Source organism: Streptomyces afghaniensis (genome assembly GCF_044327915.1).
GTDB lineage: Bacteria > Actinomycetota > Actinomycetes > Streptomycetales > Streptomycetaceae > Streptomyces > Streptomyces afghaniensis.
Genome location: NZ_JBIRGJ010000007.1, coordinates 167,772 through 225,077, shown reverse-complemented (window position 1 = coordinate 225,077; position 57,306 = coordinate 167,772). Strand labels below are relative to the sequence as shown.

The 57,306-nt window shown below is 70.5% G+C and carries 50 protein-coding genes (2 of these 50 running past the window's edge); 31 read left to right on the top strand and 19 right to left on the bottom strand.

Annotation, left to right across the window (positions count from 1 at the left end; all coding sequences use genetic code 11):
• Positions 1–330 carry the 5' portion of a maleylpyruvate isomerase family mycothiol-dependent enzyme gene (locus ACH4G3_RS26815; protein ID WP_397626905.1) on the bottom strand. It extends 360 nt beyond the left edge of the window, so only the first 330 of its 690 coding nucleotides appear in the window; its start codon is at positions 328–330; its stop codon lies beyond the left edge, outside the window.
• Positions 331–553: 223 nt separating this feature from the next.
• Between ACH4G3_RS26815 and uvrA the strand changes: the two genes are divergently transcribed.
• Positions 554–3,565, top strand: coding sequence for an excinuclease ABC subunit UvrA (uvrA, locus tag ACH4G3_RS26810; protein ID WP_397626904.1), 3,012 nt, complete (start codon positions 554–556; stop codon positions 3,563–3,565).
• Between the two features lie 80 nt (positions 3,566–3,645).
• On the opposite strand, the gene ACH4G3_RS26805 is transcribed toward uvrA, so the two are convergent.
• Positions 3,646–4,209 (bottom strand): YceI family protein, encoded by a 564-nt coding sequence (locus ACH4G3_RS26805; protein ID WP_397626903.1) that lies wholly within the window; start codon positions 4,207–4,209, stop codon positions 3,646–3,648.
• A gap of 101 nt (positions 4,210–4,310) precedes the next feature.
• Here ACH4G3_RS26805 and ACH4G3_RS26800 point away from each other — a divergent pair, with 101 nt between their 5' ends.
• On the top strand, positions 4,311–5,174 hold the full coding sequence (locus tag ACH4G3_RS26800; RefSeq protein WP_397626902.1) for a helix-turn-helix domain-containing protein: 864 nt from the start codon (positions 4,311–4,313) through the stop codon (positions 5,172–5,174).
• Between the two features lie 51 nt (positions 5,175–5,225).
• Here the strand turns inward: ACH4G3_RS26800 and ACH4G3_RS26795 are convergent, their stop codons facing one another.
• The 4 genes from ACH4G3_RS26795 to ACH4G3_RS26780 all read right to left on the bottom strand — a co-directional run bounded on the left by ACH4G3_RS26795 (position 5,226) and on the right by ACH4G3_RS26780 (position 8,750).
• Positions 5,226–6,134, bottom strand: coding sequence for a carbohydrate kinase family protein (locus ACH4G3_RS26795; RefSeq protein WP_397626901.1), 909 nt, complete (start codon positions 6,132–6,134; stop codon positions 5,226–5,228).
• Complete coding sequence (locus tag ACH4G3_RS26790) at positions 6,131–7,213, bottom strand: LacI family DNA-binding transcriptional regulator (protein ID WP_397626900.1); 1,083 nt, start codon at positions 7,211–7,213, stop codon at positions 6,131–6,133. Before ACH4G3_RS26790 ends, ACH4G3_RS26795 begins: the two co-directional genes overlap by 4 nt.
• 152 nt (positions 7,214–7,365) lie before the next feature.
• The gene (locus ACH4G3_RS26785) at positions 7,366–8,313 is read right to left on the bottom strand and encodes a hypothetical protein (RefSeq protein WP_397626899.1); all 948 of its coding nucleotides are present in this window, start codon (positions 8,311–8,313) and stop codon (positions 7,366–7,368) included.
• 284 nt (positions 8,314–8,597) lie between these two features.
• Complete coding sequence (locus ACH4G3_RS26780) at positions 8,598–8,750, bottom strand: hypothetical protein (protein WP_397626898.1); 153 nt, start codon at positions 8,748–8,750, stop codon at positions 8,598–8,600.
• Positions 8,751–9,012: 262 nt separating this feature from the next.
• On the opposite strand from ACH4G3_RS26780, the gene uvrC reads away from it, so the two are divergent.
• The 13 genes from uvrC to ACH4G3_RS26715 all read left to right on the top strand — a co-directional run bounded on the left by uvrC (position 9,013) and on the right by ACH4G3_RS26715 (position 25,647).
• A complete protein-coding gene (uvrC, locus tag ACH4G3_RS26775) occupies positions 9,013–11,088 on the top strand; it encodes an excinuclease ABC subunit UvrC (protein WP_397626897.1) in 2,076 nt (691 codons plus the stop codon).
• Positions 11,085–12,044: an RNase adapter RapZ gene (gene rapZ / locus ACH4G3_RS26770; RefSeq protein ID WP_397626896.1), complete on the top strand. Its 960-nt coding sequence runs from the start codon at positions 11,085–11,087 to the stop codon at positions 12,042–12,044. Before uvrC ends, rapZ begins: the two co-directional genes overlap by 4 nt.
• Positions 12,041–13,120, top strand: a complete 1,080-nt coding sequence (locus ACH4G3_RS26765) for a gluconeogenesis factor YvcK family protein (protein WP_397626895.1) — start codon at positions 12,041–12,043, stop codon at positions 13,118–13,120. The genes rapZ and ACH4G3_RS26765 overlap by 4 nt, the downstream gene beginning before the upstream one ends.
• Positions 13,111–14,100, top strand: a complete 990-nt coding sequence (gene whiA, locus ACH4G3_RS26760; RefSeq protein ID WP_010039680.1) for a DNA-binding protein WhiA — start codon at positions 13,111–13,113, stop codon at positions 14,098–14,100. Before ACH4G3_RS26765 ends, whiA begins: the two co-directional genes overlap by 10 nt.
• A 151-nt stretch (positions 14,101–14,251) precedes the next feature.
• Complete coding sequence (locus tag ACH4G3_RS26755) at positions 14,252–17,206, top strand: M14 family metallopeptidase (RefSeq protein ID WP_397626894.1); 2,955 nt, start codon at positions 14,252–14,254, stop codon at positions 17,204–17,206.
• A gap of 257 nt (positions 17,207–17,463) precedes the next feature.
• Complete coding sequence (gap, locus tag ACH4G3_RS26750) at positions 17,464–18,471, top strand: type I glyceraldehyde-3-phosphate dehydrogenase (protein ID WP_397626893.1); 1,008 nt, start codon at positions 17,464–17,466, stop codon at positions 18,469–18,471.
• Between the two features lie 143 nt (positions 18,472–18,614).
• Positions 18,615–19,826, top strand: coding sequence for a phosphoglycerate kinase (locus ACH4G3_RS26745; RefSeq protein WP_397626892.1), 1,212 nt, complete (start codon positions 18,615–18,617; stop codon positions 19,824–19,826).
• Positions 19,827–19,831: 5 nt separating this feature from the next.
• Positions 19,832–20,608 carry a triose-phosphate isomerase gene (gene tpiA, locus ACH4G3_RS26740; protein ID WP_397626891.1) on the top strand — a complete coding sequence of 259 codons (777 nt, stop codon included), beginning with the start codon at positions 19,832–19,834 and terminating at the stop codon, positions 20,606–20,608.
• A 95-nt stretch (positions 20,609–20,703) separates the two neighbouring features.
• Positions 20,704–20,940: a preprotein translocase subunit SecG gene (gene secG / locus ACH4G3_RS26735; RefSeq protein ID WP_208641567.1), complete on the top strand. Its 237-nt coding sequence runs from the start codon at positions 20,704–20,706 to the stop codon at positions 20,938–20,940.
• A 223-nt stretch (positions 20,941–21,163) separates the two neighbouring features.
• Positions 21,164–21,499: an RNA polymerase-binding protein RbpA gene (locus ACH4G3_RS26730; protein WP_003976875.1), complete on the top strand. Its 336-nt coding sequence runs from the start codon at positions 21,164–21,166 to the stop codon at positions 21,497–21,499.
• Between the two features lie 158 nt (positions 21,500–21,657).
• Positions 21,658–22,902 carry an MFS transporter gene (locus ACH4G3_RS26725; RefSeq protein ID WP_397626890.1) on the top strand — a complete coding sequence of 415 codons (1,245 nt, stop codon included), beginning with the start codon at positions 21,658–21,660 and terminating at the stop codon, positions 22,900–22,902.
• Between the two features lie 69 nt (positions 22,903–22,971).
• Positions 22,972–24,624 carry a glucose-6-phosphate isomerase gene (gene pgi / locus ACH4G3_RS26720; RefSeq protein ID WP_397626889.1) on the top strand — a complete coding sequence of 551 codons (1,653 nt, stop codon included), beginning with the start codon at positions 22,972–22,974 and terminating at the stop codon, positions 24,622–24,624.
• Between the two features lie 102 nt (positions 24,625–24,726).
• On the top strand, positions 24,727–25,647 hold the full coding sequence (locus ACH4G3_RS26715; protein ID WP_397626888.1) for a hypothetical protein: 921 nt from the start codon (positions 24,727–24,729) through the stop codon (positions 25,645–25,647).
• A gap of 20 nt (positions 25,648–25,667) precedes the next feature.
• Here ACH4G3_RS26715 and ACH4G3_RS26710 read toward each other — a convergent pair whose 3' ends face one another.
• The 3 genes from ACH4G3_RS26710 to ACH4G3_RS26700 all read right to left on the bottom strand — a co-directional run bounded on the left by ACH4G3_RS26710 (position 25,668) and on the right by ACH4G3_RS26700 (position 29,540).
• Positions 25,668–28,202 carry an ABC transporter permease gene (locus ACH4G3_RS26710; protein ID WP_397626887.1) on the bottom strand — a complete coding sequence of 845 codons (2,535 nt, stop codon included), beginning with the start codon at positions 28,200–28,202 and terminating at the stop codon, positions 25,668–25,670.
• 70 nt (positions 28,203–28,272) lie between these two features.
• Positions 28,273–29,028 carry an ABC transporter ATP-binding protein gene (locus tag ACH4G3_RS26705; RefSeq protein WP_397626886.1) on the bottom strand — a complete coding sequence of 252 codons (756 nt, stop codon included), beginning with the start codon at positions 29,026–29,028 and terminating at the stop codon, positions 28,273–28,275.
• Positions 29,025–29,540, bottom strand: a complete 516-nt coding sequence (locus tag ACH4G3_RS26700) for a PadR family transcriptional regulator (protein ID WP_397626885.1) — start codon at positions 29,538–29,540, stop codon at positions 29,025–29,027. The genes ACH4G3_RS26705 and ACH4G3_RS26700 overlap by 4 nt, the downstream gene beginning before the upstream one ends.
• Before the next feature lie 122 nt (positions 29,541–29,662).
• Between ACH4G3_RS26700 and ACH4G3_RS26695 the strand changes: the two genes are divergently transcribed.
• The 5 genes from ACH4G3_RS26695 to ACH4G3_RS26675 all read left to right on the top strand — a co-directional run bounded on the left by ACH4G3_RS26695 (position 29,663) and on the right by ACH4G3_RS26675 (position 36,300).
• On the top strand, positions 29,663–30,934 hold the full coding sequence (locus ACH4G3_RS26695; RefSeq protein WP_397626884.1) for an ABC transporter substrate-binding protein: 1,272 nt from the start codon (positions 29,663–29,665) through the stop codon (positions 30,932–30,934).
• A 140-nt stretch (positions 30,935–31,074) separates the two neighbouring features.
• Complete coding sequence (locus tag ACH4G3_RS26690; RefSeq protein ID WP_397626883.1) at positions 31,075–32,733, top strand: glycoside hydrolase family 13 protein; 1,659 nt, start codon at positions 31,075–31,077, stop codon at positions 32,731–32,733.
• A 37-nt stretch (positions 32,734–32,770) separates the two neighbouring features.
• On the top strand, positions 32,771–34,096 hold the full coding sequence (locus tag ACH4G3_RS26685; RefSeq protein ID WP_397626882.1) for an ABC transporter substrate-binding protein: 1,326 nt from the start codon (positions 32,771–32,773) through the stop codon (positions 34,094–34,096).
• 6 nt (positions 34,097–34,102) lie between these two features.
• Entirely contained in the window at positions 34,103–35,464 is a 1,362-nt protein-coding gene (locus ACH4G3_RS26680; protein WP_397626881.1) for a carbohydrate ABC transporter permease, read from the top strand.
• Positions 35,461–36,300: a carbohydrate ABC transporter permease gene (locus tag ACH4G3_RS26675; protein ID WP_397626880.1), complete on the top strand. Its 840-nt coding sequence runs from the start codon at positions 35,461–35,463 to the stop codon at positions 36,298–36,300. The genes ACH4G3_RS26680 and ACH4G3_RS26675 overlap by 4 nt, the downstream gene beginning before the upstream one ends.
• 140 nt (positions 36,301–36,440) lie before the next feature.
• Here the strand turns inward: ACH4G3_RS26675 and pgl are convergent, their stop codons facing one another.
• From pgl to tkt, 5 genes are read right to left on the bottom strand one after another with little or no spacing between them, the layout of a single operon-like run.
• The gene (gene pgl / locus ACH4G3_RS26670; RefSeq protein WP_397626879.1) at positions 36,441–37,226 is read right to left on the bottom strand and encodes a 6-phosphogluconolactonase; all 786 of its coding nucleotides are present in this window, start codon (positions 37,224–37,226) and stop codon (positions 36,441–36,443) included.
• Positions 37,223–38,341, bottom strand: coding sequence for a glucose-6-phosphate dehydrogenase assembly protein OpcA (gene opcA, locus ACH4G3_RS26665; RefSeq protein WP_397626878.1), 1,119 nt, complete (start codon positions 38,339–38,341; stop codon positions 37,223–37,225). Before opcA ends, pgl begins: the two co-directional genes overlap by 4 nt.
• The gene (gene zwf / locus ACH4G3_RS26660; protein WP_397626877.1) at positions 38,338–39,861 is read right to left on the bottom strand and encodes a glucose-6-phosphate dehydrogenase; all 1,524 of its coding nucleotides are present in this window, start codon (positions 39,859–39,861) and stop codon (positions 38,338–38,340) included. Before zwf ends, opcA begins: the two co-directional genes overlap by 4 nt.
• 4 nt (positions 39,862–39,865) lie before the next feature.
• Complete coding sequence (gene tal, locus ACH4G3_RS26655) at positions 39,866–40,984, bottom strand: transaldolase (RefSeq protein ID WP_020273973.1); 1,119 nt, start codon at positions 40,982–40,984, stop codon at positions 39,866–39,868.
• A gap of 34 nt (positions 40,985–41,018) precedes the next feature.
• The gene (gene tkt / locus ACH4G3_RS26650) at positions 41,019–43,106 is read right to left on the bottom strand and encodes a transketolase (RefSeq protein ID WP_397626876.1); all 2,088 of its coding nucleotides are present in this window, start codon (positions 43,104–43,106) and stop codon (positions 41,019–41,021) included.
• 382 nt (positions 43,107–43,488) lie between these two features.
• Between tkt and ACH4G3_RS26645 the strand changes: the two genes are divergently transcribed.
• The 3 genes from ACH4G3_RS26645 to ACH4G3_RS26635 all read left to right on the top strand — a co-directional run bounded on the left by ACH4G3_RS26645 (position 43,489) and on the right by ACH4G3_RS26635 (position 46,066).
• A complete protein-coding gene (locus ACH4G3_RS26645) occupies positions 43,489–44,406 on the top strand; it encodes a heme o synthase (RefSeq protein WP_354739498.1) in 918 nt (305 codons plus the stop codon).
• A 69-nt stretch (positions 44,407–44,475) separates the two neighbouring features.
• A complete protein-coding gene (locus tag ACH4G3_RS26640) occupies positions 44,476–44,808 on the top strand; it encodes a hypothetical protein (RefSeq protein WP_397626875.1) in 333 nt (110 codons plus the stop codon).
• Between the two features lie 151 nt (positions 44,809–44,959).
• A complete protein-coding gene (locus tag ACH4G3_RS26635) occupies positions 44,960–46,066 on the top strand; it encodes an amidohydrolase family protein (protein ID WP_397626874.1) in 1,107 nt (368 codons plus the stop codon).
• 18 nt (positions 46,067–46,084) lie between these two features.
• Here ACH4G3_RS26635 and ACH4G3_RS26630 read toward each other — a convergent pair whose 3' ends face one another.
• The 4 genes from ACH4G3_RS26630 to ACH4G3_RS26615 are packed head-to-tail and all read right to left on the bottom strand — an operon-like array spanning position 46,085 to position 49,686.
• A complete protein-coding gene (locus ACH4G3_RS26630) occupies positions 46,085–47,134 on the bottom strand; it encodes a COX15/CtaA family protein (protein WP_397626873.1) in 1,050 nt (349 codons plus the stop codon).
• A gap of 17 nt (positions 47,135–47,151) precedes the next feature.
• A complete protein-coding gene (locus ACH4G3_RS26625) occupies positions 47,152–47,868 on the bottom strand; it encodes an ABC transporter permease (RefSeq protein WP_397627239.1) in 717 nt (238 codons plus the stop codon).
• 50 nt (positions 47,869–47,918) lie between these two features.
• Positions 47,919–48,842 carry an ABC transporter ATP-binding protein gene (locus ACH4G3_RS26620; RefSeq protein ID WP_397626872.1) on the bottom strand — a complete coding sequence of 308 codons (924 nt, stop codon included), beginning with the start codon at positions 48,840–48,842 and terminating at the stop codon, positions 47,919–47,921.
• A 31-nt stretch (positions 48,843–48,873) separates the two neighbouring features.
• Positions 48,874–49,686, bottom strand: coding sequence for an AAC(3) family N-acetyltransferase (locus ACH4G3_RS26615; protein WP_397626871.1), 813 nt, complete (start codon positions 49,684–49,686; stop codon positions 48,874–48,876).
• A gap of 161 nt (positions 49,687–49,847) precedes the next feature.
• Between ACH4G3_RS26615 and ACH4G3_RS26610 the strand changes: the two genes are divergently transcribed.
• The 8 genes from ACH4G3_RS26610 to ACH4G3_RS26575 are packed head-to-tail and all read left to right on the top strand — an operon-like array spanning position 49,848 to position 56,406.
• The gene (locus ACH4G3_RS26610; protein ID WP_397626870.1) at positions 49,848–50,591 is read left to right on the top strand and encodes a helix-turn-helix transcriptional regulator; all 744 of its coding nucleotides are present in this window, start codon (positions 49,848–49,850) and stop codon (positions 50,589–50,591) included.
• A complete protein-coding gene (gene sufB / locus ACH4G3_RS26605; RefSeq protein WP_397626869.1) occupies positions 50,588–52,009 on the top strand; it encodes a Fe-S cluster assembly protein SufB in 1,422 nt (473 codons plus the stop codon). Before ACH4G3_RS26610 ends, sufB begins: the two co-directional genes overlap by 4 nt.
• 58 nt (positions 52,010–52,067) lie before the next feature.
• Positions 52,068–53,252, top strand: a complete 1,185-nt coding sequence (gene sufD / locus ACH4G3_RS26600; protein WP_397626868.1) for a Fe-S cluster assembly protein SufD — start codon at positions 52,068–52,070, stop codon at positions 53,250–53,252.
• On the top strand, positions 53,249–53,566 hold the full coding sequence (locus ACH4G3_RS26595; RefSeq protein WP_086846035.1) for a non-heme iron oxygenase ferredoxin subunit: 318 nt from the start codon (positions 53,249–53,251) through the stop codon (positions 53,564–53,566). The genes sufD and ACH4G3_RS26595 overlap by 4 nt, the downstream gene beginning before the upstream one ends.
• 7 nt (positions 53,567–53,573) lie before the next feature.
• Positions 53,574–54,338: a Fe-S cluster assembly ATPase SufC gene (gene sufC, locus ACH4G3_RS26590; protein ID WP_010039743.1), complete on the top strand. Its 765-nt coding sequence runs from the start codon at positions 53,574–53,576 to the stop codon at positions 54,336–54,338.
• On the top strand, positions 54,335–55,591 hold the full coding sequence (locus ACH4G3_RS26585) for a cysteine desulfurase (protein ID WP_020273988.1): 1,257 nt from the start codon (positions 54,335–54,337) through the stop codon (positions 55,589–55,591). The genes sufC and ACH4G3_RS26585 overlap by 4 nt, the downstream gene beginning before the upstream one ends.
• 15 nt (positions 55,592–55,606) lie before the next feature.
• Complete coding sequence (gene sufU / locus ACH4G3_RS26580) at positions 55,607–56,077, top strand: Fe-S cluster assembly sulfur transfer protein SufU (protein WP_086561392.1); 471 nt, start codon at positions 55,607–55,609, stop codon at positions 56,075–56,077.
• Positions 56,074–56,406, top strand: a complete 333-nt coding sequence (locus ACH4G3_RS26575) for a metal-sulfur cluster assembly factor (RefSeq protein ID WP_010039749.1) — start codon at positions 56,074–56,076, stop codon at positions 56,404–56,406. Before sufU ends, ACH4G3_RS26575 begins: the two co-directional genes overlap by 4 nt.
• Positions 56,407–56,476: 70 nt before the next feature.
• Here the strand turns inward: ACH4G3_RS26575 and ACH4G3_RS26570 are convergent, their stop codons facing one another.
• Positions 56,477–57,306 carry the 3' portion of an AbfB domain-containing protein gene (locus ACH4G3_RS26570; protein ID WP_397626867.1) on the bottom strand. Its footprint extends 1 nt past the window's final position, so only the last 830 of its 831 coding nucleotides appear in the window; only part of the start codon is in view: it crosses the right edge, with 2 bases visible at positions 57,305–57,306; its stop codon occupies positions 56,477–56,479.

Sequence of the window (57,306 nt, the reverse complement as noted above, 5' to 3'; positions counted from 1 at the left end):
CGTGCGCGACCAGTCCGCCGGAGCGGCCCCGGCCTCCTGGAAGCGGGCCGCGCTCTCGCGCAGGTCGGCGAGGTGGACGTCGAGCGGGCGCGGGGCGTCCCGCTCGATGTCGGCGTCCCGGGCCTCGCCGGAGACGTACATGGGACGGCCCTCCAGGACGTTCACGAGAGCGTCCGCGTTGCGGGCGAGGTGGGCCAGCACATGGCCCCGGGTCCAGCCGGGAAGCCGTGACGGCTGCGTCACAGAGGCGTTGTCCAGTTTGCCGACTGCGATGAGCAGCCGTTCCGTAGCGGCTTGTACAGACGCCAGGTCATGACCGTGATCAATCATGGTGCTGACCCTAGCTCCGCCACCCCTTCGGGTGAAGGTGGTGAAGGAGTGCCGGTAATCGAATGCGCGTGCTATATGGTCGGACGTGACGTCGGGCATGCTGGAAAGCCGGGGTTTGTTGGCAACCCGTGAATCCGACCGGCGTTGTCAGTGGCTCCCCCTAGTCTGAGAAAGCACGGGGGCCCCGCCCCTGTCACTTCTCTCAAGAAAGGTGCGGACCGGCGTGGCCGACCGTCTCATCGTTCGTGGAGCGCGCGAGCACAATCTCAAGAACGTCTCGCTCGACCTCCCGCGCGACTCGCTCATCGTCTTCACGGGCCTGTCGGGGTCGGGCAAGTCCTCGCTGGCCTTCGACACCATCTTCGCGGAGGGCCAGCGGCGCTACGTGGAGTCGCTGTCCTCGTACGCCCGGCAGTTCCTCGGCCAGATGGACAAGCCGGACGTCGACTTCATCGAGGGCCTGTCCCCGGCCGTCTCCATCGACCAGAAGTCGACCTCGCGCAACCCGCGCTCCACGGTCGGCACCATCACCGAGGTCTACGACTACCTGCGTCTGCTCTTCGCGCGCATCGGCAAGCCGCACTGCCCCGAGTGCGGCCGCCCGATCACGCGCCAGTCGCCGCAGGCCATCGTCGACAAGGTCCTGGAGCTGCCCGAGGGCAGCCGCTTCCAGGTGCTGTCGCCGCTGGTACGCGAGCGCAAGGGCGAGTTCGTCGACCTCTTCGCCGACCTCCAGACCAAGGGCTACTCCCGCGCGCGGGTGGACGGCGAGACCATCCAGCTGTCGAACCCGCCCACGCTGAAGAAGCAGGAGAAGCACACCATCGAGGTGGTCGTCGACCGCCTCACGGTGAAGGACAGCGCCAAGCGCCGTCTGACCGACTCCGTCGAGACCGCCCTCGGTCTGTCCGGCGGCATGGTCGTGCTCGACTTCGTCGACCTCCCGGAGGACGACCCCGAGCGCGAGCGGATGTACTCGGAGCACCTGTACTGCGCGTACGACGACCTGTCCTTCGAGGAGCTGGAGCCCCGCTCCTTCTCGTTCAACTCGCCCTTCGGCGCCTGCCCGGACTGCTCCGGCATCGGCACGCGCATGGAGGTCGACGCGGAGCTCATCGTCCCGGACCCGGACAAGAGCCTCGACGAGGGCGCCATCCACCCCTGGTCGCACGGCCACACCAAGGACTACTTCGGCCGCCTGATCGGTGCACTCGCCGACGCCCTGGGCTTCCGTACGGACATCCCGTTCGCGGGCCTCCCGCAGCGTGCCAAGAAGGCCCTGCTCCACGGCCACAAGACCCAGGTCGAGGTCCGCTACCGCAACCGCTACGGGCGCGAGCGCCGGTACACCACGGCCTTCGAGGGCGCCGTCCCGTTCGTCAAGCGCCGGCACAGCGAGGCCGAGAGCGACGCCAGCCGGGAGCGCTTCGAGGGCTACATGCGCGAGGTGCCCTGCCCGACCTGTGAGGGCACGCGCCTGAAGCCGATCGTCCTCGCGGTCACGATCATGGACAAGTCCATCGCGGAGGTCTCCGCGATGTCGATCAGCGACTGCGCGGACTTCCTGAGGGAGCTGAAGCTCAGCGCCCGCGACAAGAAGATCGCCGAGCGCGTCCTGAAGGAGGTCAACGAGCGGCTGCGGTTCCTCGTCGACGTCGGCCTGGACTACCTCTCCCTGAACCGCGCGGCCGGCACGCTGTCCGGCGGCGAGGCCCAGCGCATCCGCCTGGCCACCCAGATCGGCTCCGGCCTCGTCGGCGTGCTGTACGTCCTCGACGAGCCGTCCATCGGCCTGCACCAGCGCGACAACCACCGGCTGATCGAGACCCTGGTCCGGCTGCGCGACATGGGCAACACGCTCATCGTCGTCGAGCACGACGAGGACACCATCAAGACCGCCGACTGGGTCGTCGACATCGGCCCCGGCGCCGGTGAGCACGGCGGCAAGGTCGTGCACAGCGGCTCCCTGAAGGAGCTCCTCGCCAACGAGGAGTCGCAGACCGGTCAGTACCTGTCCGGCAAGAAGGCCATCCCGCTGCCGGAGATCCGGCGCCCGCTGGACCCGTCCCGGCAGCTCACGGTGCACGGCGCCCGGGAGAACAACCTCCAGGACATCGACGTCTCGTTCCCGCTGGGCGTGTTCACCGCCGTCACCGGCGTGTCCGGATCGGGCAAGTCGACCCTGGTCAACGACATCCTGTACACGCACCTGGCCCGCGAGCTGAACGGCGCGAGGAACGTGCCCGGGCGGCACACGCGCGTGGACGGCGACGACCTCGTCGACAAGGTCGTACACGTCGACCAGTCGCCCATCGGCCGCACCCCGCGCTCCAACCCGGCCACCTACACCGGCGTCTTCGACCACATCCGCAAGCTGTTCGCCGAGACCACCGAGGCGAAGGTCCGCGGCTACCTGCCCGGCCGCTTCTCCTTCAACGTCAAGGGCGGCCGCTGCGAGAACTGCGCGGGCGACGGCACGATCAAGATCGAGATGAACTTCCTCCCGGACGTCTACGTCCCGTGCGAGGTCTGCCACGGCGCCCGGTACAACCGGGAGACCCTGGAGGTCCACTACAAGGGCAAGTCCATCGCCGACGTCCTGAACATGCCGATCGAGGAGGCCACGGAGTTCTTCGAGGCGGTCCCCGCGATCTCCCGCCACATGAAGACCCTCAAGGACGTCGGCCTCGGCTACGTCCGGCTCGGCCAGTCCGCGACCACCCTGTCCGGCGGTGAGGCCCAGCGCGTCAAGCTCGCCAGCGAGCTCCAGCGCCGCTCCACCGGCCGCACGGTCTACGTCCTGGACGAGCCGACCACCGGTCTGCACTTCGAGGACATCAGCAAGCTGCTGACGGTGCTGTCCGGACTGGTCGACAAGGGCAACACGGTCATCGTCATCGAGCACAACCTCGACGTGATCAAGACCGCCGACTGGATCGTGGACATGGGTCCCGAAGGCGGCGCCGGCGGCGGCCTGGTCGTCGCCGAGGGCACGCCCGAGGAGGTCGCCGCGGTCCCGGCCAGCCACACCGGCAAGTTCCTGCGCGAGGTCCTCGGCGCCGACCGGATCACCGACGCGTCCTCGGTGAAGGCCCCGCGCAAGACGGCGGCGAAGAAGACGGTCCCGGCACAGACCAGGGCTACCAGGACGGTCAACAGCACCGCGGTGAAGAAGACAGCCGCAAAGTCCACGAAGGCCGCCGCGAAGAAGACGACGCGGACGACCAAGGGCTGACCGGCCAAGGGCTGAAGGCTGCCGCCGACGCGCCGTGCCCCACAGGAACTCCCTGTGGGGCACGGCGCGTCGTTGTGCGGTCAGGCGTTCTCAGGCTCCACGAACTGCATGTCGAGCTGGATCTTCACCACGTCACCGAGCAGACCGGGAGCGAAGTCGAGTCCGAACTCGCTGCGCCGGATCTCACCCGTCGCCTCGAACCCGGCATGCCGGCTGCCGTCCATGGGCACGTCGACCAGCCCGCCGAACTCCACGGCGAGCATCACCGGGCGGGTCACCTCGCCGATCGTCAGCTCGCCCTCCATCGTCCAGTCCTCACCCTCACCCGACACACGCGTCGAGCGGTATGTCATCGTCGGGCGCTTCTCGACGTCGAGCAGGTCGGACGCGCGGACATGCGCGTCCCGGTCGGCGTTGCCGGTGTCGATCGAGGCCAGATCGACGGTCGCGGAGACCCGCACGTCCTCGACGCGCTCCCCGACGAACAGCTCGGCCTCCAGCCGCTCGAAACGCCCCCGCACCTTGGCGATGCCCAGGTGACGGACGGTGAAGCCCACGGAGGAGTGGAACGGGTCCAGGGCCCAGTGCCCCGGGGCCAGCGGCAGAGCGGTGGCGGAAGCGGCGGTAGCGGTGTCATTCGTCATGTCCTCCACCCTGAGGGGCGCGCGGCCCGGGAGGGAGACCGGCCGGAGCCTGGTAGTGGCAGGGACACCCTCTCCGCGCGCGGGCGGGGTACGTTCGGCGGGTGAGCGACAACGAGTTGGGCACGTTCCTGCGCACCTGGCGTGAAGCCGTCAGCCCCGCCGAGGTGGGCCTGCCCACCGGTCAGCGCCGTCGCACCCCCGGCCTGCGGCGCTCCGAACTGGCCACGCTCGCCGGTATCAGCGTCGAGTACCTCACCCGGCTGGAACAGGGGCGGGACCGCCACCCCTCCGCCCAGGTGCTCGGTGCCCTCGCCGACGTCCTGAACCTGTCTCTCGCCGACCGGATGCTGCTGCGCCGCCTGACCAAGGAGGCGGACGGCGGCGACCCGCTGCTCTGTGCGGCGGCCCCGCAGCTCGGCCGCACGGCCCGCCCCACCGTCCGGTCCGTACTGGACCGCCTCGAACCGACCCCGGCGCTGGTGGTCAACTGGATCGGCGACGTCCTGGCCCACACCGCGGGATACGAGCGGCTGGCCGGCCCCCTCGGCCTGCTGGACGACGATCCGCCCAACCTGCTCCGCTACCTCTTCACCGACGAACGGGCCCGCAGCGCCTACCGCGACTGGGACCGGGTGGCCGACGACCTGGTCGCCCAGCTCCGGCACGAGGTCCCGCTGCGGGACCCTTACGTCGCCGAGCTGGCCGACGAGCTGACGGTGACGGCCGGGGCGGACTTCGCCGACCGGTTCGCCGACCTGGCCGCGGCGCCGCGGCGGACGGGCTCCCAGCACATCGAGCACCCCGAGGCCGGTTCGCTGCGCCTGCTGCACGAGACGTTCGCGCTGCCCGACGAGGGCCAGCGCGTGATCGTCCACCTGCCCGCGGACGACGCCACGGCCGCCGCCCTGGACCGCCTCAACGGCCGTCGCCCCGGCGCGCTGCGGGCCGTTGGGACGGCCGGCTGAGCGACGCGCCCGGGACGCGTTCTGCGTAGGCCGCCCTGATCGCGGGAGGTGTCAGCCCTCCAGCTCGTGTGCGTACGGCGGTTCCGCCCCGGCCCGGGAGCAGGTGATCGCCGCCGCACGGGCCGCGAAGCCCAGCAGCCCCGTCCAGCCGTCCGGCCCCAGCGCGGCCGTCGCGTGAGCGCTGAGCGCGTCGCGTGCCGCGAGCCCGTGCAGCAGCGCGGCGTTCACCGTGTCGCCCGCGCCGATCGTGTCCACGACCCGGACCCGCTCGCCCGGCACCGAGTACTCGCCGCCATCAGCGGTGAAGGCGGTCAGCCCGTCGCCGCCCCGGGTGATCACGACCGCCGCCGGGCCCGCCGCCAGCCACTCCTGGGGCGTGCCGCCGAGCCACCGGGCGTCCTCCTCGGACAGCTTCAGCAGGGACACCGACGGCAGCCAGCTCTTGAACCGCGCCCGGTAGGCGTCCGCGTCCGGGATCAGTCCGGCCCTGATGTTCGGGTCCAGCGCGGTGAACACACCCTGCGCGGCCGCCGCACGCATCAGCTCCTCGTAGGCGCTCGCCCCCGGCTCCAGCACCAGCGAGCAGGTCCCGAAGGAGACGGCCCGGGTGCCGGGCGGCAGCGCGGAGGGGGCCGTGAACAGCCGGTCCGCCGTCCCGTCGACGTAGAACGAGTACGCCGCCGAGCCGTCCGTGCCGACCGTCGCGACGGCGAGGGTCGTGGGCTCGGCGCCGCGCTGCACCGACGACACGTCCACCCCGGTCTCCCGCAACCGGTCCAGCAGGGCCTCCCCGAAGGCGTCGTACGACACCCGCGAACAGAAGGCGGCCGGGGAACCGAGACGGCCCAGCGCGACCGCCGTGTTGTACGGGCCGCCGCCGAGCGCCGGCTGGAGTGCCGCCAGGGCACCCGTGCCCCGCGGTACCAGGTCGATCAGTGCCTCACCGGCGACGACGATCATGCGACGGTTCCTCTCTCGGACTGCGCGGACTGCTCGGGCTGCTCGAACCGCACGGACCGCCCCGGCTCCTCGGGGCAGCCGCACGAGGTGCGGTGGACGAAGGTGCAGGGGAGCCGCACCGTCCGGGCGGGCCGGTCCGGCTCGGCGAGACGTTCCAGGAGCACGCGTACGGCCTGGGCGCCGATGTCCCTGCTGGGCTGCGCGATCGCGGTCAGCCGGGGCGAGAACAGGTCCGCCCAGGCGAAGTCGTCGAAGCAGCACAGTGCGATGTCGCCGGGCACGGACAGGCCGTGCGCGCGCAGGGCACGCAGCGCCCCGATGGTCATGGCGTTGTTGCCGGTGACCAGCGCGGTGGGCGGCACGGCGAGGGACAGCAGGGCGGCGGTGGCCCCTTCGGCACCGGCCGACTCCGAGTCGCCGTGCACCAGGAGCCGTTCGTCCCAGGGGAGTCCGCCGAACGCGAGGCCGGTCCGGTAGCCGGTGATCCGTTCGCTCGTGGTGCTGAGGCCTGGTCGCCCCGCCACCAGCCCGATCCGCCGGTGACCGAGACCGGCGAGGTGGGTGACCAGCCGGGACGTCGGTTCGGCGTTGTCGGCGCAGACCTGGTCGAAACGCGGTCCGCCGTCCGCGGCGTCCACCAGCCGGTCGAGGAACACGGCCGGTACGTCGTGCCGCCCCAGGTAGGCGAGCAGCCCGCGCGGATCCGCGGAGGGCGCGACGATCATGCCGTCCACCCGGCGCTCGTGCAGCAGCTGGACGACCTTGCGCTCGTGCTCCGGGTCGTCGTGCGGATCGGCGATCAGGAGGCTGTAGCCATGCTCCAGGGCACTGGCCTCGACGCCTTGGAGGATCTCCGTGAAGTACGGGTTGCTGATCGCCGACACCGCCAGTCCGATGGACCGGGTACGGGCGGTCACCAGGGAACGGGCCAGCGTGTTCGTCGTGTAGCCGAGCTCCTCCACGGCGTCGAGGACCGCCTGGCGGGTGTGCGGCAGCACCGGCCGGGTGCCGTTCAGGACGTGCGAGACGGTCGCCACGGAGACACCGGCGCTCCGAGCGACGTCGGCCATGGTCACCATGCTGCTCCCGCCTCGTCTGTCAGGTTCCGGGGGAACGTATCGCATCCGAAGGCAGACGTAAACGCTTACGCAAGCGTTTACGTCGAGCCGGGAGGGAACGGGGCAGAGGACAGAAGAGAGAGGGCGGCGAACCACGGCCGCCCTCGGTGCCGCTACTCCCAGTCCCAGCCGATACCCAGGAACCCGGTGCGCACCCGCGGCTCGACCAGGTGCACCGACCGGTGCCGTCCGCTCAGTGCCAGGTCCTGGCAGCCGGTGCGCGGGGCCGCCGCCGAGTGCTGGGTGAAACGGTGACAGCGGGCCGGGAGGGCCGCCGCGTCGAAGCACACCTGGAGGGCGTACTGGCCGCCGGGGCAGTCGAAGCCGCGGAGGTACTCGTGTGACACACCCGCCGTGCCGTCCTCGACGCCGTAGCGGAACAGGAACGTGTCGCCGGCCCGCAGCCGGGTGTCGAAGAGCAGCTCGGCCGCGAGCACACCCGTGTCACGGTGCCAACGGACACGTCCCGTACGGCAGTTCTCCAGCGCGTGCACCCTCATGCGCTCCGGTGCGGCTCCCCGGTCGCCGTGGTGGACGGCCACGAAGCGGTCGACGCCGTCCCGGTGGGCGCGCACGATGTGGTGCGACTCCCGTTCGGCCAGTTCGCGCCGTGCCCCGATCCGCAGCCGCTCGTGGTGCCCGAGGGTGTGCAGACCGCCGTCCGGCACGCAGTCCAGCTCGGCCAGCAGCTGGTCCAGGACTCCGGAGGCTTCGACGAGGGAGCGGTAGGAGCGGGCCGCGGAGCGCTGCCCGGACGGGCCTTCGCCGGAGTCGGCGAGCAGCCGGATCAGCGATTCCTCGGGAAGGTCGAGGATCTCTTCCAGCGCGCGCACGGCCCGCAGGGACTCGGGGCGCTGCGGCCGCCTGGCCCCCTGCTGCCAGTAACTCAGGCTGGTGACGCCGACCTTCACCCCGTGACGGGACAGATGGTGCTGCACGCGTTGCAGCGGCAGCCCGCGGGCGGCGATCGCGGCACGCAGGGCGACGTGGAAGGGGCCGCCGCGCAGAACCGAGTCCAGTTCCGCGGTGGCGACGTCCGCGTGCTGTGGGGCGTGCGGCATGCAGGGGCCTCTCTGTGAGTCGGCGACGGCTGGTCAGACCGTTCGCGCGGGCCGCCCGGGACCGTCCCGCCGGCGCAGGGGGGTCTTCACATCCGTACGCCGTCGTTCAGGGGTCCCGAGTTCCTCCGCATTGAAGCGTGTTGACCTGGTCCCGACAACACCTGATGCCGGACAGTGATGTACTCCCGGCCGGGCCCGTCCGGACATGCGACCGCCCGGGGCGCGTGGCGCCCCGGGCGGTCTCCGCTGACGGCGAGCCGGGCCTCCGCCGAGACGGCGCCCGTCTACGAGCGGTCGCTCGCGGCCCGTTCCTCGACGGCCAGGCGCTTGGCCCGCACTATGTCGGGGTCGCGCGGGTCGAGGGCGTCGTGCAGCGCGAACGGTTCGTCCGCGTACCGGCGGGCACGGACGGCCCGCCGGGATTTCTCGATCCGCATCCGCTTCATCTGCGCAGCCCTCCGACCCGTGGCCCGCCCGTTTCGCATGGAAACGGCCGGTCCGCACCGACAACCTGTGCCTGCACCGACACGGTCTCCGTCCGCCGGACGTCGCCGTGTCCCCGTGGGAAGCCTGCATTCCCGCTCCCGGCGCGCCGTAACCCCGGGCGGGGCATGCCGTTGGAAACTGCCCCTCGCCGAGGCCGTGGTCGTGTCCGGGCGTCCCGTCGGACTGTCGGTGCTCGCCAGTAGGGTGTGAGACATGGCCGACCCCTCCAGCTACCGCCCCAAACCGGGTGAGATCCCCGACTCGCCGGGGGTCTACAGGTTCCGTGACGAGCACCGCCGGGTGATCTACGTCGGAAAGGCGAAAAGCCTGCGCCAGCGCCTGGCGAACTACTTCCAGGACCTGGCGGGCCTGCACCCGCGCACCCGCTCCATGGTGACCACGGCCGCGTCCGTGGAGTGGACGGTGGTGTCCACGGAGGTCGAGGCGCTCCAGCTGGAGTACTCCTGGATCAAGGAGTACGACCCCCGGTTCAACGTCAAGTACCGCGACGACAAGAGCTACCCGTACCTCGCGGTGACGATGAACGAGGACTACCCGCGCGTGCAGGTGATGCGCGGTCACAAGAAGAAGGGCGTCCGCTACTTCGGGCCGTACGCGCACGCGTGGGCGATCCGCGACACCGTCGACCTGCTGCTGCGCGTCTTCCCCGTGCGCACGTGCTCGGCCGGCGTCTTCAAGAACGCCGCCCGTACGGGCCGCCCCTGCCTGCTCGGTTACATCGGCAAGTGCTCGGCCCCGTGCGTGGACCGGGTCTCCGCCGAGGAGCACCGCGAACTGGCCGACGAGTTCTGCGACTTCATGACCGGCCGTACGGCCACGTACATCCGCCGCCTTGAGAAGCAGATGGGCGAGGCGGCCGAGGAGATGGAGTACGAGCGGGCGGCCCGGCTGCGCGACGACATCGAGGCCCTGAAGAAGGCCATGGAGAAGAACGCGGTCGTGCTCGCCGACGCGACCGACGCCGACCTGATCGCGGTCGCCGAGGACGAGCTGGAGGCGGCCGTCCAGATCTTCCACGTACGCGGGGGACGCGTGCGCGGCCAGCGCGGCTGGGTCACCGACAAGGTGGAGGAGATCACCACCGGCGCCCTCGTGGAGCACGCCCTCCAGCAGCTGTACGGCGAGGAGACGGGCGACGCGGTTCCCAAGGAGGTCCTCGTCCCGGCCCTGCCCGACCCCGTGGAGCCCGTGCAGGAGTGGCTCGCGGGCCGGCGCGGCTCGGGCGTCTCCCTGCGCGTCCCCCAGCGTGGTGACAAGAAGGCCCTCATGGAGACGGTGCAGCGCAACGCCCAGCAGGCGCTCGTCCTGCACAAGACCAAGCGCGCCTCCGACCTGACCACGCGCTCGCGCGCCCTGGAGGAGATCTCCGACGCCCTCGACCTGGACAGCGCCCCGCTGCGGATCGAGTGCTACGACATCTCCCACCTCCAGGGCGACGACGTGGTGGCCTCCATGGTCGTCTTCGAGGACGGCCTGGCCCGCAAGAGCGAGTACCGCCGCTTCCAGATCAAGGGCTTCGCCGGGCAGGACGACGTCCGCTCCATGCACGAGGTGATCACCCGCCGCTTCCGCCGCTACCTCGCCGAGAAGGAGAAGACGGGCGAGTGGTCGGACGGTGAGGACGCCGAGAACGCCGAGAACGGCCAGCTCACCAGCACCAGCGCCGGCACCCTCACCGAGGACGACGGCCGCCCCAAGAAGTTCGCCTACCCGCCGCAGCTCGTCGTCGTCGACGGCGGCGCCCCCCAGGTCGCGGCCGCCCAGCGGGCCCTGGACGACCTGGGGATCGACGACATCGCCGTGTGCGGCCTCGCCAAGCGCCTGGAGGAGGTCTGGCTGCCCGGCGACGACGACCCGGTGGTCCTGCCCCGCACCAGCGAGGGCCTGTACCTGCTCCAGCGGGTCCGTGACGAGGCCCACCGCTTCGCGATCAGCTACCAGCGCACCAAGCGGTCCAAGCGCTTCCGGTCCAGCCCCCTGGACGACGTCCCCGGCCTCGGGGACACGCGCAAGCAGGCACTCCTGAAGCACTTCGGTTCGTTGAAGAAACTGCGATCCGCCACCATCGACCAGATCTGCGAGGTCCCCGGCATAGGCCGCAAGACCGCCGAGACCATCGCGGTGGCCCTCGCCCAGGCGGCCCCGGCCGCACCCGCCGTCAACATGGCGACTGGAGAGATCATGGAGGAGGAACCCGGCACCATGGGTTCCAGTGGGGAGCCCGCGACGATGGGCGCCCCGGACGAACGACGGGGGCAGGAGACATGAATGTGAACGAGCACGACGGACAAGAAGAGCAAGTCGGAGACGGAGCACAGGTGAGTACGGGCACGACCAACGACAAGGCCGGAGTCCCGGACGCGGCCATCCCCGAGCTGGTGATCATCTCCGGCATGTCCGGGGCCGGCCGTTCCACGGCCGCGAAGTGCCTGGAGGACCTCGGCTGGTTCGTCGTCGACAACCTGCCGCCCGCGCTGATCCCCACCATGGTGGAGCTCGGCGCCCGCTCCCAGGGGAACGTGGCCCGGATCGCCGTCGTCGTCGACGTCCGCGGCCGCCGGTTCTTCGACAACCTCCGCGAGTCCCTCGCCGACCTGGAGGCGAAGAACGTCACCCGCAGGATCGTCTTCCTGGAGTCCTCCGACGATGCCCTGGTGCGCCGCTTCGAGTCGGTGCGCCGCCCGCACCCCCTCCAGGGCGACGGCCGCATCGTCGACGGCATCGCCGCCGAGCGGGAGCTGCTGCGCGAGCTGCGCGGCGACGCCGACCTGGTGATCGACACCTCCAGCCTCAACGTGCACGAGCTGCGCGCCAAGATGGACGCCCAGTTCGCCGGCGAGGAGGAGCCGGAGCTGCGGGCCACGGTCATGTCCTTCGGCTACAAGTACGGGCTGCCGGTCGACGCCGACCTGGTCGTCGACTGCCGCTTCCTGCCGAACCCGCACTGGGTCCCGGAGCTGCGCCCGTACACGGGCCTCAACGAGGAGGTCTCCGGGTACGTCTTCAACCAGCCCGGCGCCAAGGAGTTCCTCGACCGGTACACCGAGCTCCTCCAGCTCGTCGCCACCGGCTACCGCCGTGAGGGCAAGCGCTACGTGACCATCGCCGTGGGCTGCACGGGCGGCAAGCACCGCTCGGTCGCCATGTCGGAGAAGCTCGCCGCCCGGCTCGCCGCCGAGGGCGTGGAGACGGTGGTCGTACACCGGGACATGGGACGCGAATGACACGACGTACTCCGCGGCTGAGCCGGCTGCGCCGGGTGGTGCCCGACGGCAGCACCGACGGAAGGGGCGGCCGGCCCGCCGAGGCCCGGGGCGGCAGACCCCGCCGCCGGGGCACCCAGCCCAAGGTCGTCGCCCTCGGCGGCGGCATGGGCCTGTCCGCGTCGCTCGCCGCCCTGCGCCGGATCACCGGCGACCTCACCGCCGTCGTCACCGTGGCCGACGACGGCGGCTCCAGCGGCCGGCTGCGCGACGAGCTGGGCGTGCTGCCGCCCGGCGACCTGCGCAAGGCACTGGCCGCGCTCTGTGGTGACGACGACTGGGGCCAGACCTGGGCGCGCGTCATCCAGCACCGCTTCCAGTCCAAGGGCGACCTGCACGAGCACGCGGTCGGCAACCTGCTGATCGTCGCCCTGTGGGAGCAGCTCGGTGACCACGTCCAGGCCCTCGACCTGGTCGGACGGCTGCTCGGCGCACAGGGCCGCGTGCTGCCCATGTCCGCCGTCCCGCTGGAGCTCCAGGCCCTGGTCAAGGGCCACGACCCGGCCCGCCCGGAGGAGGTGGACACGGTCCGCGGCCAGGCCACCGTCGCCCTCACCCCCGGCGAGGTGCAGTCCGTGCAGGTCGTGCCGCACGACCCGCCGGCCGTGCCCGAGGCGGTCCAGGCCGTCCTGGACGCGGACTGGGTGGTGCTCGGCCCCGGCTCCTGGTTCTCCTCGGTCATCCCGCATCTGCTCGTGCCCGAGCTGCTGGACGCGCTCACGCAGACCAAGGCCCGCCGGGTACTCTCCCTGAACCTCGCCCCGCAGCCCGGAGAAACAGAGGGCTTCTCCCCGCAGCGTCATTTGGAGGTTTTGGGACGACACGCCCCTAAACTCGCCCTGGACGTGGTGCTGGCCGACGAGGCCGCCGTGCCCGACCGCGACTCCCTGACCGATGCCGCCAAGCGGTTCGGGGCCGCGGTCGAGCTGGCGCCGGTGGCCCGGCCCGACGGGACCCCGAGGCATGACCCGGAGCTGTTGGCCGCCGCGTACGACCGTATTTTTCGGATGCATGGAAGGATCGGCCCATGGCGATGACGGCAGCGGTGAAGGACGAGATCTCCCGGCTCCCCGTCACCCGGACCTGCTGCAGAAAGGCGGAGGTCTCCGCCATTCTGCGGTTCGCCGGCGGCCTTCACCTGGTGAGCGGTCGGATCGTGATCGAGGCGGAGCTGGACACGGCGATGGCGGCCCGCCGCCTCAAGCGGGACATCCTGGAGATCTTCGGCCACAGCTCGGAGCTGATCGTGATGGCACCGGGCGGACTGCGCCGCGGCTCGCGCTACGTGGTGCGCGTCGTCGCGGGCGGTGACCAGCTGGCCCGCCAGACCGGCCTGGTCGACGGGCGGGGCCGCCCGATCCGCGGCCTGCCCCCGCAGGTGGTCTCGGGGGCCACCTGCGACGCCGAGGCCGCCTGGCGGGGCGCCTTCCTGGCGCACGGCTCGCTCACCGAGCCCGGCCGCTCCTCCTCCCTGGAGGTGACCTGCCCGGGCCCCGAGGCCGCGCTCGCCCTGGTCGGCGCCGCCCGCCGCCTGTCGATCGCCGCCAAGGCCCGCGAGGTGCGCGGTGTGGACCGGGTCGTCGTCCGCGACGGCGACGCGATCGGCGCCCTGCTCACCCGTCTCGGCGCCCATGAGTCGGTGCTGGCCTGGGAGGAGCGCCGGATGCGCCGCGAGGTGCGCGCCACGGCGAACCGGCTCGCCAACTTCGACGACGCCAACCTGCGCCGCTCGGCCCGCGCGGCCGTCGCCGCCGGTGCCCGTGTGCAGCGGGCGCTGGAGATCCTCGGCGAGGACGTCCCCGAGCACCTCGCAGCGGCCGGCCGGCTGCGCATGGAGCACAAGCAGGCCTCCCTGGAGGAGCTGGGCGCGCTCGCCGACCCGCCGCTGACCAAGGACGCCGTCGCCGGCCGGATCCGCCGCCTGCTGGCCATGGCCGACAAGCGCGCCTCCGACCTGGGCATCCCGGGCACGGAGGCCAACCTCTCCGAGGAACTGGCCGACAATCTCGTAGGCTGATCCCACAGTTCGTCAAGAAGCCGGTGCCGACGTCCACTTGGGTGGTCGGCACCGGCTCTTGCGTGTCGTTCCGGCACTCTTGACTCGATCATGGACTGTCATGAGCCTGGCATCTGTTCGCTGCTGTGGCGAACCCACGCTAGGGGGGTTCATGAGACGAAGAGCGAGATCGATCCTCGCTGTCGGCGCGCTCCTGATCGGCGGAGCGAGCATCGCGCCCATCGCCCAGGCACAACCGGACAGTTCACCCCCGTCCGACCCGGACGAAGTCAAGGTCTTCCGCGCCGACGTCACCCACGAGCAGGTACCCCTGCTGCTCGCGGCCGGCCAGGACGGCCACGAACTCAGCGAGCAGGTGCCCGAGAAGGGCAAGGCCACCATCGAGGTCATCCTGACCGACCAGCAGGCGAAGAAGCTGGCGAAGCAGGGCGTCGACCTCACCGAGCACGACCTCTCCGCCAAGGCGGAAGCCCGTGTCGAGGACGCCGCCGAGGGCGTGTTCCGTCCGTACAGCGGCAAGGGCGGCATCAAGGAGGAGATCCTCAGGACCGCGCAGGAGAACCCCGGCCTCACCAAGGTCGTCTCCATCGGCAAGACGGTCAGGGGCCAGGACATCCTCGCGCTGAAGCTCACCAAGGGCGCCAAGAAGACGAAGGACGGCTCCAAGCCCTCCGTCCTCTACCTGTCCAACCAGCACGCCCGAGAGTGGATCACGCCGGAGATGACCCGGCGCCTGATGCACCACTACCTGGACAACTACAAGAAGGACCGGCGCGTCAAGAAGATCGTCGACTCCACCGAACTGTGGTTCGTCATCTCGGCCAACCCCGACGGCTACGACCACACCCACGCCGGTGACGGCAACCGCCTGTGGCGCAAGAACCTGCGGGACGTCAACGGCGACGGCGTCATCGGCACCGGCGACGGCGTCGACCTCAACCGCAACTTCGCCTACAAATGGGGCTATGACGACGAGGGGTCGTCCCCCAACCCCACCAGCGAGACCTACCGCGGCGCCGGACCGGGCTCGGAGCCGGAGACCAAGGCTCTGGACGCCTTCCAGAAGCGGATCGGCTTCACGTACGGCATCAACTACCACTCCGCCGCCGAACTCATCCTCTACGGGGTCGGCTGGCAGGTGGCCACAGCCACCCCGGACGACGTCGTGTACGAGGCGCTCGCCGGTACGCCCGAGAACCCCGCGGTCCCGGGCTACCACCCGCAGGTCTCCTCCGAGCTGTACACCACCAACGGCGAGGCCGACGGCCACGCGGCGAACGTCAACGGCCTGGCGATGTTCACCCCGGAGATGTCGACCTGTCAGACGGCCTCCAATGCCGACCCGAACGACGAGTGGAAGGCGTCCGACTGCCGGTCGATCTTCACCTTCCCGGACGACGAGAAGCTGATCCAGCAGGAGTTCGCCAAGAACGTCCCGTTCGCGCTCTCCGTCGCCGAATCCGCCGCCCACCCCGACCGCCCGTCCTCGTCGGTCGGGCTGAGCGCCGCCGACTTCACCCCGGCCGGGTTCCCGGTGTCGTACTCCCGCGGCGCCGACCAGGAGGTCTCCGTCGTCGCACGCAAGTCGCTGCGCGACAAGGAGCTGAAGTACCGCGTCAACGGCGGCCGCACCGAGGACATGGCACTCAAGCCCTGGAAGGGCGGCGAGACCTACGGCGGTGAGGACAACCTCTACTTCGACGAATACCGGGCGAAGGTGAAGGACGGCGAACCGGGCGACAAGGTCGAGGTCTGGTTCACCGGGGAGACGAAGAAGGGCAAGAAGGTCTCCAGCAAGCGCTTCACCTACACCGTGGCCGAGCGGCCCAGGGCGGACACCCTCGTCGTCGCCGAGGAGGGCGCGGCCGCCACGCAGGCACAGAAGTACGTGGACGCCCTCAAGGCCAACGGACGCAAGGCGCTCGTCTGGGACGTCGCCGAGCGCGGGGCACCGGACGCCCTGGGCGTGCTGAGCCACTTCGACACCGTCGTCCACTACACGGGCGCCGGTGTCCCCGGCAATGCCACCCAGCTCCAGCTGCGCGCCTTCCTCAACGAGGGCGGCAGGCTGATCGAGGCCGGCGAGCAGGCCGGCGGCAGCGTCGACCTCGGCGGTGGCGTCCTGTCGAACGACTTCAGCCAGTACTACCTGGGCGCCTACAGCCGTACCTCGGCCGCCGGAGCCACCGGCTTCACCGGCTCCGGCGAGCTGGGCGGCTTCACGGGCCCGCTCGGCGCCGCGCCCGGCAACCCCCTGGACAAGGCGGGACGGTACGGCGTCACCTCCGACGAGCTGCCCGCCGACGAGTTCCCGCAGTTCGCGAGCAAGGGCGCCGGACAGTTCGCCGGCGCGGTCAACCCGTACGGCCCGTACGCGGGCTCCTCGATGGCCGCCGCCGTCCACACCGATGACGCCTACAAGCGCCTCACCCGCACCGTGGACCTCACCGGTGTCGACGCGGCCGACAAGCCCACCCTGCGCACCCAGCTGATGTGGGACACCGAGCCCGGCTACGACAACGTCCTGGTCGAGGCCCACACCACGGGCGCCGACGACTGGACGACCCTGCCCGAGGCGGGCGGTGCCACCAAGGCCGCCGTTCCGGCCGAGTGCGAGGGCGGCTTCTACGTCCGTGAGCACCCATGGCTGAAGCACTACCTGACCCTGTCGGACGACGGCTGCACCGCGACCGGCAGCACCGGCTCGTGGAACAGCCTCACCGGTTCCTCCGGCGGCTGGCAGCGGGTGGACTTCGACCTGAGCGCGTACGCCGGCAAGACGGTCGAGGTCTCGATCAGCTACGTCACCGACCCGGGCACCGGCGGACACGGCGTCCTCGCCGACGAAGCCTCGCTCGTCGTCGGCGGCACGGCGAAGGAGACCGAGGGCTTCGAGACCTCGCTCGGCGCCTGGAAGGCAGCCGGTCCGCCCGCGGGCAGCCCGGCCGTCCTCAAGGACTGGACCCGCACCGGGGCCCTGTTCCAGACATACGGCGCGGTGACCACGGACGACACCGTGCTGCTGGGCTTCGGCCTGGAGCACGTCGCCACCGCGGCCGACCGGGCGGCACTGATGAGGAAGGCACTCGCCTCCCTCGACGTGTGACCGCAGACGTGTGACCCCACAGGAGCTGGGAACTCTCCGTCAACAGGCACCACGCCGGGTAGCGAAATCGAGTGATCTCGCTCTCGGTGACGGGCGGTCCGTACCCCTACTGGCGGGTACGGACCGCCCTGCCGTGTATGGGGCATCTGGATGTCACCACCGCAGCCTCAGGGAGGTAGGGTCGTAGGCGGTCGGGGACATCCCAAACAGAGCTCGCCGGCTCTTCATGGCCGGCGTACCAACGAGGAGATCGGTTCGTGACGATCCGCGTAGGCATCAACGGCTTCGGCCGCATCGGTCGTAACTACTTCCGCGCGCTGCTGGAGCAGGGTGCAGACATCGAGATCGTGGCTGTCAACGACCTGGGTGACACCGCGACCACCGCTCACCTGCTGAAGTACGACACCATCCTCGGCCGCCTCAAGCAGGAGGTCTCGCACACCGAGGACACCATCACCGTCGGCGACAAGACCATCAAGGTCCTCGCCGAGCGCAACCCCGCCGACATCCCGTGGGGCGAGCTGGGCGTCGACATCGTCATCGAGTCGACCGGCATCTTCACCAAGAAGGCCGACGCCGAGAAGCACATCGCGGGCGGCGCCAAGAAGGTCCTCATCTCGGCTCCGGCCAAGGACGAGGACGTCACCATCGTGATGGGCGTCAACCAGGACAAGTACGACCCGGCGAACCACCACGTCATCTCCAACGCCTCCTGCACCACCAACTGTGTGGCGCCGATGGCGAAGGTTCTCGACGAGAACTTCGGCATCGTCAAGGGCCTGATGACCACGGTGCACGCGTACACCAACGACCAGCGCATCCTGGACTTCCCGCACAAGGACCTGCGCCGCGCCCGTGCCGCCGCCGAGAACATCATCCCGACCACCACGGGTGCCGCCAAGGCCACCGCGCTGGTCCTGCCGCAGCTCAAGGGCAAGCTGGACGGCATCGCGATGCGCGTCCCGGTCCCGACCGGCTCGGTCACCGACCTCGTCCTCGAGCTCGGCCGTGAGGTCACCAAGGAAGAGGTCAACGCCGCCTTCCAGAAGGCGGCCGAGGGCGAGCTGAAGGGCATCCTCGAGTACACCGAGGACGCGATCGTCTCCTCCGACATCGTCAACGCCCCGGCGTCCTGCACCTTCGACTCCTCCCTGACCATGGTCCAGGAGGGCAAGAACGTGAAGGTCATCGGCTGGTACGACAACGAGTGGGGCTACTCCAACCGCCTCGTCGACCTGACGGTCTTCGTCGGCAACCAGCTCTGATCGAATAGACCAGGCACCACGATGTGAGAGCAGGGCTCGGGCAGCGCACGGTCGCGCTGCCCGGGCCCTGACTCGCGTAAAGATCAGAGCTGTTCGATCACGAGCGCTTACGAGCGATCACGAGTTCTTTCAGGAGTCCCTGCATGAAGACGATCGACGAACTCCTCGCCGAAGGGGTCGCGGGCCGGCGGGTCTTCGTCCGCGCCGACCTGAACGTGCCGCTGGACGGCACCACCATCACCGACGACGGCCGCATCCGCGCCGTGCTGCCCACCGTCAAGGCCCTCGCCGACGCGGGCGCCCGCGTGGTCGTCGCCTCGCACCTGGGCCGCCCCAAGGGTGCCCCGGACCCGGCCTTCTCCCTCGCCCCGGCCGCCGCGCGCCTCGGTGAACTCCTCGGTACGGACGTGCCGTTCGCGACCGACACGGTCGGCGAGTCGGCGCGGGCCACCGTCGCCGCCCTCACCGACGGCCAGATCGCGGTCGTCGAGAACCTGCGCTTCAACGCCGGTGAGACCAGCAAGGACGACGCCGAGCGCGGCGCCTTCGCCGACCAGCTCGCCGCCCTCGCCGACCTCTACGTCGGCGACGGCTTCGGAGCCGTGCACCGCAAGCACGCCTCCGTCTACGACCTCCCGGCCCGGCTGCCGCACGCCGCCGGCTACCTCATCGCCAAGGAGGTCGCCGTCCTGAAGAAGCTGACGGACGACCTCCAGCGCCCCTACGTCGTCGCCCTCGGCGGCGCCAAGGTCTCCGACAAGCTCGCCGTGATCGACCAGCTGCTCGGCAAGGCCGACCGGATCCTCATCGGCGGCGGCATGGCCTACACCTTCCTCAAGGCCAAGGGCTACGAGATCGGCAGCTCCCTCCTCCAGGAGGACCAGGTCCCGGCCGTCCAGGAGTACCTCGAGCGGGCCGAGAAGACCGGCGTCGAGCTGGTCCTGCCCGTCGACGCCCTGGTCGCGACCGCGTTCCCGGACCTGAAGACCAAGGCCCCGGCCAACCCGACGACCGTCGCCGCGGACGCCATCCCGGCCGACCAGATGGGCCTCGACATCGGGCCCGAGACCCGCAAGCTGTACGCGTCCAAGCTCGCCGACGCCGCCACCGTCTTCTGGAACGGACCCATGGGCGTCTTCGAGCACCCCGACTACGCCGAGGGCACCAAGGCGGTCGCCCAGGCCCTCGTCGAATCCAAGGGCTTCACCGTGGTCGGCGGCGGCGACTCCGCCGCCGCCGTGCGCACCCTGGGCTTCGACGAGACGGCATTCGGCCACATCTCGACCGGTGGCGGCGCCTCCCTCGAATACCTCGAGGGCAAGACGCTCCCCGGCCTCGCCGCACTGGAGGACTGACCTAGATGAGCACGCGCACGCCGCTGATGGCCGGCAACTGGAAGATGAACCTCAACCACCTCGAGGCCATCGCCCACGTCCAGAAGCTCGCCTTCGCCCTGGCCGACAAGGACTACGAGGCCGTCGAGGTCGCCGTCCTGCCGCCCTTCACCGACCTGCGCTCCGTACAGACCCTGGTCGACGGCGACAAGCTCAAGATCAAGTACGGCGCCCAGGACATCTCGGCACACGACGGCGGTGCCTACACCGGCGAGATCTCCGGCCCCATGCTGGCCAAGCTCAAGTGCACGTTCGTCGCCATCGGCCACAGCGAGCGCCGCCAGTACCACGCCGAGACCGACGAGCTGGTGAACGCCAAGGTCAAGGCCGCCTACAAGCACGGCCTGACCCCCATCCTGTGCGTCGGCGAGGAGCTGGAGGTCCGTGAGGCGGGCAACCACGTCTCCCACACCCTCGCCCAGGTCGAGGGCGGTCTGAAGGACCTCCCCGCCGAGCAGGCCGAGACCATCGTGATCGCCTACGAGCCCGTCTGGGCCATCGGCACCGGCAAGGTCTGCGGAGCCGAGGACGCCCAGGAGGTCTGCGCGGCGATCCGCGGCAAGATCGCCGAGCTGTACTCGCAGGACCTGGCCGACAAGGTCCGCATCCAGTACGGCGGCTCCGTGAAGTCGGGCAACGTCGCCGAGATCATGGCGCAGGCCGACATCGACGGCGCCCTGGTCGGCGGCGCCTCGCTGGACGCCGACGAATTCGTCAAGATCGTGCGCTTCCGCGACCAGTGAGTATGCGCTAACGGCGATCCGTCGTACCCTTGCGGGGTCCAGCACTGTGCTGGGCCCCGCGTCGTCCATCCGAATCCGAGGAAGTTGGTCCAGCCGTGGTTTTGGGGTTCTCGATCGCCCTGATCGTCTTCAGCCTGCTGATGATGCTGCTGGTGCTGATGCACAAGGGCAAGGGCGGCGGTCTCTCCGACATGTTCGGTGGCGGCATGCAGTCCTCCGTCGGCGGCTCCTCGGTCGCCGAACGCAACCTCGACCGGATCACCGTCGTGGTCGGTCTGCTCTGGTTCGCGTGCATCATCGTGCTCGGCATCCTGATGAAGGTGAACAACTGACCGGCCCGCATCACGCACGCAATACGTACGCACGCAATACGTACGTAAGGCCCCATGTTCGGTACGCGCGGCAAAGCGCGGCCTATCATGGGGCTTGCGTCTAGGTGTGAGGGTTGTAACTCCAATCACTGGACGCGCGTTGGGCCTTACGTAGACTGAGGCGCTCGCAGCGAAGCGGAACGCCGACTCGCTTCGCGGCACCATCACGCAGGGAGTTACGACCGTGGCAAGTGGCAACGCGATCCGGGGAAGCCGGGTCGGGGCGGGGCCGATGGGCGAGGCCGAGCGCGGCGAGTCCGCGCCGCGGCTGCGCATCTCCTTCTGGTGCTCCAACGGACACGAGACCCAGCCGAGCTTCGCCAGCGACGCGCAGGTGCCCGAAACCTGGGACTGTCCCCGCTGCGGATTTCCGGCCGGCCAGGACCGGGACAACCCGCCGGACCCGCCGCGCACCGAGCCCTACAAGACGCACCTGGCGTACGTGCGGGAGCGGCGCAGCGACGCGGACGGCGAGGCGATCCTCGCCGAGGCGCTCGCCAAACTGCGGGGCGAGATCTAGGACTTGAGACCGGCCGGGCACCAGCAGGTGCCCGGCCGGAGCTGCTTTCCGCAGCCGACGGCCGGCCGCCGGCGGACCGATTGTCAGTGGTGCCCTCTACGGTTTGTGCATCGGGCGAACCGTGAGGGGGGACAGTGGTGACGGTCGAGGTGGGCAGCATGCGCGCGCCCGCGTGGCGCGGGAGCTTCGGACGGCTGTGGAGCGCAGCCGTGCTGTCCAGTTTCGGCGACGCGCTGCGTACGGCCGCGCTGCCCCTGCTCGCCGTCACGCTGACCGACGAGCCGCTGCTCATCGCCTCCGTCACGGCCTGCGGCTACCTGCCGTGGATCGTCTTCGGGCTGCTCGGCGGGGCCGTCGCCGACCGCGTGGACCAGCGGCGCGCCATGTGGATGGTGGACGCCTTACGGGGGCTGCTGGTCGCCGCCTTCGCGGCGGCCGTCGCCCTCGGTCATGCCTCGATCGGCCTGCTCATCGTGCTGGCCTTCGCACTGACCACCCTCCAGACCCTCTTCGACAACGCCGCCACGGCCCTGCTGCCCGCCCTGGTCGACCGGGACGCCCTCGGCAGCGCCAACGCTCGGCTGCTGACCGGCCAGCGCATCGCGGGCGGCCTGCTGGGCGGGCCCGTCGTCCCGCTGCTGCTGGCCGCCGGGGCCGCCGTGCCCTTCGCGGCCGACGCCGCGACCTTCCTGGTGGCCGCCGCGCTGGTGGCCTCACTGCCGGCCGCCGAGCCCGACCACGAACCGCGAAGGTCGGGCAGCACCCTGCGCCGCGAGATCGCGGAAGGGCTGCGCACCCTGTGGCGCGACCGCGCCCTGCGCGGCCTGTGCGCCGCCACCGCCCTGTGCAACATCGGCATGGGCACCCAGCTCGCCATGCTGGTCGTCCTCGTCACCGACTGGCTGGACGCGGGCCCCGCGGGATACGCGGCGGCGGGCGCGGCCTTCACGCTGGGCGGCCTGGCCGGGGGAGTGGTGAACGGCCGGCTGGTCGCGCGTCTCGGCCGGCTGCGGTCCGTGCTGCTCGCCGGCTCGGTGCAGACCGCCGCCCTCGTCGTGATGGGCAGCGTGCGCAGCCTGACCGTGCTGGTGGGCGCGCTGGCTGTCTTCGGGCTCATGGGCATGGTGTGGAACGTCAACACCACGACACTCATGCAGGAGCGCAGCCCCGCCGGGCTCCTGGGCCGGGTCAACTCGGCCTTCCGGACCCTGGCCTTCGCCGGCGTGCCCCTCGGCGCCCTGCTGGGCGGGGCCGTCGCCACCGCCTGGGGGCCGAACACCCCGCCCCTGCTCACGGCCGCCTTCTTCGTTCTCTCCGTCACCGCACTGATACCCGCGCTCAAGGCGAACGTAGTTGTTGTCGAGCCGGTCGACGGCGCCACGACAGCCGATGTCACGCGCTGATCAATTAGGTTGGGACCGGCAGCGGGGCAAGGTACGCAGGCAGGACAGGAAAGAAGGCTGAAGCCCGAGATGAACGCAGACGGCCGTACCAGGCTCAACCAGACGTCCGAGTGGACGGCACTGGCCAAGCACCGCGAGGAGCTGGGCGACGTCCAGCTGCGCGAGCTGTTCGCCGCCGACTCCGGCCGCGGCACCGCGTACACCCTCCGGGTCGGCGACCTGTACGTCGACTACTCCAAGCACCTCGTCACCGACGACACCCTGCGGCTGCTGCACGAACTGGCCGCCGCCACCGACGTGTTCGGACTGCGGGACGCCATGTTCCGCGGCGAGAAGATCAACACCACGGAGAACCGGGCCGTGCTGCACACCGCGCTGCGCGCCCCGCGAGACGCGGTGATCGAGGTCGACGGTGAGAACGTGGTGCCGGCAGTGCACGCGGTCCTCGACAAGATGGCCGACTTCGCGAACCGGGTGCGCTCCGGGGAGTGGACGGGGCACACCGGCAAGCGGATCCGTAACGTCGTCAACGTCGGCATCGGCGGCTCGGACCTGGGCCCCGCGATGGCGTACGAGGTGCTGCGCGCCTTCACGGACCGTTCGCTGACCGTGCGTTTCGTGTCGAACGTGGACGGCGCCGACCTGCACGAGGCGGTGCGGGATCTGGATCCGGCCGAGACGCTGTTCGTCATCGCCTCCAAGACCTTCACCACCATCGAGACGGTCACCAACGCCACGTCCGCGCGTGGCTGGCTGCTGGACGCGCTCGGTGACGAGGCCGCCGTCGCCAAGCACTTCGTCGCCCTGTCGACGAACGCCGAGAAGGTCGCCGAGTTCGGTATCGACACGGCCAACATGTTCGAGTTCTGGGACTGGGTCGGCGGCCGCTACTCGTACGACTCCGCGATCGGCCTGGCCTTGATGATCGCCATCGGCCCGGACAACTTCCGGGAGATGCTCGAAGGCTTCCGGATCGTCGACGAGCACTTCCGGACGGCGCCCGCCGAGTCCAACGTGCCGCTGCTGCTCGGCCTGCTGGGCATCTGGTACGGCAACTTCCACGACGCCCAGTCGCACGCGGTGCTGCCCTACAGCCACTACCTGTCCAAGTTCACCGCCTACCTCCAGCAGCTCGACATGGAGTCCAACGGCAAGTACGTCGGCCGGGACGGGCGTGAGGTGGAGTGGCAGACCGGGCCGGTGGTGTGGGGCACGCCGGGCACGAACGGGCAGCACGCCTACTACCAGCTCATCCACCAGGGCACGAAGCTGATTCCGGCGGACTTCATCGGCTTCGCGCGGCCGGTCGGGGAGCTGGGCGACCGGCTCAAGGCGCAGCACGACCTGCTGATGGCCAACTTCTTCGCCCAGACGCAGGCGCTCGCCTTCGGCAAGACCCCCGAGGAGGTACGGGCCGAGGGCGTGCCGGAGGAGCTGGTGCCGCACAAGACGTTCAAGGGCAACCACCCGACGACCACCATCCTGGCGCCCGAGCTGACGCCGTCCGTGCTCGGCCAACTGGTCGCCCTCTACGAGCACAAGGTGTTCGTGCAGGGCGCGGTGTGGAACATCGACTCCTTCGACCAGTGGGGCGTGGAGCTGGGCAAGGTCCTCGCCAAGCGCGTCGAGCCCGCGCTGACCGAGGGCGCCGAGGTCGAGGGCCTGGACGCGTCCACCAAGGCCCTGGTCGCCACGTACCGGGAGTTGCGCGGCCGGCAGTGACGAGCGGCCGGGCGGTGATTGCGAGCACCGCCCGGCGGCGTACCCTCCGCTTCCCGTAGACTCCCGGACGATCATCACGGCGAGTGCTCGGGGGAGCGCGAAGTGGCACGCACACGCGGGAGTTGGACAGGCGGCACGCTGACGGTCCGGTCCGTCCTGAAGCCCCAGGACGCGGCCCGGGCGGTGTTCCACCCCGCGTGGATACCGCAGCCGCTCGATCCGTCCGTGGAGCGGCTCAAGAGGTTCCGGGTCATCGCCGGGGCGGTCGCGTCCCTCGGGGTCTACACCTTCATCGAGGGCGGCTTCGACTTCACGGAGCTGCTGGAGAACGCGATGACGGCCTCCGTCGTCCTGCTCTTCCTCACGCCGCTGACGGTCGGGGTGATGCTCTGGGTCTGGCGGCGCGGCGGCACGGTCCGGCAGCTGCGGGTGCCGCTGCTCAACTCCCTTCTGCTGCTCCTGCTGTTCGTCGGGTGCGTGGCCGCCCTGCTGTTGCTGGTCCAGACGGTGAACGGCTCGGCGAACCCCGTCGTGATCATCGGGGTCGGCATGACGATGATGTGGATGCTCGTCTTCACGGCCTACGGCGCGGTGCGGGTCTCCGGCAACTTCTTCGGCACAGCCGCCACGCACCGCTGCCTGCCGCCGCTGCTCGCCATGGTGACCAGCTGGCTGGTGGCCGTCCCGGACCTCGCCACCGGTGATCTGCACGGGCTGAGCCTCACCCTGGGCATTGTCTTCATCCTGGGTGCTCCGGTGACGGTCACCGCCATCGCGCTGCTGGAGATGGGGCGGCTCAAGCGGCGGTACGGGATCCGGCTGAAGGCCCATCCGGCGACTCTGGCACCGGCGCCCGCACCCGGGCCGGTCCCGCCGGTGCCTCCGGGGATGCCTCCGGCGGGATCGCCGTACCTGCCGCCGCAGGGGAACCCGTACGGCCATCCCTACGCGCCGGGCGGGCAGCACCCGTACGCCCCGCATCCGCATCCGCCGTACAGCCCGCAGCACCCCTACGGGGGCTGACCCCCGCAGCGGCCAGGACGTCAGGCGACCGCGCTCAGTGTGTCCGCCAGCCTGCGGCGGGCCGCGCGGGCCGCGGGTACAGCGGCCAGTGCGGCCGCGCAGAGTACCGCCGCCGCTCCGAGCAGCAGCATCAGCGGGGCGGACGGGCCCTGGGCGATCCCGGCGCCGATGCCGCTCGATCTGCCCTGGGCGTCGATCAGCCAGTGGGCGAGCGGCAGGCCCAGGGCGGTGGCGGCGAGTACGGCCGCCAGTGCCGTGCAGGCGGTGGCCGTGACCGTGATGGCCGTGATCTGCCGGGGGGACAGGCCGATGGCCTTCAGTGCGAGCAGGTCCCGTTCGCCCTCGCGGACGGTGCCGCCGATCGCGGTCAGCAGCTCGATGAGTCCGATGAGGGCGAGGACGGCGATCAGCCCGGCGACGACGGCGCGCAGTGGGGAGAGCCCGTCGGCGGGGTTGGTCACGGTGTGCACGTCCAGGTGTCCGCGCCCGGCCGTGGCCAGCCGGTCGGCGACCTCTCCCGGGTCGGCACCGGGTTCCAGGCGCAGCTCGTAGAGGGTCGGGCGGAGCCCGGGGTCGTTCGCGCGGAGGGTGTCGAGGGACGTGGAGATGACCCGGCCGGCGTTCTCCGGCTCGATGCTGCGGCCGACGATGTGCAGGATCTGCGGCTGGTCGCCGACGGTCATCCGCACCCAGTCGCCGACACGCACGTCCAGCAGGTCGAGCAGTCCCTGCCCGGCCACGGCCTCGTCGGCGCCGCGGGCGGGGCGGCCCTCGGCGAGGGTGTACGGGTAGGGGTCCTGGTCGGTGCCGAGCCCGCGCAGGGCGATGGTCGCCGTCTGGCCCGGGACCAGGGCGGCCGTCTCGACGCCGGGGTAGGCGGCGGCCACCTCCGGGTCGCGTTCCAGGAGGGCGCGGGTCTGCCGCTCGGTCAGACCGGCGTCGGCGCGGACGCTCAGGGCGGTCGGCAGGCCGATCTGTTCGGGCGTGCTGTGGAAGCGGTCGATGGTGGTCCACGCGCTCATCGCCACGACGATCAGCAGCAGCGGCAGGGTGAGGCGGGCGACGGTGCCGAGGGACCGGGGGCGGCGCGTGAACGCCTTGTGCCAGCCCAGCACCAGCGCGGGCGGAACCCGCGCGCCGAGGGCGCGGCGCGCCAGGTCGGAGAGCTGCCCGGTCCGGGGAGCCGCGGGCCGCAGCCCGAGGGCCCGGCGCAGGCCGGCGACCAGTCGGCTGCCAGGTGGTGCCGCTGCGGGGTGTGGGTTGGTGGCTCGGGGTGTTGTCGCGGTCGGCTGCCGGTCAGGTGTGGTCGCTGTGGGGTGTGGTCGGGGGGCCCGGCTCGTCGTCCCGGTCGGCTGCCGTTCCGGTGCAGCCGTCGCGGGGCCCGGTCCAAAGGACCGGCCCGTGCTCGCCCCGGTCAGCCGTCCGCCGAGCGCCGCCGCGGGGCGCTGCACCGGCACCGGCGGCACCCGGCCCGCTCGCCAGGCGGCCAGCCCGGTGGTCGCGCCGATGAACAGCACCGCGCCCACCGGAATCACGAACAGCGCCACGGTGTGCCCGGGCAACCCCTGCCACACGCCGACCGCATCCCCGAGCCGTCCCGGGATCCGGCTGCCCAGGGCCTCGGCCAGCGCGGCGGCGGCCACGGCACCCAGGAGCGCGTAGGCGAGGTGCTGGAGCAGGAAGATGCGGACCACCTGGCCGGGGGTGAAGCCGATCGCCTTCAGCACGGAGAGGTCTCTCAGGTGGCCGCGGATACGCGTGGCGATCGCCCCGTGCACGGCGAGCCCGGCGGCGACCAGCGCACCCAGCCCGAACAGGCCCAGCACCTGGCCGAGGAGCCGGTTGTCGCCCTGGGCCTCGGCCCGGGCCTGCTGCCAGGTGGACACCTCCCCGATCGCCCCGGCGCCCAGTACGGTCACGGCACGCTGGACGACGTAGGACGTGTCACCGGGGTCCGTCAGCCGCAGCCCGATCACCTGCCCGCCGGGATCCGGCACGGCCGACGGCAGCGCCCACACCAGCCCCGGCTGCTCGCCGGGCCGGTAGCGGGGCTCGGCGCTGTCGGCGAGGCCCACCACGGTCAGTTCGCGGGCGGTGCCGGGCACGGTGAGGGTGTCGCCGGGCTCGGCCAGCAGCGCGCGGGCGAGGCGGCTCTCCAGGACCACACCGCTCGGGGTCGCGGGGTCCAGCCAGTGGCCGGAGACGACCGGCGGGCGGCCGACGGACGGGCGTTCCGGAGTGGCGCGCAGCTCCACGGCGGCGCGGCTGCCGCGCGAGGCGACGGTGGTGGCGGCGGTGGGGTACGGGCCGGCGACGGAGTCGACGCCGTCCAGCTCGGCCAGCTTCCCGGCGTCGGCCGCGGTGTCGGTGTGCAGCCACACATGCGCTCCGTGCGACTGTGTGAACACGCGCTGCCAGGGGTTGGTGGCGTACCCGAAGAGGGCCGTCGCCAGGAGCAGGGAGGCGACGATGCCCGCCGTGGCGAGGACCAGGAACAGCGCCTCACCGCGGTGCGTGCGCAGATCGGAGTGCGCCCAGCGCAGGGTGGCTCGCACGGGCCTCAGCCTCTCGGCCCGGGCGCCGGGCAGCCGTCGTACAGCCGCATGTCAGTCCTTCACCCGCATGTCAGTCCCTGAGTTCCAGCACACCGGCTATGCCGGACCGGCGCGGCGGTGTGCCGCCGTCGAGTTCCGCGTCGTCGGCGATCCGGCCGTCGAAGAAGCTGATCACCCGGTCCGCGGCGCTCGCCAGCCGCGCGTCATGGGTGACCAGCAGGATCGTCTGGCCGCGCTGGTGGAAGCGGGACAGCAGCCGCATCACCTCGCGGGTGCCCTTGCTGTCGAGGCTGCCCGCGGGCTCGTCGGCCAGCAGCAGTGGGGGATGGTTGACCAGCGCCCGGGCCAGGGCGACGCGCTGCTGCTCACCACCGGACAGCTCGCCCGGCATGCTGCGCTCCTTGCCCGTCAGGCCCAGCTCGGCCAGCAGCTGCTCCCGCTCGGCCCGGGCCTGCTTCGGCGAGGTCCCGGCGAGCAGGGCGGGCAGCTCCACGTTGTCGGCGACGGACAGGTTGGACACCAGGTTGAAGAACTGGAAGACGATCCCGATCCGCTTCCTGCGCTCCACCGCCCAGCGGGCCTCGCTGTAGGTGTCGGTGGACTCGCCGTCGAGCCAGATCCGGCCCGCGTCCGGCCGCTGCAGGCCGCCGAGCAGATGCAGCAGCGTCGACTTGCCGGCGCCGGACGGGCCGGTGATCGCCACGAACTCGCCGGGCCGTACGCACAGGTCGACCCCGCGCACGGCATGGGCGGGCGCGCCCTCGCCGTGGTGCGTCTTCACCAGCCCCTCGGCGCGCAGCACAGGAGCGGGACGGTCGTCGCTCACTCCAGCTCCTCCAGCTCTTCCTGGCACCGCTCCAGCCAGTCGAGATCGGCCTGCAGGTGCAGCATCGCGCCCTCTATCAGCAGGTGGGCGATGCGGTTGTCGCGGTCTTCGGCGGCGGCCAGCCTCGACAGCTGCCGCATGGTGTTCAGGTACTGGCGCCGCTGCTGGTTGATCAGGGAGATCTGGTCGGCGAGCCCGGTCTGCGGAGCGAGCGCCAGCTTCATGAAGAAGTCGTCCCGCACCCGCGGCTCGTCCTCGGGCTCCTCGAACCAGGCGCGCAGCGCCTCCCGCCCGGCCTCGGTGAGGTGGTAGACCTTTTTGTTGGGCCGGCTGGACTGCGCCACGTCCTCGCCCTCGATCAGTCCCGACTTCTCGAGGCGGCCGAGGGTCACATAGATCTGGCCGACATTCGGCTGAGGGTACGCGGAGCCCAGCAGTTGCTCAAGGTCCTGCTTGAGCTCGTAGCCGTGGGCGGGTCCGCGGGCGAGGAGTGCCAGGAGGGGCAGGCGCACGCGTGCAGTCCTCCTGTCCGGTCCAATGTGCTCCAGGCCCTAGTATCGCCCATACCTAACAGGTATACATGGCCTCTGATTCCGGGCAAGGGTGCCCGTCGCCGGTGTACAGGGAGGAACCTATGCGGTGGATCCATGCCGCGGGTAGGGGCCTTCTCGTTCTCGTCGTGGTCCTGACCGGTTACGTTGCCGCGGGCGCGCAGGCGGGCGAGCCCGCCGGCGGTGGCCGCGGACCGCTCACCCTCGCCACCGCCGGAGACCTTACCGGCTACCTCGGTCCCCTGCTGGAGGGCTGGAACCGCACCCACCCCGGCGAAAAAGTGACCCTCGTCGAGCTGCCGGACTCCGCCGACGAGACCCAGGCCCAGATGGTCACCGACCTGCGCGACGGCGACCGCAGCCGGTTCGACGTGCTCAACATCGACGTCAACTGGACCTCGGAGTTCGCCGCGGCGGGCTGGATCCGGCCGCTGCCCCGCGACCGTTTCCCGCTGAAGACCTTCCTCCCGCCGGTCGTGGACACGGCGACCTACGACGGACAGCTGTACGCCGTCCCGTACGTCACCAACGCGGGCCTGCTCCTCTACCGCAAGGACGTCCTCGCCGAGGAGGGCGTCGAGCCGCCGCGCACCTGGGCGGAGCTGGAGCGGTACGCGAAGACCATCGCCCCGAAGTACGGCCTCGACGGCTACGCAGGACAGTTCCTGCCCTACGAGGGCCTCACCGTCAATGCGGCCGAGGCCGTCTACTCGGCGGGCGGCTCGATCCTCGGCGACGAGGGCGAGCGCGTCACCGTCGACTCGGCGGCGGCCCGTGAGGGCATCGGCTTCCTGGCGCGCGGGGTGCGCGAGGGCTGGATCCCGAAGGAAGCGCTGACGTACAAGGAGGAGGAGTCCAAGCAGGCCTTCCAGGACGGCCGGCTGCTCTTCCTGCGGAACTGGCCGTACGCCTACGTCGGCGCCTCCGCGCCGGGCTCCGCGGTCGCCGGGAAGGTCGGCGCCGTACCGCTGCCGGGACCGGACGGGCCGGGGACGAGTGTCCTCGGCGGCTCCAACCTGGCTGTCAGCGCGCACGCCCGGCACCCCGACTCGGCCGCCCGCCTGATCGCGTACCTCACCAGCGAGCGCGTCCAGCGCCAGGTCCTCACGCGCGGCGCGCTGCCGCCCGTCCGGGCGGATCTCTACGAGGACCCCGCGCTCATCCGCAGGTTCCCCTACCTGCCGACCCTGCGCGAGAGCGTGCGCACGGCCGCGCCGCGCCCCAAGAGCCCGCGCTACGACCAGGTCAGCCTGGTCGTGCAGGCGGTCGTGCACGACGCGATGGCCGGGCACGAGACGCCCGCGGCGGCGGTGCGCCGGCTGGCCCGCGAACTCGCCGTCATCTCGCGCGGCTAGATCTTCTAGTTACTTGTTAGGTAACGCGGACGTCTCATCTGGCCGAGTTATGTCCGATAGATACCGAATTACACCACCTCAACTCCTCGGTAGCTTCTGCCTTTTCATTGACACCCTCTCGACACGCCTACTTAACATGAATGCATAACCGCTGCCCTCCTCAGAGACAGGTCGATGGGTTGAACAGGCACCACTGGTGGCGTGACGCAGTGATCTATCAGGTGTACGTCCGCAGCTTCCTGGACAGCACCGGCGACGGCATCGGCGATCTCGCCGGAGTCAGGGCCGGACTGCCCTACCTGAAGAAGCTCGGCGTCGACGGGATCTGGCTGAGCCCCTTCTATCCCTCGCCGCAGCACGACCACGGCTACGACGTGGCCGACTACTGCGACGTCGACCCGCTCTTCGGCGACCTCGACGAGTTCGACCTGCTGGTCGGGGCCGCGCGGCGGCTCGGCATCAAGGTGCTGCTCGACATCGTCCCGAACCACTGCTCCAGCGAGCACCCCTGGTTCCGCGAGGCGCTCGCCGCCGCTCCCGGCAGCCCCGCCCGGGCCCGTTTCCACTTCGCCGACGGCCGCGGCCCCGATGGGTCCGAGCCGCCCAACAACTGGCACTCCATGTTCGGCGGCCCCGCCTGGAGCCGCGTGACCGAGCCCGACGGCCGGCTGGGCCAGTGGTACCTGCACATGTTCGCGCCCGAGCAGCCCGACTGGAACTGGCGCAACCCCGAGATCGCCGCCGAGTTCGAACGGATCCTCCGCTTCTGGCTGGACCGGGGCATCGACGGCTTCCGCATCGACGTCGCCGCCGGGCTCTTCAAGCACCCGGAGCTGCCCGACTCGGACGACCCGGAGGCCGACGCCCGCACCCGCGACTCGGTCAACCCGCTCGCCTGGAACCAGCCCGAGGTGCACGACGTGTGGCGCCGCTGGCGCTCCATATGCGAGGAGTACACCGAGCGCGACGGCTGCGAACGCCTCCTCGTCGGCGAGGTCTCCGTCCCGACAGCCCGCGAGCACGCGCAGTACGTCCGCCCCGACGAGCTGCACCAGGCCTTCTTCTTCGACCTGCTCAGCGCCCCCTGGGACCCGGACGCCTTCCAGAAGGTCATCTCCGAGGCCATGCAGGACATCGCCGGGACCGGCTCCACCGTCACCTGGGTCCTCAACAACCACGACCAGGTCCGCACGGTCACCCGCTACGGCGAGCCCGCCACCGAGGGCAGCGGACTCGGCGCCGCCCGCGCCCGTGCCGCCGCGCTGCTGATGCTGGCGCTGCCCGGAGCCGCCTACATCTACCAGGGCGAGGAGCTCGGCCTGCCCGAGGTCGTGGACCTGCCCGACGACGTGCTCACCGACCCGATCTTCCGCCGCACCGGCAGCCGGGCCCGCATCCGCGACGGCTGCCGGGTGCCGCTGCCCTGGTCGGGGCAGGCCTCGCCGTTCGGCTTCACCTCCGGTGAGGAGAGCGCCAAGCCGTGGCTGCCGCAGCCGGAGTACTTCGCCGAGTACGCCACCGACCGGGCCCTCGCCGACACCCGCTCCTTCTGGCACCTGTACCGCGACGGCCTCCAACTGCGCGCCGCCCTGCCGCAGTTGGGCGAGGGCACACTGCGCTGGCTGGACTCCCCGCCCGGCGTCCTGGCCTTCGCCCGCGGTGACGACCTGGTGTGCGCCGTCAACTTCGGTACGGCCCCCACCCCCGCGCCGGTCTCCGGCACCCCCTTGCTCGCCAGCGGCCCCTGCCCGCCCCGAGTGCTCTCCGGCTCGACGGCCGCCTGGTGGATCCGTTCCTGAACGCCCCTGAAGTCAACTCCCCGAAGGGACATCAACGATGATGCGACGACGTACCACCCTGCTCACCAGCTGCACCGCTCTCGCCCTGGCGCTCGGCGCGACCGCCTGCGGCGGCGGACCCGTCGCGGCCGGCGGCGGCGACAAGGCGCTCAGCGGCCAGTCGATCACCGTGGCCGGCGTCTGGTCCGGCACCGAGCAGAAGAACTTCCAGAAGGTGCTGGACGCCTTCACCGAGAAGACCGGCGCCAAGACGCAGTTCACGTCCACCGGCGACAACGTCTCCACCGTCGTCGGCAGCAAGATCGAGGGCGGCAACGCCCCCGACGTCGTGATGGTCCCGCAGGTCGGCGTGCTCAAGCAGTTCGCGCAGAAGGGCTGGCTCAAGCCGCTGTCCAAGAAGACCGAGCAGGCCGTCGACGCCGGCTACGCCCCCGTGTGGAAGCAGTACGGCAGCGTCGACGGCACCCTCTACGGCCTCTACTTCAAGGCCGCGCACAAGTCGACCGTCTGGTACAGCCCCGACGCCCTCGAGCAGGCCGGTGTGAAGCCGCCGAAGAGCTACGACGAGATGCTGAAGGCCGGGCAGACCGTGTCCGACTCCGGCCTCGCCGCGTTCTCCGTCGCCGGGCAGGACGGCTGGACCCTCACCGACTGGTTCGAGAACGTCTACCTCTCCCAGGCCGGACCCGAGAAGTACGACGCCCTCGCCGCGCACAAGCTGAAGTGGACGGACGCGTCGGTCGTCGACGCCCTGACCACGCTCGGCAAGCTCTTCAAGGACAAGCAGCTCATCGCCGGCGGCCAGAAGGGCGCCCTGAACACCGACTTCCCCGGCTCCGTGGAGAAGGTGTTCGGACCGAAGCCCGAGGCCGGCATGGTCTACGAGGGCGACTTCGTCGCCGGCGTCGCCAAGGACCAGTTCGGCAAGAAGGTCGGCGAGGACGCGAACTTCTTCCCGTTCCCGGCGGTCGGCGGCGGCGAGGCACCGGTCGTCAGCGGCGGTGACGCCGCCGTCGTCCTCAAGGACGGCAAGAACCAGAAGGCCGCCCAGGCCCTCCTGGAGTTCCTGGCCACCCCGGAGGCCTCCGCGGTGTGGGCCGAGGCCGGCGGCTTCCTCTCCCCGAACAAGAAGCTCGACCTCGCCTCCTACGGCGACGACGTCACCCGCGCCACCGCCAAGTCCCTCGTCCAGGCCGGGGACTCCGTCCGCTTCGACATGTCCGACCAGGCCCCGGCGGCCTTCGGCGGCACCAAGGGCACCGGCGAGTGGAAGCTGCTCCAGGACTTCCTGCGCGACCCGTCCGACCCGAAGGGCACCGCGGCGAAGCTGGAGGCCGCGGCGGCCAAGGCCTACCAGGACTGATCCGCCATGACAGCGACCCTCGTCAAAGAGACGAACCCCCCGCCGCCCGTCACGATCGCCGACCGCACCCGGCGGCTGCGGCGGCGCGGCAAGATCATCGCCCTGCTGTTCGTGCTGCCCGCCCTGCTGCTGCTCGGCGCGCTCGTCGTCTACCCCGTGCTGTTCAGCGTCGGCCGCAGTTTCTTCGACGCCTCGGGGACGACCTTCGTCGGCGGCGAGAACTACACCGAGATGTTCCGCGACCCGGCGACCCTCACGGCCGTCCGCAACACGGCCATCTGGGTCGTCGTGGCCCCCGCCCTGCTGACCGGCCTCGGTCTGATCCTGGCCGTCCTGGTGGAGAAGGTCCGCTGGGCCACCGCCTTCAAGCTGCTCCTCTTCATGCCGATGGCGGTCTCCTTCCTCGCCGCCGGCATCATCTTCCGGCTCGCCTACGACGAGGACCCCGACAAGGGCGTCCTGAACGCCGCGGTCGTCTCCGTCCACGACGCCTTCAAGGGGGAGTCCTCCTACCCGACGGCCCGGGCGCGTGACGGGCAGGGCCTGACGAAGGACAAGGACGGCTCGTACCGCACGAGTACGAGCGTGTCCCCGGGCGACGCGGTGACCCTGGGCCTGGTCGGGGTGCTGCCCGACGACCTGCCGGGCGGGACGGAACCCGCGTACGCGGCGGCGGGACGGAAGGCCGCCCCCGACGAACTGCGCGGCGTGGTCTACCTGGACTTCACGCCCGGCGGGGGAGGGGAGCAGGGCAAGGTCGACCGGCGGGAGAGCGGACTGCCGCAGATGAAGGTCGAGGCGGTACGCGACGGTGAGACGGCCGCCACGGCGACCACCGCCTCCGACGGCTCCTTCCGCTTCGAGGGCCTCGCACCGGGCTCCTACGAGGTGAAACTGCCGGCGTCCAACTTCGCCCCGCCCTACGAGGGTGTCTCCTGGCTCGGACCGGCGCTCGTCACACCGGCGATCATCGGGGCCTACCTGTGGATCTGGACCGGCTTCGCCATGGTGCTCATCGGGGCAGGCCTGTCCACGCTGCCGCGGGACGCGCTGGAGGCGGCGCGGATCGACGGCGCGAACGAGTGGCAGATCTTCCGGCGGATCACGGTCCCGCTACTGGCGCCCGTCCTCACGGTCGTCTTCGTCACCCTGGTCATCAACGTGATGAAGGTCTTCGACCTCGTCTACATCATCGCGCCCGGGCCGGTGCAGGAGGACGCGACCGTCCTCGCGACGCAGATGTGGCTGGTGTCGTTCGGCGGCGGCAACAACCAGGGGCTCGGCAGCGCGCTCGGAGTGCTGCTCCTGCTGCTGGTGGTTCCGGCCATGGTGTTCAACGTCCGCCGTTTCCGAAGGAGTCAGCGATGAACGCGGTCCGGCGCGGACTGGGCAACGGGGTCGTCCAGGCCTTCCTCGTAGTGGTCGGCCTGGTGTGGATGACGCCGCTGGCCGGGCTGTTCCTGTCCTCGCTGCGGTCCGCCGAGGACACGGCGAAGGGCGGCTGGTGGACGGTGTTCTCCAGCCCCGGGCAACTGTCCTTCGACAACTACTCCTCGCTGTTGCAGAACTCCGGCATCACCCAGGCGTTCTGGAACACGGTGCTGATATCGGTGCCGACGACCGTGCTGGTCGTGGTGATCGCGGCGCTCGCCGGCTACGCGTTCGCGTGGCTGGACTTCCCCGGGCGGGAGGCGGTCTTCCTGGTCGTGGTCGCGCTGCTGGTGGTGCCCGTGCAGATCGGGCTGCTGCCGGTCGCCAAACTCTTCGGGCAGCTGGGGCTGTTCGGCACGATCCCCGGTGTCGTGCTGTTCCACGTGGCCTACGGCCTGCCGTTCGCGGTGTTCCTCCTCCGGAACTACTTCGCCGAGATGCCGAGGGAGATGCTGGAGGCCGCGCGGATGGACGGGGGCAGCGAATGGCGCATCTTCACGCGGCTCGTGCTGCCCGTGGGGCGGCCGGCGATCGCCTCCCTGGCCATCTTCCAGTTCCTGTGGGTGTGGAACGACATGCTGGTGGCGCTGCTGTTCGCGGACAGTTCCTCACAGCCGCTGACGGTGGAACTCCAGTCGCAGATACGGCAGTTCGGCAGCAACATCGATGTCCTGGCGCCCGGGGCGTTCGTGTCCCTGGTCGTGCCTGTCGTCGTGTTCTTCGCGTTCCAGAGGCACTTTGTGCAAGGGGTCATGGCCGGGTCGGTCAAGTAGCCGCAGTACTAGGGGGCTCCGCCCCCTGGACCCCCGCCTATGCCCACCCGCCACCCGAAACTGCCCTTGATGGGGGCAACCCGCGAGTCAAGCCTCCCGGCTGACCGCTTCGGGTGGTGGGTGGGCCAAGGCCTTGAGGCCTAAGCCGAAGCCGGCGGATACAGGGAACGCGGCAGTTGGGAAGCCGCCGGCCCGTCCAGCAGCCACAGTGTCCGGCGGCGGCCGTACGCCCCCGCCGCCGGTGCCTGGATCTCGCCCGCACCCGAGAGCGCGATCGCCGCGGCCTGGGCCTTGTCCTCGCCCGCGGCCAGGAGCCACACCTCCCGCGCCGCACGAATCGCCGGCAGGGTCAGCGTCACCCGCGTCGGGGGCGGCTTCGGCGCGCCGTGGACCCCGACGACCGTACGGTCGACTTCCCGCACCGCCGGCAGCTCCGGGAACAGCGACGCCACGTGCGTGTCCGGGCCGACGCCCAGCATCAGCACGTCGAACGTGGGGACGGGCCCGTGGTTCTCCGGGCCCGCCGCCCGCGCCAGTTCCTCCGCGTACGCGGCCGCCGCCGCGTCCACGTCGTCGCCGTAGGGGCCGTCCGACGCGGGCATCGCGTGCACCCGCTTCGGATCGACGGGCACCGAGTCCAGCAGTGCCTCCCGCGCCTGTGTGACGTTCCGCTCCGGGTCGCCCTCGGGCAGGAACCGCTCGTCACCCCACCAGAGGTCGAGCCGGCTCCAGTCGACGGCGTCCCGGGCGGGCGCCGCGGCCAGGGCGGCCAGCAGGCCGTTGCCGTTGCGGCCGCCCGTCAGGACCACGGACGCCGAACCCCGGGAGGCCTGCGCGTCCACGATCCTGGTGATCAGCCGGGCCGCCGCGGCCTGCGCCATCAGCTCCTTGTCGCGGTGGACGACCAGCTGCGGTGCCGTGCTCACTTCGTCGTCGCCTTCCGTACCGGTTCCAACTGAGGCGGTTCCTGCTTCACCGGTGCCTGCGCCGTCGCTTCCGCAGCGGGAGCTTTCGCAGCCGTTTCGACGGGAGCGGGGAGGGCGAGCCGTTCCCGGCCGTCACTTTTGGGCTCTCCTTTGGCCACCGGCTCTTCCTTCGCCACCTGAGCCGACCAGGACGACTTCAGCCGGTCCACCCCGTACCGCAGGGCGGACGCGTACGTGTCGTCCGGGTCCAGCCGCCGCAGCTCCTCCGCGATCAGCTCGGCCGTGTCCCGGCGCTTGAGCGCCACTCCACGGGCGGGCTGGCCCTCGATGGAGAGGGTCGCGAGCGATCCGTCGGCACGGTCCAGGGTGATCGCGCCGCAGGTGGTGTCCATGCGGACCGCCGTCAGACCGGGGCCGCCGGACAGCGAGCGCTTCACGGGGACGTCCAGCCGGTCCGCGAGCCACATCGCCAGCAGCTCGCAGCTCGGGTTGAACTCCTCGCCCTCCACCTCGACGGCCCTGACCTCGCAGGTGACCTGGTCGAGGGCCGCCGCGAGCATGGAACGCCAGGGCGTGATGCGGGTCCAGGACAGGTCCGTGTCGCCGGGGGTGTAGGTCCCGGACCGGGTGGCCAGGTCCCGCACCGGCTGCTCGGAGGCGTACGTGTCGGTGACGCGGCGCTGGGCGAGGGCACCCAGCGGGTCCTTCGCCGGGTCGAGCGGCGCGTTCACCGGCCACCACACCACCACCGGGGCGTCCGGCAGCAGCAGCGGCAGCACCACCGACTGGGCGTGGTCGGCGACCTCGCCGTACAGCCGGAGGACGACCGTCTCGCCGGTGCCGGCCTCCGCGCCGACCCGGACCTCCGCGTCCAGGCGGGACTGCGTACGGTCGCGGGGTGAGCGGGAGACGCGCTTGATGACCACGAGCGTGCGCGAGGGGTGCTCGTGCGAGGCGTCGCTCGCGGCCTTCAGCGCGTCGTAGGCGTTCTCCTCGTCGGTCACGATGACCAGCGTGAGCACCATCCCGACCGCCGGGGTGCCGATCGCCCGGCGGCCCTGCACCAGCGCCTTGTTGACCTTGCTGGCCGTGGTGTCCGTCAGGTCTATCTTCATGGCCGGCGCCAGCTCCGTCCGTGTCGCTCGAGCATTTCGTCCGCCTCGACGGGGCCCCAGGTACCGGCCCGGTACTGGGCGGGCTTGCCGTTCTCGTCCCAGTACTCCTCGATCGGGTCGAGGATCTTCCAGGACAGCTCGACCTCCTCGGTACGCGGGAAGAGGTTCGAGTCTCCGAGGAGGACGTCCAGGATGAGACGCTCGTACGCCTCCGGGCTGGACTCCGTGAAGGACTCGCCGTACGCGAAGTCCATCGACACGTCCCGGATCTCCATCGACGTGCCGGGAACCTTCGAGCCGAAGCGGACCGTGACGCCCTCGTCCGGCTGGACGCGGATGACGATCGCGTTGGAGCCCAGCTCCTCGGTGGCCGTCGTGTCGAAGGGGGAGTGCGGGGCCCGCTGGAACACCACCGCGATCTCCGTGACGCGGCGGCCCAGGCGCTTGCCGGTGCGCAGGTAGAAGGGGACGCCCGCCCAGCGGCGGTTGTCGATCTCCAGCTTGATGGCGGCGTAGGTGTCGGTCTTCGAGGAGGCGTTGATGCCGTCCTCCTCCAGATAGCCGCGCACCTTCGTGCCGCCCTGCCAGCCGGCCGCGTACTGGGCGCGTACGGTGTCCCGGCCCATGTCCTTGGGCAGCTTCACCGCGCCGAGCACCTTGGTCTTCTCGGCGGCCAGCGCGTCCGCGTCGAAGGAGGCCGGCTCCTCCATGGCGGTGAGCGCCAGGAGCTGGAGCAGGTGGTTCTGGATGACGTCACGGGCGGCGCCGATGCCGTCGTAGTACCCGGCCCGGCCGCCGATGCCGATGTCCTCGGCCATGGTGATCTGCACGTGGTCCACGAGGGACCGGTTCCAGATCGGCTCGAACATCGTGTTGGCGAAGCGCAGCGCCAGGATGTTCTGGACGGTCTCCTTGCCCAGGTAGTGGTCGATGCGGAAGACCTGGTCCGGGGCGAAGACCTCGTGGACGACCTTGTTGAGCTCCTCGGCCGACTTCAGGTCGTGCCCGAACGGCTTCTCGATGACCGCGCGCCGCCAGGAGCCGCCCTTCTGGTCGGCCAGCCCGTGCTTCTTCAGCTGCTGGATGACCACCGGGAAGGACTTCGGCGGCACGGACAGGTAGAAGGCGAAGTTGCCGCCCGTGCCCTGTGCCTTGTCCAGTTCCTCGATCGTGGAGCGCAGCCGCTCGAACGCGTCGTCGTCGTCGAACGTGCCCTGCACGAAGCGCATGCCCTGGATGAGCTGCTGCCAGACCTCCTCGCGGAAGGGCGTGCGGGCGTGCTCCTTGACCGCGTCGTGGACCTCCTGCGCGAAGTCCTCGTGCGCCCACTCGCGGCGGGCGAAGCCCACCAGCGAGAAGCCCGGCGGCAGCAGACCCCGGTTGGCGAGGTCGTACACGGCGGGCATGAGCTTCTTGCGGGACAGGTCGCCCGTGACGCCGAAGATGACCAGGCCCGACGGCCCCGCGATACGCGGGAGCCGTCGGTCCGCGGGGTCACGCAGCGGGTTGCTGCTCGACACCTGTTCAGCCCTCCGAAGGGGCGAGGCGCTGAAGCTCGGCCTCGGTCGACTTCAGCAGGTCGGTCCAGGACGCCTCGAACTTCTCGACGCCCTCGTCCTCCAGCAGCTGCACCACGTCGTCGTACTTGATCCCGAGCTGCTCGACCGCGTCGAGGTCGGCCCGGGCCTGCTCGTACGTGCCGGCGACGGTGTTGCCGGTGATCTCGCCGTGGTCCTCGGTGGCGTACAGGGTCGCCTCCGGCATGGTGTTCACCGTGTTCGGCGCGACCAGCTCGGTGACGTACATCGTGTCCTGGTACGCCTTGTCCTTCACACCGGTGGAGGCCCACAGCGGACGCTGCTTGTTGGCGCCCTCGCGCTCCAGCGCGTTCCAGCGGTCCGAGGAGAAGACCTCCTCGTACGCCTGGTAGGCGAGACGGGCGTTGGCGATGGCGGCCTTGCCGCGCAGCGCCTTGGCCTCGTCGGTGCCGAGCGCGTCGATCCGCTTGTCGACCTCGGTGTCGACGCGCGAGACGAAGAAGGACGCCACCGAGTGGATCTGGGACAGGTCCAGGCCCTTGGCCTTCGCCTTCTCCAGACCGGACAGGTAGGCGTCCATCACCTCGCGGTAGCGCTCCAGCGAGAAGATCAGCGTGACGTTGACGCTGATGCCGTTGCCGATCGTCTCGGTGATCGCCGGGATGCCCGCCTTGGTGGCCGGGATCTTGATGAGCGTGTTGGGCCGGTCCACCAGCCAGGCCAGCTGGCGGGCCTCGGCGACCGTCGCCTTGGTGTTGTGCGCCAGCCGCGGGTCGACCTCGATCGAGACCCGGCCGTCCTGGCCGCCGGTGGCGTCGAAGACCGGGCGCAGGATGTCGGCGGCGTCGCGGACGTCCGCCGTGGTGATCATGCGGATGGCCTCTTCGACGGTGACCTTGCGGGCCGCGAGGTCGGAGAGCTGCTGGTCGTAGCCGTCGCCCTCGGAGATCGCCTTCTGGAAGATCGTCGGGTTGGTGGTGACGCCCACGACGTGCTGCTGGTCGAGCAGCTCGGCGAGGTTGCCGGACGTGATCCGCTTGCGCGACAGGTCGTCCAGCCAGATCGCGACGCCTTCCTCGGAGAGGCGCTTGAGTGCGTCTGTCATGGAAATTCCATCTCCTACGTGTCGTATGTAAGCGTCAGCGCTGAGCTGCGGCGATCGATTCCCGCGCGGCGGCGGCAACGTTCTCGGCAGTGAAGCCGAACTCACGGAAAAGGACCTTGCCGTCGGCCGAAGCACCGAAGTGCTCCAGGGAAACGATGCGGCCGGCGTCCCCGACGTACTTGTGCCAGGTCAGTCCGACCCCGGCCTCCACCGCGACGCGAGCCTTGACGGACGGCGGCAGGACGCTGTCCCGGTACCCCTGGTCCTGCTGCTCGAACCACTCGACCGACGGCATGGACACCACACGGGTGGGCACGCCGGCGCCCTGGAGCTGCTCGCGCGCCTCGACGGCGACGTGCACCTCCGAGCCGGTGGCGATGAGGATGACCTCGGGCTCGCCGCCGTCGGCCTCGAACAGGACGTAACCGCCCTTGGCGGCATCGTCGTTGGGCTCGTACGTCGGCACACCCTGACGCGTCAGCGCCAGACCGTGCGGCTGGCCCTTGCCGAACTCCTTCGTCCAGCGCTTGAGGATCTCGCGCCAGGCGATGGCCGTCTCGTTGGCATCGGCCGGGCGCACGATGTTCAGGCCCGGGATGGCGCGCAGCGCGGCGAGGTGCTCGATGGGCTGGTGGGTGGGGCCGTCCTCGCCCAGGCCGATGGAGTCGTGGGTCCACACGTACGTCACCGGCAGGTGCATCAGCGCCGACAGCCGCACCGCGTTGCGCATGTAGTCGGAGAACACCAGGAAGGTGCCGCCGTAGATCCGGGTGTTGCCGTGCAGCGCGATGCCGTTCATCTCGGCGGCCATCGCGTGCTCGCGGATACCGAAGTGGATCGTGCGGCCGTACGGGTCCGCCTCCGGCAGCGGGTTGTCCGCCGGCAGGAAGGAGCTGGTCTTGTCGATCGTGGTGTTGTTGGAGCCCGCCAGGTCGGCCGAGCCGCCCCACAGCTCCGGGATCACCGCGCCGAGCGCCTGGAGGACCTTGCCGGAAGCGGCACGCGTGGCCACGCCCTTACCGACCTCGAAGACCGGGATCTTCTCCTCCCAGCCCGTGGGCAGCTCACCCTTGGCGACGCGGTCGTACTCGGCCGCGCGCTCGGGGTTGTTGTCCCGCCACTGCTGGTAGGCCTTCTCCCACACCGCGCGGGCCGCCTGGCCCCGCTCCAGCGCCTTGCGGGTGTGCGTGATGACCTCGTCGGAGACCTCGAAGCTCTGCTCCGGGTCGAAGCCCAGCACCCGCTTGGTGGCCGCGACCTCGTCGTCGCCGAGCGCCGAGCCGTGCGCGGCCTCGGTGTTCTGCGCGTTCGGGGCCGGCCAGGCGATGATCGAGCGCATCGCGATGAACGACGGCCTGTCCGTGACGGCCTTGGCCTTCTGGACCGCCTCGAAGATCGCGGCCGGGTCCAGGTCGCCGTTCTCCTGCGGCTCCACCCGCTGCACGTGCCAGCCGTAGGCCTCGTAGCGCTTGGCGGTGTCCTCGGACACGGCCGTCTCGGTGTCGCCCTCGATCGAGATGTGGTTGTCGTCCCACAGCAGGATCAGGTTGCCGAGCTTCTGGTGGCCCGCCATCGACGAGGCCTCGGCGGAGATGCCCTCCTGGAGGCAGCCGTCACCGGCGATGCAGTAGATGAAGTGGTCGAAGGGGGACTCGCCCTCCGGGGCCTCCGGGTCGAACAGGCCGCGCTCGTAGCGGGCGGCCATCGCCATGCCCACCGCGTTGGCGACACCCTGCCCGAGCGGGCCGGTCGTCGTCTCCACACCGGTGGTGTGCCCGTACTCGGGGTGGCCCGGGGTCTTCGAACCCCAGGTGCGGAAGGACTTCAGGTCGTCCAGCTCAAGGCCGAAGCCGGCCAGGTACAGCTGGGTGTAGAGGGTCAGGGACGAGTGGCCTGCGGACAGCACGAAGCGGTCCCGCCCGACCCAGTCGGCGTCCGCCGGGTCGTGCCGCATCACCTTCTGGAAGAGGGTGTAGGCGGCAGGCGCCAGGCTCATCGCCGTACCCGGATGGCCGTTACCGACCTTCTGTACGGCATCGGCGGCCAGGACACGCGCGGTGTCGACGGCCCGCTGGTCCAACTCGGTCCACTCGAGGTCTGTGGTGGTCGGCTTGGTGCTCACCCTGGGTCAGGGCTCCTCTCGCAAGTCGGATGCCGGTGTATCGGGGCGCCCACCGGCCGCAGTCGAGCCTACCCCCGTGGGACGTGCGTTCTTTCGAGTCACTCCAGAGTGCCGGGACTCGTTGCGATCCGCTTCCTGACTGGGCCGTATCCCATTCGGCAAGTGAATACGGAGCCGCTCATCCGGGTGCTCAATCGAGCTTCCACGCGCCCTTCGGAAGCCGCCCTCCAACACGACCCGACCCCCGCGAATGTCCGACTCTGGGCAACGTCTAAAGTGGCGTGGTACGCGCGAGCCTTTACCGGGACTTCACACGGGTGAGGCTTGCTGGGATGTCTCTGTAGGGGTGTGCGTGACGGCCGTTGAATCCCGTCCAGCGGGGATGCTCGGGACGGACCAGAGCCCGGCCCACCGGCCGTTCGGGGCCCGTGTCAAGGCGTTCGTGGCTCTCACCAAGCCGCGGATCATCGAACTGCTCCTGATCACCACCGTCCCGGTGATGTTCCTGGCGCAGCAGGGTGTGCCCGACCTGACGCTGGTGCTCCTGACCTGTGTCGGCGGTTACATGTCCGCGGGCGGCGCCAACGCGCTCAACATGTACATCGACCGCGACATCGACGCCCTGATGGACCGCACCTCGCAGCGGCCGCTGGTCACCGGCATGGTCAGCCCGCGCGAGTGCCTCGCCTTCGGCATCACTCTGGCGATCACCTCCACCCTGCTCTTCGGCCTCACCGTGAACTGGCTGAGCGCCTGGCTCTCCCTCGGCGCGCTCCTCTTCTACGTCGTCGTCTACACGATGATCCTCAAGCGCCGTACCTCGCAGAACATCGTGTGGGGCGGCATCGCCGGCTGCCTGCCCGTGCTGATCGGCTGGTCCTCGGTCACGAACTCCATGTCGTGGGCGCCGGTCATCCTGTTCCTCGTCATGTTCTTCTGGACGCCGCCGCACTACTGGCCGCTGTCCATGAAGGTCAAGGAGGACTACGCGCGCGTGGGCGTGCCCATGCTGCCGGTGGTCGCCTCCAACAAGGTGGTCGCCAAGCAGATCGTGATCTACAGCTGGGTCATGGTCGCCGTCTCGCTCCTGCTGACCCCGCTCGGCTACACCGGCTGGTTCTACACCTCGGTCGCGCTGCTGGCGGGCGGCTTCTGGCTCTGGGAGGCGCACGGCCTGCAGAACCGCGCGAAGGCGGAGGTGACGGGCGCGAAGCTGAAGGAGATGCGCCTGTTCCACTGGTCGATCACCTACGTCTCGCTGCTGTTCGTGGCCGTCGCGGTCGACCCCTTCCTGCGCTGACGCAGCGCTGACGTACGTCACAGCGCCCTGCTCTCGCCAGTCGATCTACCCGTGAGTAGCATCGCCACCATGGCAGACACGCAGCAGGTTGACCCGAAGGCCGAGCGCAAGGCGGCCCGGCTCGCCCAGCAGATCAGCTCCTTCTCCAAGGCCCACGGCGGCGCCGAGGGCCAGGTCGCCTACCTCGGCGAACGCGGCGCCCGCATCGTCCTGGTCGGCGAGGACGGCAACTGGGGCGACCTGGTGGCCCCCTCGTACGAGATCGCCGAGCAGGCCGTGGAGAAGTCCGGCATCACGACCCACGAGTCCTTCGACGGCGAATTCGCGGCGAAGGTCAAGACGGGCCGCTACGAGTGGAGCCGGATGGCCGGGATCCAGGTAGGCGGACCCAAGAACGACTGACCTTCTCGGGGGCGCGGGGAACTGCGCGACCAGCCACATCCGGTCCGCACCCGCCGCACGGCATCGGCCGCCCACTCCGGGACCGCGACCTCAAACCCGGTTCACCCGTTAGGACCCGTAAGAGCAACAGGGTCCACACCGGGAGGCCCGGATGATCGAAACGCCGTCACTGGTGGACCAGTACTGCCACGGAGTGCTCCGCGCGGAGCTGGGCCTCGGCACCTTCGAGGCCCACCTCTCCCGCACGGAGGGCCCGCCGGCCCCCGGCACCACCCTCTTCGACACCCAGACCGGCTTCGCCGTAAGACGCTGGTGCCCGCCCCTGCTCGGCCTGGAACCGCACTGCGCACCCGCCCGCTACCTGGCCCGCCGCCGTGAACTGGGTGTCCTGGAGTCCGCCCGCCGGCTCCTGCGCGGCAGCGGCATCACGACGTACCTGGTCGACACGGGCCTGCCCGGTGATCTGACCGAACCCGGTGAGCTGGCCTCCGCCGGAGCCGCCGAGGCCCGCGAGATCGTCCGCCTGGAACTGCTCGCCGAGCAGGTCGCCGACACCTCCGGGACCGTCGAGTCCTTCCTCGCCAACCTCGCCGAGTCCGTGCACGCCGCCGCCTCGAACGCCGTCGCCTTCACCTCGGTCGCGGGTCTGCGGCACGGCCTCGCGCTGGCGCCGGAGCCGCCCGGGCCGGGGGAGGTGCGGGGGGCCGTCGGCCGCTGGCTCGCGGGGCGCGCAGTCGGCGGGGAGCTGAGCGACCCCGTGCTGCTGCGGCACCTGCTGTGGAGCGCCGTCGCCTCGGGGCTGCCGCTCCAGCTCCACGCGGGGCTCGGCGCGCCGGGCCTGCGGATCGACCGTACGGATCCGGTGCTGCTGACGGACTTCGTACGGGCCACGGCCGGGCTCGGCACGGACCTCGTCCTGCTGCACGGCTACCCGTACCACCGGCACGCCGCCCACCTGGCCGGTGTCTTCCCGCACGTCTACGTCGACTCCGGCGCAGCCCTGGTCCGCACCGGCGCCCGCGCCGCGACCGTACTCGCGGAGATCCTGGAGCTGGCCCCCTTCGGCAAGATCCTCTTCTCCACCGGTGCCCAGGGGCTGCCCGAGCTGCACGTCGTCGGCGCCCGGCTGTTCCGCGAGGCGCTCGGCCGGGTGCTCGGCACCTGGGTCGCCGAGGGCGCGTGGTCCCTGGCCGACGCGCAGCGGGTGGCGGGGATGCTGGCGTCGGGGAACGCGCGCCGGGTGTACGGGCTCGACTGAACCCTGGCAGGACGGCTTCTAGGCCTTGGTCAGGGTCGCCTCGGGCGCGGGACCGGGCACGTCGGCCACGGCCTCCGGCCGTTCGCGCAGCGACAGCACCACCCGCAGCACCCAGATCCACATCACGGCCGAGCCGAGCATGTGCAGGCCGACCAGCACCTCGGGCAGATCCGTGAAGTACTGGACGTAGCCGATGACGCCCTGCGCGAGCAGGATCAGGAACAGTTCGCGGGTGCGGTGCAGCGGGGAGCGCGGCGCGTCGACCGCCTTGAGGACGAACCACAGGGCGAACGTCAGCGTCACCACGATCCACGCCAGCACGGCGTGCAGCTTGCTCACCGTCTCCCAGTCGACCGGCATCCGCTCGACCTCGCTGGAGTCGCCGGCGTGCGGGCCCGCGCCGGTGACCACGGTGCCGACCAGGATGAGCAGCACGGCGGCGGCGACCAGGAACCACACCAGCTGCTGCACGGCCTTGCCGACCAGCGGGCGCGGCGGAGCGTCGCCCTCACGGGTGCGCTGCCACATGACCGTGGCGACCGCGATGAGCGCGGACGTCGCCACGAAGTGCGCCGCGACCGTGTACGGGTTGAGCCCGACCAGCACCACGATGCCGCCGAGCACCGCGTTGCTCATCACGATCCAGAACTGCGTCCAGCCCAGCCGGGTCAGGCCGCGCCGGTACGGCTTCTGCGAGCGCGCGGCGATGATCGCCCAGCCGACGGCGGCGCACAGCACGTACGTCAGCATGCGGTTGCCGAACTCGATGGCGCCGTGGAAGCCCATCGCGCTGGTGGCGGTGAGCGAGTCGTCGGTGCACTTGGGCCAGGTCGGGCAGCCGAGGCCCGAGCCGGTCAGCCGTACGGCTCCGCCGGTGACCACGATGAGCACCGACATGACGATTGCGGAGAGGGCCGCACGCTGGACCGTCCGGGGTTCCGGGGTCCAGCGCTCGGCGATGAAGGCGAGCGGGTTGCGCAGGGCCGCCCTGGCGTCGGCGCGGGTCACTTTTGGCACGCGACCCATCGTAGGACGCCGCTTGTGCACGCTTTCACGAGGGTCCGTCATGGCCTTGCTCCCAGCGCTCATTCCCAGCGGAAGAACCGTCCGGCCGCCGCCAGCCCGACGACCGCCCAGACGGCGAGGATCCCCAGGTCGGCCCAAGGCGTCCCGGCCCCCTGCTGGAGCACGTCCCGCAGGCCGTCGGACAGGGCCGAGATGGGCAGCAGGCCCAGCACGTCCTGCGCGGCGGGGGGAAACTTGTCGAGCGGCACGATGACCCCGCCGCCGACGAGCAGCAGCAGGAACACCAGGTTGGCGGCGGCGAGCGTCGCCTCGGCCTTCAGCGTCCCCGCCATCAGCAGGCCGAGGCCCGAGAAGGCCGCCGTACCGAGGACCAGGAGCAGCAGCACGGCGAACGGGTTGCCGTGCGGCGACCAGCCGAGCGCGAAGGCGATCACCGTCAGCAGGATCATCTGGAGCACCTCGGTGACCAGCACGGACAGCGTCTTCGCCGTCATCAGGCCCCAGCGCGGCAGGGGCGAGGAGGCCAGCCGTTTCAGCACGCCGTAGCGGCGTTCGAAGCCGGTCGCGATCGCCTGTCCGGTGAACGCGGTCGACATCACCGCGAGGGCGAGGATGCCGGGGGCGAGGAAGTCGACGGCCTCGCCGGCGCCCGTGTCGACGATGTCCACGGTGCTGAAGAGCACCAGGAGCAGGGTCGGGATGACGACGGTGAGCAGCAGCTGCTCACCGTTGCGCAGCAGCATCTTCGTCTCGAGCGCGGCCTGGGCCGCGATCATGCGGGTCAGGGGCGCGGCCCCCGGCTTCGGCGCATAGGTGCCGGTGGCGGTCACGAACGCAGCTCCTTACCCGTGAGCTCCAGGAAGACGTCTTCCAGAGTGTGCCGCTCCACCGAGATCTTCTCCGGCATCACCCCGTGCTGGGCGCACCAGGAGGTGACCGTCGCGAGCAGTTGCGGGTCGACCTTGCCGACGACCCGGTACGAGCCCGGCGTCAGCTCGGCGGCCGAGCAGTCGGCGGGCAGGGCCTTCAGCAGCGACCCCACGTCCAGGCCGGGCCGGCCGCTGAAGCGGAGCGTGTTCTCGGCGCCGCCCCGGCACAGCTCCTCCGGGGAGCCCTGGGCGATGACCCGGCCCGCGTCGATGATCGCCACGTCGTCGGCGAGCTGCTCGGCCTCGTCCATGTAGTGCGTGGTGAGGATCACGGAGACGCCGTCGGCGCGCAGGTCCCGGACCAGGTCCCAGGTGGCGCGGCGGGCCTGCGGGTCGAGCCCGGCGGTCGGCTCGTCCAGGAACACCAGCTCGGGGCGGCCGACCACGGCCATCGCGAGGGCGAGCCGCTGCTGCTGCCCGCCCGACAGCCGCCGGTACGTCGTACGGCCGCAAGAGCCGAGGCCGAGGCGCTCGATGAGCGCGTCCACGTCGAGGGGGTGGGCGTGCAGCTTGGCCACGTGGCGGAGCATCTCGTCGGCGCGGGAGCCCGAGTAGACGCCGCCGGACTGGAGCATCACGCCGATGCGGGGCCGCAGGTCCCGGGACTGCCGCACCGGGTCGAGGCCCAGGACGTGCACCGTGCCGGAGTCCGGCTTCCGGTACCCCTCGCAGGTCTCGACCGTGGTCGTCTTGCCCGCCCCGTTGGGGCCGAGCACGGCGGTCACACCCTGCCGGGCCACCAGGTCGAGCCCGTCCACCGCGGTCTTCGTGCCGTACCGCTTCACCAGGGCCTGGACCTGGACCACGGGCTCACTTCGCATGGGTCCAGAGTCTAGGTTCGCGCGCCGGGGCTCAGAGCGGCGGGTGCTGGAACTCCTCCTCACGGGGACGGTGCACCGGCAGCCAGCGCTCGGCGTAGGCGACCGCGTCGGCCACCGGGAACAGCCGCGCCTCGGCCGCCCCGACCTTCCCGCGTACGACGGGACGGTCCCGCTCGAAGTCGTATCCCAGCTCGTCGAACCGGTCCGAGCTGATCGACACCTCCGTCACGGTCTCCCAGCCGTCGGGACCCGGCCGGCCCACCGCGACGCGCGGGGACGGTATCCGGTACTCGGCGAGGTGGAAGCTCGTGCAGGAGGCGTAGCCGGCGCCGAGCAGCAGGACCCGCGCCCCCATGGCCTCCAGCTTCGCGAGCGGGCTGCGCTCGCCGAGCCGGCAGTCGGGCGCGTGCCCCTCGATCACCTCCGCCGCACGCGGGCCGACCGCCGCGAACGAGGTCTGCGGATGCGCGCTGCGCAGCGCGCCGGGCCAGGTGCGCACGGTCTCCGGGACGACGCCGACCCCGCGCGTGGGCGTGATCCGGGGGTCGTAGGCGGGCATCGTGGCGCGGATGGCCTCCCACCAGTCCGGGGGCACAGGCGGGTTGCCCCACAGGGCCGGGTCGGAGAGGTCCCCGGTCTGTGTCGGAACCACCAGGGTGCCCTGCGGGCCGAGCGCGTCGAGCAGTCCCCGCACCACCGCGACGGCGCCGCCGTTGACCCAGCCGAGGGAGCTGAGGGAGGAGTGCACGAGGAGGGTCTCGCCGGGTCGCACGCCCAGCTCGCACAGCTGCGCGCGCAGTGCGTCCCGGGTGACAAGAGGGCCGGTCGGAGGCGGTGTGGACATGGTTCGGGAGTGTCCCCGAAGCGGCTCCGGCATGCCACCGCTTTGATCGATCGGAGATCGTTTCCGCAGGTCAGATTAGGTTCACCTAAGTGACGCAGGGCACCTCACGGGTGGCCGAACGCCGCTTGCCCGGTCCCTCTGAATTACGCAACAATGGCGTTGTGAAAAACGTCGACGAGGCTCGGGAGACCCCCACGGGGGCCCCTCAGGAGGAGCTCGCGACCGGGGAGCGGTCCACCCGCAACCGAGTCGCGCGGTCCATCCTGGACCACGGCCCGTCGACCGTCGCCGAACTCGCCGAGCGGCTGGGCCTCACCCAGGCGGCCGTGCGCCGGCACCTCGACGCCCTCGCGGGCGACGGTGTCGTCGAGGCGCGCGAGCAGCGGGTCTACGGCGCGCGCACCCGCGGCCGGCCGGCCAAGGTGTTCGCCCTGACCGACTGCGGCCGGGACGCCTTCGACCAGTCGTACGACAAGCTCGCGGCGGACGCGCTGCGCTGGATCGCCGACCGCGAGGGCGGGAACGAGGCGATCGCCGCCTTCGCCCGCGCCAGGATCGCCGCGCAGGCGAGCGCGTACCGCGAGGCGGTCGAGACCGCCCCGCCCGAGCAGCGGACGGCAGCCCTGGCCAAGGCCCTGAGCGCCGACGGGTACGCTGCTACGGCGCGCAGTGCGCCCCACCCGCAGAAGGGTGAACAGCTCTGCCAGCACCACTGCCCGGTCGCCCACGTCGCCGAGCAGTTCCCGCAGCTGTGCGAGGCGGAGACGGAATTTTTCGCCGAGCTGCTCGGTACGCACGTGCAGCGGCTCGCCACGATCGCGCACGGCGACGGCGTCTGCACGACGTTCATCCCCAAGATTTCCCACAACGCATCTGCAAGCACGGCCGGGAGGAACCCCGCATGACTCTCCCCACGGAGACTGCCCACCCCGAGCTCGAGGGCCTGGGCAAGTACGAATACGGCTGGGCCGACCGGGACGATGCCGGTGCGTCGGCGCGTCGCGGCCTGGGCGAGGACGTCGTCCGGGACATCTCCTCCAAGAAGAACGAACCGGAGTGGATGACCAAGCTCCGCCTCAAGGGCCTGCGCCTGTTCGAGAAGAAGCCCATGCCGAACTGGGGCTCGGACCTGTCGGGGATCGACTTCGACAACATCAAGTACTTCGTGCGCTCCACGGAGAAGCAGGCGGCCTCCTGGGAGGACCTGCCCGAGGACATCAAGAACACGTACGACAAGCTGGGCATCCCCGAGGCCGAGAAGAACCGCCTCGTCGCCGGTGTCGCCGCGCAGTACGAGTCGGAGGTCGTCTACCACCAGATCCGCGAGGACCTGGAGGAGCAGGGCGTCATCTTCCTCGACACCGACACGGCCCTGAAGGAGCACCCGGAGCTCTTCAAGGAGTACTTCGGGACCGTCATCCCCGTCGGCGACAACAAGTTCGCGTCGCTGAACTCCGCCGTGTGGTCGGGCGGCTCCTTCATCTACGTGCCGCCGGGCGTCCACGTGGAGATCCCGCTCCAGGCCTACTTCCGCATCAACACGGAGAACATGGGCCAGTTCGAGCGGACCCTGATCATCGTCGACGAGGGTGCCTACGTGCACTACGTCGAGGGCTGCACCGCCCCGATCTACAAGTCGGACTCGCTGCACTCCGCGGTCGTCGAGATCATCGTCAAGAAGAACGCCCGCTGCCGCTACACGACCATCCAGAACTGGTCGAACAACGTCTACAACCTGGTCACCAAGCGCGCCGTGGCCTACGAGGGCGCGACCATGGAGTGGGTCGACGGCAACATCGGCTCCAAGGTGACGATGAAGTACCCGGCCGTCTACCTGATGGGCGAGCACGCCAAGGGCGAGACGCTGTCCATCGCCTTCGCCGGCGAGGGCCAGCACCAGGACGCGGGCGCCAAGATGGTCCACATGGCGCCGAACACGTCGTCCAACATCGTGTCGAAGTCCGTCGCGCGCGGTGGCGGCCGTACGTCCTACCGCGGTCTCATCGAGATCGGCGAGGGCGCCGCGGGCTCCAAGTCGAACGTGCTCTGTGACGCGCTGCTGGTCGACACGATCTCCCGCTCGGACACCTACCCCTACGTGGACGTCCGCGAGGACGACGTGTCCATGGGGCACGAGGCCACCGTCTCCAAGGTTTCCGAGGACCAGCTCTTCTACCTGATGAGCCGCGGTCTGAGTGAGTTCGAGGCGATGGCGATGATCGTGCGCGGCTTCGTCGAGCCCATCGCCAAGGAGCTCCCCATGGAGTACGCGCTGGAGCTCAACCGGCTGATCGAGCTGCAGATGGAAGGCGCGGTCGGCTAACCCCCACCGCAGTCCCATCAGGCCCCTTACGCAACGGAAAGCGAGCACTACGACAGCCATGGCTGAGGCCCAGAACATCCCGGTGGGCTCCACCACCACCGGCTCGATCGCGGTGGCGGCCGAGTCGACCGTCGCCACCCGCATGAGCGCGCCCCCCTCCTTCGACGTGGCGGACTTCCCCGTTCCGCACGGACGTGAGGAGGAGTGGCGGTTCACCCCGCTGGAGCGCCTGCGCGGGCTGCACGACGGCACCGCCGTGGCCGACGGCAACGGTGTGAAGGTCGACGTCCAGGCCCCCGAGGGCGTCACCGTCGAGGCCGTCGGCCGCGACGACGCGCGGCTCGGCAAGGCGGGCACCCCGGTGGACCGCGTCGCCGCCCAGGCCTACTCGGCCTTCGAGAAGGCCTCGGTCGTGACCGTCCCGAAGGAGACCGTCCTCACCGAGCCGATCCGCATCGCGGTGCACGGCGAGGGCGGCACCGCCTTCGGCCACCAGGTGATCGAGCTGGGCGCCTTCGCCGAGGCCGTCGTGGTCATCGACCACACAGGTGACGCGGTGCTCGCCGCCAACGTCGACTACCTGCTGGGCGACGGCGCCAAGCTCACCGTCGTCTCCGTCCAGGACTGGGACGACAAGGCCGTGCACGTCGCCCAGCACAACGCGCTCGTCGGCCGCGACGCCTCCTTCAAGTCGGTCGTCGTGACCTTCGGCGGCGACCTGGTCCGTCTGCACCCGCGCGTGACGTACGCCGGCACCGGCGGCGAGGCCGAGCTGTTCGGCCTGTACTTCACCGATGCGGGCCAGCACCAGGAGCACCGCCTCCTCGTCGACCACAACACCCCGCACTGCAAGTCGAACGTCGCCTACAAGGGCGCGCTCCAGGGCGACAACGCGCACGCCGTGTGGATCGGCGACGTGCTCATCGAGGCCAAGGCCGAGGGCACCGACACCTACGAGATGAACCGCAACCTGGTCCTCACGGACGGTGCACGGGTCGACTCGGTGCCCAACCTGGAGATCGAGACAGGCGAAATCGTCGGCGCCGGCCACGCCAGCGCCACCGGCCGCTTCGACGACGAGCAGCTCTTCTACCTGATGGCCCGCGGCATCCCGGAGCACGAGGCCCGCCGCCTGGTGGTCCGCGGCTTCTTCGCCGAGCTCGTCCAGCAGATCGGCGTCCCCGACATCGAGGAGCGCCTGATCGCCAAGATCGAGGAGGAGCTGGAGGCGGCGGTCGGATGACCTTCGTACGCGCCTGTGGGCTCGGCGAGCTGGAGGAGGACACCCCGAAGCGGGTGGAACTCGACGGCACGCCCGTGTCCATCGTGCAGACCGAGGGCGAGGTGTTCGCGATCCACGACATCTGCTCGCACGCGAACGTCTCCCTGGCGGAGGGCGAGGTCGACGACTGCCACATCGAGTGCTGGCTGCACGGCTCGCGCTTCGACCTCCGCTCCGGCAAGCCCGACGCCCTTCCCGCGACGCGCCCCGTCCCCGTATATCCCGTAAAGATCGAAGGGGACGACGTGCTCGTCTCCCTCACCCAGGAGTCCTGAGGCACCCATGGCTACGCTTGAAATCCGAGACCTGCACGTCACCGTCGAGGTCGAGAACGGCACGAAGGAAATCCTCAAGGGTGTCGACCTCACCGTGAAGCAGGGCGAGACGCACGCCATCATGGGCCCCAACGGCTCGGGCAAGTCGACCCTCGCCTACTCCCTCGCGGGACACCCGAAGTACACGATCACCGGCGGCACCGTCACCCTCGACGGCGAGGACGTCCTGGAGATGTCCGTCGACGAGCGGGCCCGCGCCGGTCTGTTCCTCGCGATGCAGTACCCGGTCGAGGTCCCGGGTGTCTCCGTGTCGAACTTCCTGCGCACCTCCGCGACCGCCATCCGCGGCGAGGCCCCCAAGCTGCGCACCTGGGTGAAGGAGGTCAAGGAGGCCATGGAGCGCCTCAACATGGACCCCGCCTTCGCCGAGCGCAACGTCAACGAGGGCTTCTCCGGCGGTGAGAAGAAGCGCCACGAGATCCTCCAGCTGGAGCTGCTCAAGCCGAAGATCGCGGTCCTCGACGAGACCGACTCCGGCTTGGACGTCGACGCCCTGCGCGTCGTGTCGGAGGGTGTGAACCGCGTCCGCGAGACGGGCGAGGTCGGCACCCTGCTGATCACGCACTACACGCGCATCCTCCGCTACATCAAGCCCGACCACGTGCACGTCTTCTCCGGCGGCCGGATCGTCGAGTCCGGCGGTGCCGAGCTCGCCGACAAGCTGGAGGAAGAGGGCTACGAGGCATACACGAAGGGTGGCGCATCCGCGTGACACAGCTGCCGGGCCTCCTCGACACAGAGGCGCTCCGCAAGGACTTCCCCATCCTGGACCGACAGGTCCACGACGGTAAGAAGCTCGTGTACCTGGACAACGCGGCGACCAGCCAGAAGCCGCGTCAGGTGCTGGACGCCCTCAACGAGTACTACGAGCGCTACAACGCCAACGTCCATCGTGGCGTGCACGTCCTCGCCGAGGAGGCCACGGCGCTGTACGAGGGCGCGCGCGACAAGGTCGCGGAGTTCATCAACGCGCCGTCGCGTGACGAGGTGATCTTCACCAAGAACGCCTCGGAGTCGCTCAACCTCGTGGCGAACATGCTGGGCTGGGCCGACGAGCCCTACCGCGTGGACTCCGACACCGAGATCGTCATCACGGAGATGGAGCACCACTCCAACATCGTGCCGTGGCAGCTGCTCGCGCAGCGCACGGGCGCGAAGCTGAAGTGGTTCGGCCTGACCGACGACGGCCGTCTGGACCTGTCCAACATCGACGAGGTCATCACCGAGAAGACGAAGATCGTCTCCTTCGTGCTGGTCTCCAACATCCTGGGCACCCAGAACCCGGTCGAGGCGATCGTGCGCCGCGCCCAGCAGGTCGGTGCGCTGGTCTGCATCGACGCCTCGCAGGCCGCGCCGCACATGCCGCTGGACGTGCAGGCGCTGCAGGCCGACTTCGTGGCCTTCACCGGCCACAAGATGTGCGGCCCGACGGGCATCGGCGTCCTCTGGGGCCGCCAGGAGCTCCTGGAGGACCTGCCGCCCTTCCTCGGCGGCGGCGAGATGATCGAGACGGTGTCGATGCACTCCTCGACCTACGCCCCGGCACCCCACAAGTTCGAGGCGGGCACCCCGCCGGTCGCCCAGGCGGTCGGTCTCGGCGCGGCGATCGACTACCTCAACTCGATCGGCATGGACAAGATCCTCGCCCACGAGCACGCCCTCACCGAGTACGCGGTGAAGCGGCTGCTGGAGGTCCCCGACCTGCGCATCATCGGCCCGACCACGGCCGAGGAGCGGGGCGCGGCGATCTCCTTCACCCTCGGGGACATCCACCCGCACGACGTGGGCCAGGTCCTCGACGAACAGGGCATCGCGGTCCGGGTCGGCCACCACTGCGCGCGGCCGGTCTGCCTGCGGTACGGAATTCCTGCGACCACGCGAGCGTCGTTCTATCTGTACTCCACGCCGGCCGAGATCGACGCGCTGGTCGACGGCCTGGAGCACGTACGGAACTTCTTCGGCTGAAGGGCGTGCTGAACGGTGAAACTGGACTCCATGTACCAGGAAGTCATCCTGGACCACTACAAGAACCCGCACGGGCGGGGCTTGCGGGATGGCGACGCCGAGGTGCACCACGTCAACCCGACGTGCGGTGACGAGATCACACTGCGCGTGAAGTACGACGGAACGAAGATCGAGGACGTCTCGTACGAGGGCCAGGGCTGCTCGATCAGCCAGGCCTCGGCCTCCGTACTGAACGAACTCCTCGTCGGCAAGGAGTTCTCCGACGCGCGGAAGATCCAGGAGACCTTCCTGGAGCTGATGCAGTCGAAGGGGAAGCTCGAACCCGACGACGCGATGGAGGACATCCTGGAGGACGCGGTCGCGTTCGCCGGGGTGTCCAAGTACCCGGCCCGGGTCAAGTGCGCCCTGCTGAGCTGGATGGCCTGGAAGGACGCGACGGCCCAGGTGCTGGGCGGAGCCGACGCCGAGAAGGAGACGACGGCATGAGCGAGACCGTGGAGATGAAGCCGGCCTCGGAGGAAGAACTCCGTGAGGCCCTGATGGACGTCGTCGACCCCGAACTGGGCATCGACGTCGTCAACCTCGGCCTGATCTACGGCATTCACGTCGACGAGTCGAACATCGCGACCGTCGACATGACCCTGACCTCCGCGGCCTGCCCGCTGACGGACGTCATCGAGGACCAGGCCAAGTCCGCCACGGACGGCCTCGTCAACGAGTTGCGCATCAACTGGGTCTGGATGCCGCCGTGGGGCCCGGACAAGATCACGGATGACGGGCGGGAGCAGCTTCGGGCGCTCGGGTTCAACGTCTGAGATCCACGTCCGGTATGCACTGACTGACGAAGGGGCGGCACCCTCCCGGGGTGCCGCCCCTTCGCGTGTCTCAGTCCAGCCCGGCCACCAGCCGGAAGGCCGAGTCCGCGTGGTACAGGCCGTCGTACTGGTACGGCTCCAGGCGGAGTTGGAAGTTGCGGTGGCGGAGGAAGCGGCCCGGGTAGTTCGCCGACTCCAGCATGATCGCGCCCGAGTAACTGGCGGGGCGGGGGCAGAAGGTGGCGTCCTTGCGGAAGAGGGACGAGTCGTCCTTGCGTTCCGCGCGCAGGACGAAGTTGCGGTGGCGGAGATAGGCGCCGTCGGCCGTGGTGAAGGAGTAGCAGGAGGAGTCGGCCAGGCCCGCCACCCGTTCGAAGGTGGCGTTGCGGCGGGCCGAGGCCGAGCCGGCCGGGGCGAGGGTGACGTAGCCGCCGCTGGTCTGCCAGTAGCGGTCGGGGTAGTTGACGGAGCGTATGGAGGTCCCGCTCTTCGCGGCCGGGGGCTTCGGGCTCGGCGAAGTTTTGTGGGACGCCGGGGGCTTCGGCGCCTTCGTGTGCGGCTCCGGACTGGCCTCGGGGCGGGGCGATGTGCTTCTGGTGGGGGTGGGGGACGGGCGCTTGTGCTCCTTTTCGGGCGCGTTACCCGACTTGGAGGGCGTCGCGAAGGAGATCAGGCCGCCCGGTGCCGAGCTGCTGAGGGTCGTCGGCTGCGCCGCCGAAGGGGTCGGCTCGCCGGGCCGGCTGTCCATCACGGTGATCGCGGTCACGCACGCGGTGACGGTGGCCAGGGCGAGGGCGCCTGCCAGCCAGAGCCGTCGCGTCCCCGGTGCCCGGGTGGTGTCCGGGGCCCAGCCGCTCTCCCACGGGCGGTCCAGCGGGGGCCGGGACTTCTCTTCTGACA

Coding starts and splice junctions, on each gene's coding strand:
- ACH4G3_RS26805 (WP_397626903.1), bottom strand. CDS start 4,209: ATGACGAATGACACCGCTACCGCCGCTTCCGCCACCGCTCTGCCGCTG.
- ACH4G3_RS26795 (WP_397626901.1), bottom strand. CDS start 6,134: ATGATCGTCGTCGCCGGTGAGGCACTGATCGACCTGGTACCGCGGGGC.
- ACH4G3_RS26790 (WP_397626900.1), bottom strand. CDS start 7,213: ATGGTGACCATGGCCGACGTCGCTCGGAGCGCCGGTGTCTCCGTGGCG.
- ACH4G3_RS26785 (WP_397626899.1), bottom strand. CDS start 8,313: ATGCCGCACGCCCCACAGCACGCGGACGTCGCCACCGCGGAACTGGAC.
- ACH4G3_RS26780 (WP_397626898.1), bottom strand. CDS start 8,750: ATGCGGATCGAGAAATCCCGGCGGGCCGTCCGTGCCCGCCGGTACGCG.
- uvrC (WP_397626897.1), top strand. CDS start 9,013: ATGGCCGACCCCTCCAGCTACCGCCCCAAACCGGGTGAGATCCCCGAC.
- rapZ (WP_397626896.1), top strand. CDS start 11,085: ATGAATGTGAACGAGCACGACGGACAAGAAGAGCAAGTCGGAGACGGA.
- ACH4G3_RS26765 (WP_397626895.1), top strand. CDS start 12,041: ATGACACGACGTACTCCGCGGCTGAGCCGGCTGCGCCGGGTGGTGCCC.
- whiA (WP_010039680.1), top strand. CDS start 13,111: ATGGCGATGACGGCAGCGGTGAAGGACGAGATCTCCCGGCTCCCCGTC.
- ACH4G3_RS26755 (WP_397626894.1), top strand. CDS start 14,252: ATGAGACGAAGAGCGAGATCGATCCTCGCTGTCGGCGCGCTCCTGATC.
- ACH4G3_RS26745 (WP_397626892.1), top strand. CDS start 18,615: ATGAAGACGATCGACGAACTCCTCGCCGAAGGGGTCGCGGGCCGGCGG.
- tpiA (WP_397626891.1), top strand. CDS start 19,832: ATGAGCACGCGCACGCCGCTGATGGCCGGCAACTGGAAGATGAACCTC.
- ACH4G3_RS26725 (WP_397626890.1), top strand. CDS start 21,658: ATGCGCGCGCCCGCGTGGCGCGGGAGCTTCGGACGGCTGTGGAGCGCA.
- pgi (WP_397626889.1), top strand. CDS start 22,972: ATGAACGCAGACGGCCGTACCAGGCTCAACCAGACGTCCGAGTGGACG.
- ACH4G3_RS26695 (WP_397626884.1), top strand. CDS start 29,663: ATGCGGTGGATCCATGCCGCGGGTAGGGGCCTTCTCGTTCTCGTCGTG.
- ACH4G3_RS26690 (WP_397626883.1), top strand. CDS start 31,075: ATGCATAACCGCTGCCCTCCTCAGAGACAGGTCGATGGGTTGAACAGG.
- ACH4G3_RS26685 (WP_397626882.1), top strand. CDS start 32,771: ATGATGCGACGACGTACCACCCTGCTCACCAGCTGCACCGCTCTCGCC.
- ACH4G3_RS26680 (WP_397626881.1), top strand. CDS start 34,103: ATGACAGCGACCCTCGTCAAAGAGACGAACCCCCCGCCGCCCGTCACG.
- ACH4G3_RS26675 (WP_397626880.1), top strand. CDS start 35,461: ATGAACGCGGTCCGGCGCGGACTGGGCAACGGGGTCGTCCAGGCCTTC.
- opcA (WP_397626878.1), bottom strand. CDS start 38,341: ATGAAGATAGACCTGACGGACACCACGGCCAGCAAGGTCAACAAGGCG.
- tal (WP_020273973.1), bottom strand. CDS start 40,984: ATGACAGACGCACTCAAGCGCCTCTCCGAGGAAGGCGTCGCGATCTGG.
- ACH4G3_RS26645 (WP_354739498.1), top strand. CDS start 43,489: ATGCTCGGGACGGACCAGAGCCCGGCCCACCGGCCGTTCGGGGCCCGT.
- ACH4G3_RS26640 (WP_397626875.1), top strand. CDS start 44,476: ATGGCAGACACGCAGCAGGTTGACCCGAAGGCCGAGCGCAAGGCGGCC.
- ACH4G3_RS26635 (WP_397626874.1), top strand. CDS start 44,960: ATGATCGAAACGCCGTCACTGGTGGACCAGTACTGCCACGGAGTGCTC.
- ACH4G3_RS26630 (WP_397626873.1), bottom strand. CDS start 47,134: ATGACGGACCCTCGTGAAAGCGTGCACAAGCGGCGTCCTACGATGGGT.
- ACH4G3_RS26625 (WP_397627239.1), bottom strand. CDS start 47,868: ATGATCGCGGCCCAGGCCGCGCTCGAGACGAAGATGCTGCTGCGCAAC.
- ACH4G3_RS26620 (WP_397626872.1), bottom strand. CDS start 48,842: ATGCGAAGTGAGCCCGTGGTCCAGGTCCAGGCCCTGGTGAAGCGGTAC.
- ACH4G3_RS26615 (WP_397626871.1), bottom strand. CDS start 49,686: ATGTCCACACCGCCTCCGACCGGCCCTCTTGTCACCCGGGACGCACTG.
- sufB (WP_397626869.1), top strand. CDS start 50,588: ATGACTCTCCCCACGGAGACTGCCCACCCCGAGCTCGAGGGCCTGGGC.
- sufD (WP_397626868.1), top strand. CDS start 52,068: ATGGCTGAGGCCCAGAACATCCCGGTGGGCTCCACCACCACCGGCTCG.
- ACH4G3_RS26595 (WP_086846035.1), top strand. CDS start 53,249: ATGACCTTCGTACGCGCCTGTGGGCTCGGCGAGCTGGAGGAGGACACC.
- sufC (WP_010039743.1), top strand. CDS start 53,574: ATGGCTACGCTTGAAATCCGAGACCTGCACGTCACCGTCGAGGTCGAG.
- ACH4G3_RS26575 (WP_010039749.1), top strand. CDS start 56,074: ATGAGCGAGACCGTGGAGATGAAGCCGGCCTCGGAGGAAGAACTCCGT.